The organism is Xanthomarina sp. F1114 (genome assembly GCF_026410255.1).
Lineage (GTDB): Bacteria > Bacteroidota > Bacteroidia > Flavobacteriales > Flavobacteriaceae > Xanthomarina.
Window position 1 is genome coordinate 230,686 of record NZ_JAPMLL010000001.1, and the last position, 57,671, is coordinate 288,356.

Annotated in this window: 53 protein-coding genes (2 of these 53 only partly in view); 16 read left to right on the plus strand and 37 right to left on the minus strand. The window is 32.2% G+C overall.

Annotated features, from left to right (window positions below):
* Positions 1-213, minus strand: partial view of a ribonuclease H1 domain-containing protein gene (locus tag OS188_RS00960; protein ID WP_267146935.1) — the start only. Its footprint begins 429 nt before the window's first position; only the first 213 of its 642 coding nucleotides appear in the window; it begins with the start codon at positions 211-213; the stop codon falls past the left edge of the window.
* A 69-nt stretch (positions 214-282) separates the two neighbouring features.
* A complete protein-coding gene (gene purN / locus OS188_RS00965; protein WP_267146936.1) occupies positions 283-852 on the minus strand; it encodes a phosphoribosylglycinamide formyltransferase in 570 nt (189 codons plus the stop codon).
* Between the two features lie 286 nt (positions 853-1,138).
* On the opposite strand from purN, the gene OS188_RS00970 reads away from it, so the two are divergent.
* From OS188_RS00970 to pyk, 5 genes are all read left to right on the plus strand, one after another.
* A complete protein-coding gene (locus OS188_RS00970; RefSeq protein ID WP_007137004.1) occupies positions 1,139-1,375 on the plus strand; it encodes an acyl carrier protein in 237 nt (78 codons plus the stop codon).
* A gap of 13 nt (positions 1,376-1,388) precedes the next feature.
* Positions 1,389-2,639, plus strand: a complete 1,251-nt coding sequence (fabF, locus tag OS188_RS00975) for a beta-ketoacyl-ACP synthase II (protein ID WP_267146937.1) — start codon at positions 1,389-1,391, stop codon at positions 2,637-2,639.
* 8 nt (positions 2,640-2,647) lie between these two features.
* Positions 2,648-3,388 carry a ribonuclease III gene (gene rnc / locus OS188_RS00980; protein WP_267146938.1) on the plus strand — a complete coding sequence of 247 codons (741 nt, stop codon included), beginning with the start codon at positions 2,648-2,650 and terminating at the stop codon, positions 3,386-3,388.
* Between the two features lie 92 nt (positions 3,389-3,480).
* Entirely contained in the window at positions 3,481-3,966 is a 486-nt protein-coding gene (locus OS188_RS00985) for an IPExxxVDY family protein (RefSeq protein WP_267146939.1), read from the plus strand.
* Positions 3,967-3,995: 29 nt separating this feature from the next.
* Positions 3,996-5,450: a pyruvate kinase gene (gene pyk, locus OS188_RS00990; protein WP_267146940.1), complete on the plus strand. Its 1,455-nt coding sequence runs from the start codon at positions 3,996-3,998 to the stop codon at positions 5,448-5,450.
* On the opposite strand, the gene dinB is transcribed toward pyk, so the two are convergent.
* Entirely contained in the window at positions 5,447-6,556 is a 1,110-nt protein-coding gene (gene dinB / locus OS188_RS00995) for a DNA polymerase IV (protein ID WP_267147016.1), read from the minus strand. The two genes, pyk and dinB, sit on opposite strands and share 4 nt — an antisense overlap.
* A gap of 41 nt (positions 6,557-6,597) precedes the next feature.
* Here dinB and OS188_RS01000 point away from each other — a divergent pair, with 41 nt between their 5' ends.
* Genes OS188_RS01000 through OS188_RS01010 form a run of 3 tightly spaced genes read left to right on the plus strand, consistent with a single transcriptional unit; the run spans position 6,598 to position 8,333 of the window.
* Complete coding sequence (locus OS188_RS01000; protein ID WP_267146941.1) at positions 6,598-7,260, plus strand: NAD(P)H-binding protein; 663 nt, start codon at positions 6,598-6,600, stop codon at positions 7,258-7,260.
* A gap of 27 nt (positions 7,261-7,287) precedes the next feature.
* The gene (locus OS188_RS01005) at positions 7,288-7,764 is read left to right on the plus strand and encodes a CYTH domain-containing protein (protein ID WP_267146942.1); all 477 of its coding nucleotides are present in this window, start codon (positions 7,288-7,290) and stop codon (positions 7,762-7,764) included.
* Between the two features lie 8 nt (positions 7,765-7,772).
* Entirely contained in the window at positions 7,773-8,333 is a 561-nt protein-coding gene (locus tag OS188_RS01010; RefSeq protein WP_267146943.1) for a YciI family protein, read from the plus strand.
* Between the two features lies 1 nt (position 8,334).
* On the opposite strand, the gene pbpC is transcribed toward OS188_RS01010, so the two are convergent.
* The 5 genes from pbpC to OS188_RS01035 form a co-directional block, all read right to left on the minus strand.
* Complete coding sequence (pbpC, locus tag OS188_RS01015) at positions 8,335-10,686, minus strand: penicillin-binding protein 1C (RefSeq protein ID WP_267146944.1); 2,352 nt, start codon at positions 10,684-10,686, stop codon at positions 8,335-8,337.
* An 86-nt stretch (positions 10,687-10,772) separates the two neighbouring features.
* A complete protein-coding gene (locus OS188_RS01020; protein ID WP_267146945.1) occupies positions 10,773-11,090 on the minus strand; it encodes an antibiotic biosynthesis monooxygenase family protein in 318 nt (105 codons plus the stop codon).
* The gene (locus OS188_RS01025; RefSeq protein ID WP_267146946.1) at positions 11,087-11,809 is read right to left on the minus strand and encodes a YqjF family protein; all 723 of its coding nucleotides are present in this window, start codon (positions 11,807-11,809) and stop codon (positions 11,087-11,089) included. Before OS188_RS01025 ends, OS188_RS01020 begins: the two co-directional genes overlap by 4 nt.
* A 90-nt stretch (positions 11,810-11,899) precedes the next feature.
* Positions 11,900-17,470, minus strand: a complete 5,571-nt coding sequence (locus OS188_RS01030) for an alpha-2-macroglobulin family protein (RefSeq protein WP_267146947.1) — start codon at positions 17,468-17,470, stop codon at positions 11,900-11,902.
* 116 nt (positions 17,471-17,586) lie between these two features.
* The gene (locus OS188_RS01035) at positions 17,587-18,663 is read right to left on the minus strand and encodes an isoaspartyl peptidase/L-asparaginase family protein (protein WP_267146948.1); all 1,077 of its coding nucleotides are present in this window, start codon (positions 18,661-18,663) and stop codon (positions 17,587-17,589) included.
* Between the two features lie 125 nt (positions 18,664-18,788).
* Here OS188_RS01035 and amaB point away from each other — a divergent pair, with 125 nt between their 5' ends.
* From amaB to OS188_RS01050, 3 genes are all read left to right on the plus strand, one after another.
* Positions 18,789-20,342: an L-piperidine-6-carboxylate dehydrogenase gene (amaB, locus tag OS188_RS01040; RefSeq protein WP_267146949.1), complete on the plus strand. Its 1,554-nt coding sequence runs from the start codon at positions 18,789-18,791 to the stop codon at positions 20,340-20,342.
* A 171-nt stretch (positions 20,343-20,513) separates the two neighbouring features.
* Entirely contained in the window at positions 20,514-22,652 is a 2,139-nt protein-coding gene (locus tag OS188_RS01045) for a prolyl oligopeptidase family serine peptidase (protein WP_267146950.1), read from the plus strand.
* A 71-nt stretch (positions 22,653-22,723) separates the two neighbouring features.
* Positions 22,724-23,632 (plus strand): ABC transporter ATP-binding protein, encoded by a 909-nt coding sequence (locus OS188_RS01050; RefSeq protein WP_267146951.1) that lies wholly within the window; start codon positions 22,724-22,726, stop codon positions 23,630-23,632.
* Here the strand turns inward: OS188_RS01050 and OS188_RS01055 are convergent.
* The 9 genes from OS188_RS01055 to pdxA form a co-directional block, all read right to left on the minus strand.
* Complete coding sequence (locus tag OS188_RS01055) at positions 23,622-24,083, minus strand: 3-oxoacyl-ACP synthase (protein WP_267146952.1); 462 nt, start codon at positions 24,081-24,083, stop codon at positions 23,622-23,624. The two genes, OS188_RS01050 and OS188_RS01055, sit on opposite strands and share 11 nt — an antisense overlap.
* On the minus strand, positions 24,073-24,771 hold the full coding sequence (gene mtgA, locus OS188_RS01060) for a monofunctional biosynthetic peptidoglycan transglycosylase (RefSeq protein ID WP_267146953.1): 699 nt from the start codon (positions 24,769-24,771) through the stop codon (positions 24,073-24,075). The genes OS188_RS01055 and mtgA overlap by 11 nt, the downstream gene beginning before the upstream one ends.
* Before the next feature lies 1 nt (position 24,772).
* Positions 24,773-25,888 carry an NAD(P)/FAD-dependent oxidoreductase gene (locus OS188_RS01065; protein WP_267146954.1) on the minus strand — a complete coding sequence of 372 codons (1,116 nt, stop codon included), beginning with the start codon at positions 25,886-25,888 and terminating at the stop codon, positions 24,773-24,775.
* 74 nt (positions 25,889-25,962) lie between these two features.
* Positions 25,963-27,315 (minus strand): acetyl-CoA carboxylase biotin carboxylase subunit, encoded by a 1,353-nt coding sequence (gene accC / locus OS188_RS01070; protein WP_267147017.1) that lies wholly within the window; start codon positions 27,313-27,315, stop codon positions 25,963-25,965.
* A 121-nt stretch (positions 27,316-27,436) separates the two neighbouring features.
* Complete coding sequence (gene accB / locus OS188_RS01075) at positions 27,437-27,937, minus strand: acetyl-CoA carboxylase biotin carboxyl carrier protein (protein ID WP_267146955.1); 501 nt, start codon at positions 27,935-27,937, stop codon at positions 27,437-27,439.
* Between the two features lie 33 nt (positions 27,938-27,970).
* On the minus strand, positions 27,971-28,966 hold the full coding sequence (locus OS188_RS01080; protein WP_267146956.1) for a beta-ketoacyl-ACP synthase III: 996 nt from the start codon (positions 28,964-28,966) through the stop codon (positions 27,971-27,973).
* A 181-nt stretch (positions 28,967-29,147) separates the two neighbouring features.
* Entirely contained in the window at positions 29,148-29,351 is a 204-nt protein-coding gene (gene rpmF, locus OS188_RS01085; RefSeq protein ID WP_267146957.1) for a 50S ribosomal protein L32, read from the minus strand.
* Between the two features lie 9 nt (positions 29,352-29,360).
* Positions 29,361-29,900: a YceD family protein gene (locus tag OS188_RS01090; protein ID WP_267146958.1), complete on the minus strand. Its 540-nt coding sequence runs from the start codon at positions 29,898-29,900 to the stop codon at positions 29,361-29,363.
* Between the two features lie 74 nt (positions 29,901-29,974).
* On the minus strand, positions 29,975-31,021 hold the full coding sequence (gene pdxA / locus OS188_RS01095; protein ID WP_267146959.1) for a 4-hydroxythreonine-4-phosphate dehydrogenase PdxA: 1,047 nt from the start codon (positions 31,019-31,021) through the stop codon (positions 29,975-29,977).
* 62 nt (positions 31,022-31,083) lie between these two features.
* On the opposite strand from pdxA, the gene OS188_RS01100 reads away from it, so the two are divergent.
* A complete protein-coding gene (locus tag OS188_RS01100) occupies positions 31,084-31,671 on the plus strand; it encodes a riboflavin synthase (protein ID WP_267146960.1) in 588 nt (195 codons plus the stop codon).
* Here OS188_RS01100 and OS188_RS01105 read toward each other — a convergent pair.
* From OS188_RS01105 to OS188_RS01115, 3 genes are all read right to left on the minus strand, one after another.
* Positions 31,668-31,856, minus strand: a complete 189-nt coding sequence (locus OS188_RS01105; protein ID WP_267146961.1) for an Fjoh_0651 family PID-CTERM protein — start codon at positions 31,854-31,856, stop codon at positions 31,668-31,670. The two genes, OS188_RS01100 and OS188_RS01105, sit on opposite strands and share 4 nt — an antisense overlap.
* A 320-nt stretch (positions 31,857-32,176) precedes the next feature.
* Positions 32,177-33,199, minus strand: coding sequence for a glycosyltransferase family 9 protein (locus tag OS188_RS01110; RefSeq protein WP_267146962.1), 1,023 nt, complete (start codon positions 33,197-33,199; stop codon positions 32,177-32,179).
* A 38-nt stretch (positions 33,200-33,237) separates the two neighbouring features.
* Positions 33,238-33,846 (minus strand): DUF4254 domain-containing protein, encoded by a 609-nt coding sequence (locus OS188_RS01115; RefSeq protein WP_267146963.1) that lies wholly within the window; start codon positions 33,844-33,846, stop codon positions 33,238-33,240.
* A gap of 163 nt (positions 33,847-34,009) precedes the next feature.
* On the opposite strand from OS188_RS01115, the gene upp reads away from it, so the two are divergent.
* Positions 34,010-34,669 (plus strand): uracil phosphoribosyltransferase, encoded by a 660-nt coding sequence (upp, locus tag OS188_RS01120; protein WP_267146964.1) that lies wholly within the window; start codon positions 34,010-34,012, stop codon positions 34,667-34,669.
* On the opposite strand, the gene OS188_RS01125 is transcribed toward upp, so the two are convergent.
* Entirely contained in the window at positions 34,640-35,584 is a 945-nt protein-coding gene (locus OS188_RS01125; protein WP_267146965.1) for a DUF6427 family protein, read from the minus strand. The genes upp and OS188_RS01125 overlap by 30 nt on opposite strands.
* A 165-nt stretch (positions 35,585-35,749) precedes the next feature.
* On the opposite strand from OS188_RS01125, the gene OS188_RS01130 reads away from it, so the two are divergent.
* Positions 35,750-35,977, plus strand: a complete 228-nt coding sequence (locus tag OS188_RS01130) for a DUF6341 family protein (protein WP_267146966.1) — start codon at positions 35,750-35,752, stop codon at positions 35,975-35,977.
* Here OS188_RS01130 and purD read toward each other — a convergent pair.
* Positions 35,972-37,243, minus strand: a complete 1,272-nt coding sequence (gene purD / locus OS188_RS01135; RefSeq protein ID WP_267146967.1) for a phosphoribosylamine--glycine ligase — start codon at positions 37,241-37,243, stop codon at positions 35,972-35,974. The two genes, OS188_RS01130 and purD, sit on opposite strands and share 6 nt — an antisense overlap.
* Positions 37,244-37,275: 32 nt before the next feature.
* Between purD and OS188_RS01140 the strand changes: the two genes are divergently transcribed.
* Entirely contained in the window at positions 37,276-38,652 is a 1,377-nt protein-coding gene (locus tag OS188_RS01140; RefSeq protein WP_267146968.1) for a phenylacetate--CoA ligase family protein, read from the plus strand.
* A 79-nt stretch (positions 38,653-38,731) separates the two neighbouring features.
* Complete coding sequence (locus tag OS188_RS01145) at positions 38,732-39,895, plus strand: glycosyltransferase family 4 protein (RefSeq protein WP_267146969.1); 1,164 nt, start codon at positions 38,732-38,734, stop codon at positions 39,893-39,895.
* Here OS188_RS01145 and OS188_RS01150 read toward each other — a convergent pair.
* The 15 genes from OS188_RS01150 to cysD all read right to left on the minus strand — a co-directional run.
* Positions 39,892-41,205, minus strand: coding sequence for an undecaprenyl-phosphate glucose phosphotransferase (locus tag OS188_RS01150; protein WP_267146970.1), 1,314 nt, complete (start codon positions 41,203-41,205; stop codon positions 39,892-39,894). The two genes, OS188_RS01145 and OS188_RS01150, sit on opposite strands and share 4 nt — an antisense overlap.
* A gap of 44 nt (positions 41,206-41,249) precedes the next feature.
* The gene (locus tag OS188_RS01155; RefSeq protein ID WP_267146971.1) at positions 41,250-42,236 is read right to left on the minus strand and encodes a UDP-glucuronic acid decarboxylase family protein; all 987 of its coding nucleotides are present in this window, start codon (positions 42,234-42,236) and stop codon (positions 41,250-41,252) included.
* 18 nt (positions 42,237-42,254) lie between these two features.
* Positions 42,255-43,565 (minus strand): UDP-glucose dehydrogenase family protein, encoded by a 1,311-nt coding sequence (locus OS188_RS01160; protein ID WP_267146972.1) that lies wholly within the window; start codon positions 43,563-43,565, stop codon positions 42,255-42,257.
* 229 nt (positions 43,566-43,794) lie between these two features.
* Positions 43,795-44,886: a DUF1972 domain-containing protein gene (locus OS188_RS01165; RefSeq protein WP_267146973.1), complete on the minus strand. Its 1,092-nt coding sequence runs from the start codon at positions 44,884-44,886 to the stop codon at positions 43,795-43,797.
* Complete coding sequence (locus OS188_RS01170; RefSeq protein WP_267146974.1) at positions 44,849-46,129, minus strand: O-antigen ligase family protein; 1,281 nt, start codon at positions 46,127-46,129, stop codon at positions 44,849-44,851. Before OS188_RS01170 ends, OS188_RS01165 begins: the two co-directional genes overlap by 38 nt.
* Positions 46,113-47,297 (minus strand): glycosyltransferase, encoded by a 1,185-nt coding sequence (locus OS188_RS01175; protein ID WP_267146975.1) that lies wholly within the window; start codon positions 47,295-47,297, stop codon positions 46,113-46,115. The genes OS188_RS01170 and OS188_RS01175 overlap by 17 nt, the downstream gene beginning before the upstream one ends.
* Positions 47,294-48,088 carry a hypothetical protein gene (locus OS188_RS01180; protein ID WP_267146976.1) on the minus strand — a complete coding sequence of 265 codons (795 nt, stop codon included), beginning with the start codon at positions 48,086-48,088 and terminating at the stop codon, positions 47,294-47,296. Before OS188_RS01180 ends, OS188_RS01175 begins: the two co-directional genes overlap by 4 nt.
* Positions 48,089-48,489: 401 nt before the next feature.
* Positions 48,490-49,455 carry a glycosyltransferase gene (locus OS188_RS01185; RefSeq protein ID WP_267146977.1) on the minus strand — a complete coding sequence of 322 codons (966 nt, stop codon included), beginning with the start codon at positions 49,453-49,455 and terminating at the stop codon, positions 48,490-48,492.
* The gene (locus OS188_RS01190) at positions 49,437-50,321 is read right to left on the minus strand and encodes a sulfotransferase family protein (RefSeq protein WP_267146978.1); all 885 of its coding nucleotides are present in this window, start codon (positions 50,319-50,321) and stop codon (positions 49,437-49,439) included. The genes OS188_RS01185 and OS188_RS01190 overlap by 19 nt, the downstream gene beginning before the upstream one ends.
* Before the next feature lie 71 nt (positions 50,322-50,392).
* A complete protein-coding gene (locus OS188_RS01195) occupies positions 50,393-51,712 on the minus strand; it encodes a flippase (protein WP_267146979.1) in 1,320 nt (439 codons plus the stop codon).
* 314 nt (positions 51,713-52,026) lie between these two features.
* Positions 52,027-52,590 carry a hypothetical protein gene (locus OS188_RS01200; protein ID WP_267146980.1) on the minus strand — a complete coding sequence of 188 codons (564 nt, stop codon included), beginning with the start codon at positions 52,588-52,590 and terminating at the stop codon, positions 52,027-52,029.
* A gap of 70 nt (positions 52,591-52,660) precedes the next feature.
* Positions 52,661-54,091: an SGNH/GDSL hydrolase family protein gene (locus OS188_RS01205; protein ID WP_267146981.1), complete on the minus strand. Its 1,431-nt coding sequence runs from the start codon at positions 54,089-54,091 to the stop codon at positions 52,661-52,663.
* Positions 54,092-54,096: 5 nt separating this feature from the next.
* On the minus strand, positions 54,097-55,566 hold the full coding sequence (locus OS188_RS01210; protein WP_267146982.1) for an MBOAT family O-acyltransferase: 1,470 nt from the start codon (positions 55,564-55,566) through the stop codon (positions 54,097-54,099).
* A gap of 17 nt (positions 55,567-55,583) precedes the next feature.
* Positions 55,584-56,840, minus strand: coding sequence for a sulfate adenylyltransferase subunit CysN (cysN, locus tag OS188_RS01215; RefSeq protein WP_267147018.1), 1,257 nt, complete (start codon positions 56,838-56,840; stop codon positions 55,584-55,586).
* A gap of 87 nt (positions 56,841-56,927) precedes the next feature.
* A protein-coding gene (gene cysD / locus OS188_RS01220) for a sulfate adenylyltransferase subunit CysD (RefSeq protein ID WP_267146983.1) crosses the window boundary here: on the minus strand, positions 56,928-57,671 show its 3' portion. 162 nt of this gene lie beyond the right edge of the window; 744 of the gene's 906 nt are visible here — the last part of the coding sequence; its start codon lies beyond the right edge, outside the window; the stop codon is at positions 56,928-56,930.

The window sequence follows — 57,671 nt, forward strand, 5'->3', positions numbered from 1 at the left end:
TGTAGAAAGACTTGAACTAAACTTTTTTGCTTTCCCAACATAGTCCTTATAACTACCATTATATGCCTTTTTAGCTGCTTCAAAAGTTTCGAACGATTTGTATTGAGCGCCTTCATAATTATCAATTTGCGCTTTACAATCTTTCCAGGATTCAAAAATCCCAGTGCGATGACCTTTCCAGACCGTATAGTATTTTCTTTTCTTTTTACTCATATTTACTTTTCCTGAAACCGAGAATCTTTTCAGTTCTTAATAATAATGAACACTTCAAAATTATTTAAGTTAGTCTTCTTTTAATAACCCTTCAACCACCTTTGGAAAGTGTTCCATCTCCAATTCGTGGATTTTTGCTGCCACATCTTGAGCCAAATCTGTGGACTCTACCTTACATGTAGCCTGAAAAATTATAGCACCTTCGTCATAATGTTCATTTACATAATGTATTGTAATTCCAGTTTCAATCTCTTTATTAGCAACAACAGCTTCATGAACAAAACCACCATACATACCTTTTCCTCCATACTTTGGTAATAAAGCTGGATGGATATTAATTACTTTATTAGGAAACTCTTTTAAAATAGATTCAGGAAATTTCCATAAAAAGCCTGCCAATACAATTAAATCTGGTTTGTTGGCATTTAACAAATCCAGAACATTATTCGTTTTAGTAAAGGCCATTCTATTAAACGACATTGCACTAACTTCAAAATTCTTAGCACGGTCTAAAACTTTGGCATGAGGATTGTTAGATAAAACAAGAACAACAGACGCAAAAGAACTGTTTTTAAAATAAGTAATCAGGTTTTCAGCATTAGTTCCACTTCCGGAAGCAAAAATTACAATACGTTTCATCTATTTATATTAATTAATCTACCCTTGTTATAATATGTAGATTGGTAGAAATTGTGTTCAAATTTAAAAGAATGTTTGTTAATATGATCGATACTCGCTTTATTTACAAATTAAATTGTGTTCGTTGTTCGAACAAAACAAGAATAAATATTAACAATTAGCAGGTAAAATTAAAATACTTCAAGGTTATTTACTAAATTACATGCACATTTTTAAAGTAAAGGTGTGTTATAAGAATAAAGTTTTTTATTTTTGCCAACTAATTAAAACTTAAAATTAAAAGATTATGTCAGACATTGCATCAAGAGTAAAAGCGATTATCGTAGACAAATTAGGTGTTGATGAAAACGAAGTTGTAACTGAAGCTAGCTTCACAAACGATTTAGGAGCAGATTCATTAGACACTGTAGAATTAATCATGGAATTCGAAAAAGAATTTGATATCCAAATTCCAGATGATCAAGCTGAGAACATTGCAACAGTTGGTCAAGCTATCTCTTATATAGAAGAAGCAAAAAAATAATTCATAAAAACTTATGAAATTAAGGCGAGTTGTAATTACTGGTTTAGGAGCACTAACACCTATAGGCAATACCAAAGACGAATTTTGGGAAGCGCTTAAAAGTGGTAAAAGTGGTGCTGCACCTATAACATATTTTGACACTGAAAAGTTCAAGACCAAATTCGCCTGTGAATTAAAAAACTTTAACGCAACTGATTTTCTTGATAGAAAGGAAGCTCGAAAAATGGATAGATTTACACAGTATGCTATGGTGGCTTCAGATGAAGCTATTGCAGATGCTAAGTTAGATCTTTCTGTTGTAGATAAGCTTAAGGTTGGAGTTATTTGGGGAGCAGGAATTGGTGGTTTGGAAACATTTCAACAGGAAGTTTTAAACTTTGCTGCTGGAGATGGCACTCCAAGGTTTAACCCATTTTTTATTCCAAAAATGATTGCAGATATAGCACCAGGAAACATATCCATTAAACATGGATTTATGGGACCTAACTATACTACGGTATCTGCTTGTGCTTCAGCGGCAAACGCTATGATTGATGCTCTAAACTACATACGTTTAGGACATTGTGATGTAGTTGTAACCGGAGGAAGTGAAGCAGCTGTAACCATTGCTGGAATGGGTGGATTTAATGCCATGCATGCTCTATCAACAAGAAATGAAAGTCCAGAAACCGCCTCAAGACCTTTTGACGCAACCAGAGATGGTTTTGTATTAGGTGAAGGTGCTGGAGCAATAATTCTTGAAGATTATGAGCACGCCAAGGCAAGAGGCGCAAAAATATATGCTGAAGTTCTTGGAGGAGGATTATCTTCCGATGCGCACCATATGACAGCGCCGCATCCAGAAGGAATTGGCGTGATTGCTGTAATGAAAAATTGTTTGGAAAATGCAGGTATTCAACCAGAAGAAGTTGACCATATCAACACACATGGCACCTCTACTCCTCTTGGGGATGTAGCAGAATTAAAAGCCATTTCTGAAGTGTTTGGAGAACATGCAAAACATATCAATATTAATTCAACAAAATCCATGACTGGACATTTACTAGGAGCTGCTGGAGCTATTGAGTCTATTGCTGCTGTTTTAGCAATGGAACACGGCATCGTTCCTCCTACAATCAATCATGAGTTTGCTGATGAAAACATTGATCCCGAACTTAATTTAACATTAAATAAAGCTCAGAAACGCGACGTTAAAGTAGCAATGAGTAATACTTTTGGCTTTGGAGGACACAATGCCTGCGTATTATTTAAAAAATTAGATTAAATTAACGAATGAAACACATTCGAAACATATTAAATTCCCGTTCTAAAAGTGACGGGAATTTTTTTGTGTTTATTCACGGCATCCTTGGTTTTAAGCCCAAGTCTTTAAAGTATTATAAAACGGCATTTACGCATCGTTCTATGAACATTAAAGACAATAAAGGCAATACCATTAACTACGAACGGTTAGAGTTTTTAGGAGATGCCATGCTTGGCGCTGTAATTGCATCACATCTATACACAGAAGTTCCTAGTGGAGACGAAGGTTATTTGACTAAAATGCGCTCTAAGATTGTAAGTCGAGAACACTTAAACGAATTAGGAAAAGAACTAGACCTAATTAGCTGTGTTGAAAGTAAAATACCTAAAGGACAGTTTGGAGATAATATTCACGGAAATTTATTCGAAGCTTTAGTAGGTGCTATATTCCTTGACAGAGGCTATAAATATTGTGAAAAATTTATTTACAAAACAGTCATTATTCCTTATGTAGATATTGAAACGCTTGAAGGAAAAGTAATAAGCTATAAGAGTTTATTAATAGAATGGTGCCAAAAAGAAAAGAAAACCTTCGATTATAACGTGTACGAAGACACTGGAAATGATGAAGTTAGACATTTTTCTGTAAAACTATCTATAGATGGTAAAGTAATCTCCAAAGCAAGAGCTACTTCAAAAAAGAAAGCAGAAGAAAAAGCGTCCAAACGTGCTTTTTTTGTATTTCAAAAGCAGATTTCCAAGGATTTTTAATCCTGTAATTTTCCGATTAAATTACTGTTAAGTTTAATTAAAACTTGGCCTATTAACACGGATAAATCTTATCTTTACATAGTAAAAGTATCATGGCAATAAAAAAACTAAGCTTAGATGATTTTTTTGACGACGAGGGCTTTACCCTAATCGGAATTCACACCTCTTTAGAAGATTACAGACTTGCTTATTTGTTAAATACAAAGTTAAACATCCGTTTAAAGAGAAAGAAAAAGGATTTAGATTTTAGCAATAATGCCGTATATTCTATATATGAATGGTATGATGAAAAACAATTGAATACTTGGAATTTAGTTTCTAATATTTGTAAATTGGAAACTGTAAACACAGAAATATCCAATAATCTTTTTTCAGATTCTGGGAAACTTACAGAAACATTTTATTTACTACCAGAATTAAAAAAAGTGAATTTTTTATTAAAAATCTCCGATGAACAAATGTCTGAAACCAAACGCCAAAAAATAGTAAATACCATTCAGGAGATAGCACAAATAGTTACTGCTTATTCTATTGAGACAGATCAACTTAAATCTAAAAGTAATTTAATATTTAATTAAAAAGATTACCGTTTTTACGGAAAATAAATATGTTAAGACGAAAAAAAACCAAAATTGTAGCCACATTAGGCCCAGCAACTAGCACCAAAGAAGTTTTAAAAGGAATGCTAGATGAAGGAGTTAACGTGTTTAGAATTAACTTTTCTCATGCTAACTATGATGATGTAAAGGAGCGTATTAGCACAATACGTGAATTAAATAAGGAATTCGGTTATAACGCCGCAATTCTAGCAGATTTACAAGGTCCCAAATTACGTGTTGGAACCATGAAAGGAGAGGTTTTTGTAAATGAAGGTGACGAGATAGTTTTTGCAACCGGAGAACGTTTTGTAGGAACCAAGGAACGTGTTTACATGACCTATGACAAATTTCCACAGGATGCACAACCAGGAGAGAGAATTCTATTAGACGATGGAAAACTAATTTTTGAAGTTGTTTCTTCCGATAAAAAAAGTGAAGTTATTGCCCGAGTAATTCAGGGAGGACCTTTACGTTCAAAAAAAGGGGTAAACCTTCCAAATACAAATATTTCTCAACCAGCCCTTACCGAAAAAGACATTCAAGATGCCATTTTTGCTATTGGATTAAAGGTAGATTGGATGGCACTTTCTTTTGTGCGCCATGCCGAAGATTTAATGCAACTTGAAGAGTTAATTAAAGAACATAGCGATCAAAAAATTCCTATTATCGCTAAAATAGAAAAACCAGAAGCTGTAGAAAACATCGATAAGATTGTTGCTTACTGTGACGGTTTAATGGTAGCTCGTGGAGATTTAGGTGTTGAAATTCCAGCAGAAGAAGTTCCTTTAATTCAAAAACAATTAGTACTAAGAGCTAAACAAGCTAGAATTCCGGTAATTATTGCTACGCAAATGATGGAAACCATGATTTCTAGTCTTACACCTACCAGAGCAGAAGTAAACGATGTAGCCAACTCCGTAATGGACGGTGCAGATGCCGTTATGTTGTCTGGAGAAACTTCGGTGGGTAGTTATCCAGTACAAGTAATAAAACAAATGGCTAGCATTATTAAAAGTGTAGAAGACTCTGCTTTAATAAAAGTGCCACAAGTACCGCCACATATTAGAACCAAAAGGTATATTACTAAATCTATCTGTTATCACGCAGCTAATATGGCAAACGAAATTGATGCCAAAGCTATTTCTACCTTAACAAACAGTGGATATACAGCATTTCAAATTTCAGCATGGAGACCAAGTGCACATATTTTAGTGTTTACTTCTAACCATCGTATTTTAACACAACTTAGCTTGCTTTGGGGAGTTGAAGCTTTTCATTACGATAAGTTTGTAAGTACAGACGAAACGATTGAAGATGTTAATACCATTGCCTGCCAAAAAGGATTTGTAGAAGCCGGAGATATGTTAATTAGTTTAGCCGCTATGCCTATACAAGATAAAGGAATGGTAAATACCTTACGTATTACCGAAATTACAAATTGTAATTTTGAAAAAGATAGCTAAAACTCAAATTGTAATTGTACACTCACCGTTTTAGATTCGGGTTTGCTTGGTTTTTTACTGCTAGTTTCATTGTTCAAACTAGACATTGAAATACCAAGCAATCTCACCGAATTACTTAATTTCTCTTGGTATAACAAGTCTTTTGTTACTTCTAAAATCAAATCTTTATCACTTATATAATAAGGTAAAGTCTTGCTTCTTGTTTGTAAGGTAAAATCGCTATATTTTATTTTTAAGGTAATGGTTTTCCCTGAAACTTTACTCTTATTTAATCGTTTGGAAACTTCTTGAGCTATATGTTCTAATTTTTCAAGCATGAAGATTTCACTTGATAAATTTTCGCTAAAAGTGCGTTCTGCAGCTAAGGATTTTCTAGTTCTATTGGGTTTCACTTCAGAGTTATGAATACCTCTAACAATATTAAAATAGAAAGCACCCGACTTGCCAAAATGTTCCTCCAAATATTCCAAAGATTTCGATTTTAAATCTTTCCCGGTGAACACACCTAACTGATACATTTTTTCAGCTGTTACCTTACCAACACCATAGAATTTCCTAATATCTAACAGCTCTAAGAAAGGAATTACTTCTTCTGGATTTACAGTTTTTTGTCCATTTGGTTTATTATAATCGCTAGCTACTTTAGCCACAAACTTATTGATGGAGATTCCTGCCGAAGCTGTTAAACCTACTTCGTTAAAAATACGATCTCTTATTTCTTTTGCAATTAAGCTGGCGCTTGGATTCCCCTTTTTATTTTCGGTAACATCCAAATAAGCTTCATCTAAAGATAGTGGTTCTACCAAGTCTGTATAATCGTGAAAAATCTTTCTAATCTGTTTGGAGATTTCTTGATATCTATCAAACCTGGGTTTTACAAAAATAAGATCCGGACAATTTCGTTTTGCTTGAGCTCCACTTAGAGCGCTTCTAACACCAAACTTTCTTGCTTCATAACTTGCAGCAGCTACGACACCTCTGGCTCCTCCACCTCCAACGGCAATAGCCTTACCTTTTAATTCAGGATGGTCCATTTGCTCTACAGACGCATAAAAAGCATCCATATCCACATGAATTATCTTTCGAATTGGTAAATTGTCTAGCATCATGTAAATTTATAATATCTTTATCAAAACAACATGTCAAAATGGGTAAAACAGCTATCATTTTAGGAGCAACAGGATTAACTGGAGGTTTACTATTAGAACAACTTTTAATCGACAGTAGATACGAGAAAATAATTCTGTTTTCACGAAGAACTTGCGGCTTAAAACATAATAAAATTGAAGAACATCTCGTGGATTTATTAGATTTAACTTCACATAAAAACTTATTCCTTGCAGACGAAGTGTATTGTTGTATTGGCTCCACAAATGCCAAGACACCCAACGAAGAGCAGTATCTTGAAATAGACTATGGCATTCCAGTAATAGCTGCACAACTTTGTAAAGAGAATAACATTCAAACCTTTATTGTTATTTCGGCATTAGGCGCCAATAGTAAAAGTAAAATGTTTTACAACCGTACAAAAGGCAGAATGGAAGAAGCTGTTCTTAGAGAAAAAATTACAAACACTTATATCTTGCAACCTGCGCTAATTGGTGGAGATAGAAGCGAAAAGAGATTTGGAGAATCTGTAGCAAAACTAGTCATGAAAATGGTGAATCCATTTCTATTTGGCTCCTTGTCAAAATACAAATCTATTCATCCCATAAATATCGTTAAATGCATGGTTTTTCTTGCAAATAATTTGTATCCTACTGTAAGAATTCCATCAGATGAAATAAGAAAAATAGCTAATAATAATTAAAAATATTCCTCTTTTGTAGACATTGTTATGGTAGAAATTGAACGCAAATTTTTAGTAAAAAATACAGATTTTAAAAAAGAAGCCTTTAAAGAAATTTCAATAAAACAAGGCTTTTTAAGCTCGGAAAAAGAGAGAATTGTACGGATAAGACTTACAGACAATACGGGTTTTATTACTGTAAAAGGCGCTCCCTCGAATAATGGAATATCTAGATTTGAATGGGAAAAAGAAATTTCTAAAACAGATGCCGAAGCGCTTTTTAATTTATGTGAAGATGGCCGTATTGAAAAAACCAGATACTTAATCCGTTCTGAGAATCACATCGTTGAAGTGGATGAGTTTTACGGCGAAAACGAAGGTTTAGTTGTAGCAGAGATTGAATTAAATGAAGTTTCAGAACCGTTTGCAAAGCCTCCCTGGTTAGACACAGAAGTTACTGGCGATGCTAAATATTATAACTCTGAATTAAGTAAAAACCCCTATAAAAATTGGACCATAAAATAACTTATCTTATGAAAAACCTCATCCTACTTTGTTTGTGTTTTATAGCTTTTTCAGCTTGTAAACAAGATAAAAAAGACAGCATAACAGATATTAAGGAGAGCCCTACAAGCATTGAAACTGTTGATAGTATAGTGAAAATTGACAGTATTATTGAAAAAGTTGTAGTTGTTCCTATTGAAAAATCTGATAAAGACATTAAAGAAGAATTAGATGCAAAAGGCTTTAAAACCTTCAATTATGTTAATCCTAAAACTCAAGATACTGTTTTAATGCAGCAATATTTTATGGCCTTCTTAAAAAGTGGACCTATAAGGAATCAAAATGAAGAAGAAGCTGCCATGTTACAAGAAGCACATTTAGAACATTTATCTAAAATGTACCAAGAAGGTTATGCCGATTTAATTGGACCTTTTGGAGATGATGGTGAGATACGTGGAATTACCATTTACAATGTACCCACTCTAAAAATGGCAGATAGTTTGGCCAATGCAGATCCTTTGGTAGAGGCAGGAAGACTGACGGTTGAAGTTAGACCATGGTGGGCTCCTAAAGGAAATTCTTTACGCTAGCTTATTCTAAAATAGTAATATATCGTTTCGCTTCATTTCCAAAAGCATCGACAACTGTAATAAGATGTTTTCCCTTTTTTGGAATTATAGCAAACTCATGAATATCCTGGGTACTACCTAAGAACGTCTCATTTAAATACCAGAAAACCATGGTTTCTGGTTTGGAATGCGCTATTTTTAAGATTAATTCGTTTGTAGTTCCATCAAAATCTTTAGGCAGAAAAACACTATTATTATCGTTTGGATAAATAAAGTCCATAGACATAGAATTATCGCCTAAACAATCTGCTCTAAATGGTGGTAAAGATTTGTAAAACGGATTTTTCGCTTTGTAGTAATAAGCCATTAAAGGAGGCAATACAAACCACGATTTATGTTTTATATCAGTAATTTTTTCACAGGAAGAATTTACTTGATACTGCTCTGAAGCATCTACATGTACCAACACATGATACGGACAGGGTTTGGTTTTTAAGCCTGCAACTTGGACAAATTTTTGTTCTATGTCCTTGCAGTTTTGTGTGGCTCGATGTCCACTTTTTTTACAAATATCTATCTCTCGCATCTCGTCGAAAGGTTTTGCAAACCAATTGCTATTAGGTAACAAATTAAACACATCAAACAAAATAGGAGCAGCTGTTTGCACCCCAACTAAGCCTGGTCTTCCCTCACCATCGGCGTTTCCAACCCACACCCCAACTACATAGTCTTTGGTTGTACCAATAGCCCAAGCATCACGAAAACCAAAACTAGTTCCTGTTTTCCAGGCAATCTGTTTCGAACCATCATAAAATTCCCAATTATCATCTCCTTCTGGTCTATTTACTTGTTTTAAACTCTCGTAAGTAAGGTAAATAGAAGCTGCATCGTACAGTGTTTTTTCAGATGTTTTTCTTCCGAAATCAACTTTTTCAGAAGCAATAAATACAGGTTCAGTATATTCTTTAGAATAATATTCACTAGACGTTTCAGAAAAATGATTTACAGTAGAAGACAGCGCTGCATAGCTTTTGCATAAATCCCAAAGATTGCTTTCGGCACCACCCAAAATAAGTGATAAACCATAATAATTGGCAGATTGTGAAATATCTTTTAATTCTAATTTTTTTAAATATTGATAAAACCTATCGAGTCCAAATTCTTGTAGCATTCTAACAGACGGTACATTAAGTGAGCGCGATAAAGCATGGCTGGCAGGTACAGCGCCGTCATAACCTTTATTATAATTTTCAGGATTATAACTTCCAAATTGCGTGGGCACATCGGCTACTAATGTGTTAGGCAATATATCTCCGGCATCCAACATAGCCGCATATAAGAAAGGTTTTAAAATACTCCCTGGACTTCGTGGCTTGTCTATAATATCTACATCTTTTTGGTGTAATTTATCGGTAGGAGTATTTCCTACATAAGCCATAACCTCCCGAGTTTTAACATCTAATACTAAAACCGAAGCATTATAAATACCGTTTTGTTTTAACTGTTTATAATGTGTTTTTACTATTCGATTTACCCGTTCTTGTAAATGATTATCGACTGTAGTTTGAATTCTTTTTCCCAAATATGTTTGCGCTGCTTTTTGTAATAAATGTGGCGCTGTTTGTGGCAAAGCATAAGGCTTCTGTGGTAAGTTTTCGGCAAGAGCTAATTGATAGGTTAGAGAATCAATACTGTGATTATCCAAGAGTTTTGCAAGCAGGCGATTGCGTTTTTTAAGTAATTGCTCTTGGTTTTTTCCAGGGTAGATTAAACTTGGCGCATTTGGTAAAACAGCCAGAGTAGCACTTTCGGCCCATGATAATTGTGTCGCATCTCGATTAAAATAACGCCATGCAGCTGCATCTAATCCTACTACATTTCCACCAAAAGGTGCATGACTGCTATAATAAGCTAAAATCTGATCTTTACTTTCACGCAATTCTAATCGTGTAGATAAAATAACTTCAAGGAGTTTTTCAAAATACGTTCTACTTTGACCCTTTCGAGATAAACGAATAACTTGCTGGGTAATAGTACTACCACCACGTTTTATACCATCTGATTTTAAATTATCTCTAAAAGCTTTAAAGATAGAAACTGGATTAAAGCCTGGGTGTTTATAAAAATAAGCATCTTCGAAAGCAATAATACAGGTTTTAAACTTCTCTGGAACCTGGTCGTTTTGAGGAAATCTCCATTGCCCATCTGTAGCAATTTGAGCACCTAAAAGTTGGTTGTTTTTGCTGGTAATTACCGTTGCAGTAGGGTCTGTAAATAAGTCTTTTGGCAAACAGAAATAATAAGCAATAAGCAGCATACATACTATACCCGATTTAACTTTGTTTGCTTTTATGTAGGAGATGAATCTGTTCATGTTAAATTCTAGCGAAAAGCCTGAATCTTGCAATTTAATTATGAGTTTTTCTGGATTTGAAGCAGCCAATTAAGCGTTTGTTAGGCTCATGTTTTCAGTAGATATTGGTATTCACGTTCTACCTTGCAAATACGAATGTGATACCAATTATACCAAGTGTCTTGCCCTTTTTGTTGTGCCACTAAATGATCGCTTTGCTGTTTCCAGCTCTTTATAGCGTCTAAACTATCCCAATAACTAACGGTTATTCCTAAACCAGCCCGAGCAGATTCCATACTTATAAACCCGGATTGCTGTCTGGCAAGAGCTTCCATGTTTTCGGCCATTTCAGAATATCCCTCAGTATTTTCTGTTAAAATTGAAGTGAAAATTACAGCATAGTAAGGTTTTAAAAGTTTATTCATGGTTTAAATTTTCTTTTATCCCAAGTTAAAACCTGAACTCCTTTCGAATAATGGACCTTATCTGGTTTAGTATGGATTATATGATTAAATTTGGGATAATCTATTTCCAGTTTTTTAATAATTATAGCCTGCATAGGCCATTCCACATGGTGTACATCGTATTCAATTATTTGGCTTTTATAATCTTGAAAAACGGCATAGCGTTCAGTTAACCAAACATCCGTATCATCTTTGATAACAGGTTCGTTTTGTATGCGATATTCTATATAAAATGAATCTTTATAATCTTTGCTTTTTGACTCAAAGCTATAATCTGTACGTTTCATTTTAGAATACTGATATGGGAATTTCGACATGGCTTTTAAAACCTTACAAGATGAACGTTTACTGCCCTCCATATTTAAAAAGTAAACACTTGGCTTACCATTACAAATTATATAAAGGCGAATATTTATTTCATGAAAATCTGAAATATGTGGTAATCTTGGCAAACTTCTAATTCCAATATGATTCATATTAAAAGCCACTAAACTCACCCAGGTTTTTCCATTGGCAATATCCAACTCTATACCATCTGGAAGTAAAGATTTTACAGTTTCGGGCTCTACTTTCCAGTGTAAAAAAATAGCATTATTCCATTCTTGGTAAAATTTCCAAGAACGGGATGGCACATCAAAAGTTCTGTGTCTGGTCTGTTTTAAAATACTTTTTGCTTTCATAATACTACCAGCAATAGCTGAAACCTTATTATTTGTTATTGCTTGTATGGTTTTTCTTCCTCAAAATGAGATTTCTATTTTGTAGAAATGCTATTTCTCAACTGTAATCCACTGGCCTTTAGTTCTAACTAAATAATCATTATCGTACATGGCTTCTGCTTGAATTCCCGGTAAATAATAGGTTCCTAAAAAGGACGCATTCAGCATCATATTAAATGTTTTGCTTCCTTGTTTTCCTTTTTCTAATAAATCAAAATAAAAATTCACTTCGTTATCTCGGATATCCGTATATCTGGCTTGGCTGGTTGTTGCTTCACCAAAATCTGTAAAACGTGTGTTGACAATCTCCCAACCTGATGGGAATAATTGGGTTAATGCTACATTGTTTATATTTTCACTTTTAAGATTACTAATATTGATAGTTGCTACAAAATCTTGACCTTGCTTTAAGGTTGAGATATTTATTTTATTGCCATTTAAATCTTTATAAATCACTGAAGCACTTAAACCACGCTGCTCTACAAGTTCTTGTCCCAATGGTAATTTTCCAGAATTAAGAACACGTACATATACTAAGTTAGCGTTTTTATTGCTAAAAGTCAATTGATTGCTGCCTTCATTTATTGGTAAATCACGTTGAGCGATAGCGTTTTTTGAATTGATTTTTTCCGATTTCCCATTTATAGTATATTCTAAATTCAATTCTTTTCCACCATTAGCTTCTACCATTTTTGCCATGGCCAATAAACTATATGCCGTGGTTTGCGTACTCATCCATCGATTACCTGATAAGTTTTTTGCCAGATATTCTGCTATTTCGCGTTGTTTTGGGTTTTTAGTAAGCACCATAGTTTCTAATGCCATAGCGCGATTTCTATCTACCGATCCATAGGTGTAATAATTATATTCTGGCGATTGAAAATTAATATTTGCTGTTTTAGAGATGGCTGTACTTGCTTCATTCTGCCCGGCTAAAGCATAGGCAGCAGCTAAACGCCATTTGGCCTCGTTGGATATTTCTCTAAACTCACGTAGACGATTCATAGCGGCTAAATCTGGACTTTCGGCTAAGGCCAACGTATAAAGTCGGTAAGCTTGTGCTAAATCTGAATTATATGTTCTATAACTTGGACGCCAATCTCTGGCAGCTTGTTTTTGATATGCCAACCAGTTACTTTTAAAAGTTAAAGGCAAGACATAACCTTTCTTTTCTGCCTCTAACATAAAGTGTCCTGTGTAACTTGTAGACCAATCGTTTGTAGTGTTTTCACCTAACCAATAACTCATTCCTCCATTAGGTAATTGAAATTGTGCCAAACGCTTAATACCGCTTTCAATATGTTTCTGAATCTCTTGTTTTTTATCGGCAGTTAAATCGAAAATACCTCCTAAATATAACTGTGGAAACAAACCGGAAGTCGTCTGTTCTAAACACCCATGTGGATAACGAATTAAGAACTGTAAACGTCTTGTAAAATCCATTGGAGGTAAAGTTGAGAATTCCACGGTTGCCGAATTCGTTCCAACTTCTCCAAAAGTTGAAAAAGTAAGTGATTCTTCAGCATTAGCTGTAACCGCCTTATCAAGAGATTTTGTTGAAATTGGGTTTGGATTTACCACATCTATCTCCACTTTATATGAAGATTTCTCACCGTTTCCAGTAGCAATAACTTCTATGGTATTAAAGCCTTTTGCCTGACTTATATCTAGTTGAAAATAACTCATTTGTTCATCAGGTTTAGCAAAACTTAAGGATTTTGTTTTTTCGCCAACTACTGAAATTCCTTTGCTTAATTTTAAACTGATTTCTACATTCTTTACTTTGTTTTCCATAGCAAAAACAGTCACTGGTAAAGTCACTTTTTCACCCGGACTTAATTTTCGTGGTAGCGATGCTAATACCATTAATGGTTTTTTAACCTCAACAGATTTGTCGGTGCTTCCATAAGCTTCATTTTCGGCATTCCCGGCAACTACCATAGTGCGAACTGCACCTATATAATTTGGTAGTTTTAAAGTATGAGATTGGTTTTCGCCAGCGTTCAATTTAAACGGTCCTAAATAAGTAACCACGGGTTTAAAACGATTGGCTTTTTTATTTTTTCCTGCTACTGCATTCGCATCTCCTCCAATGGCGAATACTTGATCTATACTACCGGAATAAGCGCCAATAACATCATCAAAAACATCCCAGGTTTTTACACCTAAAGCTTCACGAGCGTAGAATTCATCCCAAGCATTTGGAGTTTTAAAACGTGTTAAATCTAATAAGCCTTCTTCTACCATAGCAATGGTATAAGTCATAGTTTTATTGTTTTTTTCTGAAACCGTTACTTTAAATTCCTGTTCAGGACGCAAAACATCTGGCATTTTCAATTGTGGCTCAAGAATAGTATTTGGGTCCTCGACCATGATTGGAATAACTCCAAACAAACGAATTGGTAGATCGTTTGCCGTAATAGCATGCGGTTGTAACAGTGAGATATTAACAAACACATTAGGTGCCATTTCAGGTGTAATTAGTATGTTAACAATGGTTTCCCCTTGCTCTGTTTTTACCCATTTGGTTTCTAAAACTTCTGTGCCATTTTCAACACTAACTAAAGCACGTCCTTCATTTCCTGAATGGAATGTAATACTAGCCGTTTCGCCCACATTATAAGTTTCCTTATCGGCTGAAAAAACCAACATTTTTGCAGCTTCTTTATCTGTTGAAGGCGCATTTTGCCACCAATTTTTATAAAAATAAGCCGTTTGCCCTGTAGCATGACCACTTTCTGGATCGATTACTCGAATTAAATAACGTCCACGCTCCTCGTCAGGAATATTTAAACTAAAACTGCCTTTTCCCTGAGCATTTGTATTTACTTTGGTATCAAAATATGGTCTGTGATAATTACTAGATACATAGCTTGATAAATTATCATAAGACGAATTCCACCACCAACGCCATTCAATTTTATAGATTTTTACTTCTAAGTTTTTACGCTGTACGGGGTTTCCATCTTTATCGACTACAACCACATCGAATGTTTGGTTTTCGTTAGTAAATAAAGAACCGTAATCATTTCCTTCCGGAGCGCGAAGCCCAACAAAAGACTCGTAAGGAGCATAAGGCATGGTAAAGGCATCCATAGAGAAATCGCCTCCATTTTCAAACGCACGTACTAAAAATTGCACATTCAACATACCTGGTGCATTTTTACCAACTTTAAGCTTATTGTCTATTTTTGCAATCCCTTCGCTATTAACAGAACCTTCAAACACATTAATTTCTTCCGTATTAAATTCACGTGTGGGATCGGAAAAAATGTAATTTTTGTAATTTTTAAAACTGGCATCCGAACTGTTAATTTTCGCTTTAATTTCTGCTTTTAAATTTTTTCCTGAAGCTCCATGAAGCCATTTTACATCTAAAGTTCCTTTTAGAGGTTCGCTATTGGTAAGAATTTCATTCTCAAAATCGATTTTAATTTTAAGTCGATTTGGTTTAACTGTTTCAATTTTTAGAGTTTTATGGAATGTAGCTCCTCCAACAGATACTTTAGCATTATAATTTCCTGTTTTATCTTCTGGATTGGTTGGTACAGTATATTTGTAAAAATTATTGAGTTGTTCCGTGGTGATGTTTTTATAAGTCAGTTTTCCATTAGGGTCTGTAATTTCTAGTTTTACGGGATGATCTAAGGGAAGTTTATTCGCTTTGTCGTTCAGCATAAAAGTTAAAAACAAAGTATCTCCAGGGCGCCAAACACCACGTTCGCCATATAAATAACCTTTTAGTCCACGTTGCATTTTATTTCCAGAAACGTCAAATTTACTTAAGGAGAGCGTGTTTCCATCGGTTAACTTCACATAAGTGGTATTGCTGCCCTTTTTAACAATAGCAAATACTGCATGTTTATCGATATCGAAAGTAACTAAACCATCATTATCTGTAAAGAGTGTCGCTATTTCTTGTTGCTGATAGTTATAAAGTGTAATGGAAGCATTGGATTCTGGATGTGTGGTTAGAATATCGGTGACTGCAAAATAATACGAATTATTCTCACCTCGTTTAGCAATAACACCCAGATTGGAAGCCAATAAATTTTGTGATACCACACGGTTTGCATTGTAATAAGCGTTGTGGCAAGGATTGTCACGTTCGCTCCAATTATAGGCATAGTTTTTATAGCTATAAGTAATATTATCCCAATAGGCTTCTTCTCTTAAATCATCGTCTTCAGAATAGGTGCCATCAGTCGAATCGTCTCCGTAAAAGTCCTCTTCATAATAGTAATCATCATATACATCTTCGCTACTAGAAGTTGTATTTGCCGTACAATCATACAAGGAGTAATCTTTATTAAAACTTAGTTCTACGCGATAAATTGCGCCTGGATCGGCCTTAAAATACTTGGAAAGATCGATGCTATAGGCTCTCCATTTTCCCGTGTTTTCAGCTTCTGTTTGAAGTTCTATGGTTTGTTTAACAATACGACGCCCCACTTGTTTAACCGCATGATCGTTATTACTGTTTAATGAATTGTCTTGTAAAAACTGAAGAATATTATCTTGAAAAATTTTAATAACTCTTACATCTACTGCTTTTAAATTTACAGCTTCGAAATTAAATTTAAGTTCTTTTGAATTTGGCAGAATAGAGCCATTACTAATTAATCTAACCTGAGGTTTTAGGATTTCGAAAGTGATTTTTTCTGAAAATGGCTTTTTCAATTTAAATCCATCACTATTGGATATTCCTTGAAAAACATCTACCTGAATATCGCCAACTAACTTAGATTCCGGATAAACTTTTAAAATATTCCCATCCACAATAAATTTTGGATTTTTTACTTTTTCTATAGTCACCAAACCATCAAAATTCTGTTGTTTTTTAAGAGGGTCGGAAAAATTTAATGTGACATATTGCTCTGGAGATTGAATGACTTCCACTTTTGTAATGGTAAAATTATTTATACCAGGAATTAGTACGGTGTTTTCTCCCACGTTATCGGCGTTTATAGCTTTTCCCTGCCATTTTACAAGGATTTCCGAATCTTCAACTTCTCTGTGAATGCTATCAATTTTAAAGTCGAATCTTTTTGCTTTCTCATTATGTTCATTAAAAACAATAATTAATTTTTTGCCATTCTGCGAAGCTTCAACAAGTTGTTTGGCCTGGTTTAAAGAAATAACATCCGATGTGCGCAAAACTGCCTCCACATATTGCCATTCTTTACTATAAGATTGCAAATTATTAGTAACAATGGTAAAATTAGGTGTAATAGTTTTAAACTGAAACGTATAAATTTCTAATTCTTTAGGAAGGTTTTTGTAAATTTTATCCAGCTTAAGAGTCACAGTATATTCTGTAGCAGGATCCAGAGTTTCATCTGGTTTAAAAAGTAATGTATGTTTATTAATAACCATTAATTTTCCTGAAACATGAGGAGAAATAGTAACTGTATTATCGGTTAACTCTTGTCCAGCTTCCCATGTTTCAACTTCTTGAGCCAATTTAATTTGAATAGGCTCTGCAATAGAAACTAAACCGGAAGTGGTATAACTAATGTAATCACGGAATTTAAAAATATTGTCGGTTTCTATTTCCTTCTTTTTACAAGAAGCAATAAAAGACATGATTACAAGAAGTGTAATAATTTTTTTTAAGGACATAAAATAATATTTATTTACAAGCTATATTTGGAGGATAAAAGCATGATACAATTTCACAATAAGGTAGAGCAAATTAATGGGACTTTTGCAGGTTTCCAATTTAAAATTTCTTACAATTAATCTTCGTAGTCTTTATATATGCCTATGCTAAGTTCTCCCTTATCGTTCATAGCAGCTCGATACATGCCAGCTGTATTAAATTCCATGACCATATTCCCATTTTTATCAACGGCAATAATCCCGCCATCACCCCCAAGATCTGGAATTTTTTCTTGAATAACTACACGAGCAGCTTCTTGAAGCGAAAGTCCTTTATATTCCATTAATGCAGAAATATCGTGAGCTACCATACCGCGAATAAAAAATTCTCCCCAGCCTGTACTAGAAACAGCGCAGGTATTATTATTGGCATAAGTTCCTGCTCCAATTATTGGAGCATCACCTATTCTTCCCCAACGTTTGTTGGTCATACCTCCGGTAGAGGTTCCTGCAGCTAAATTTCCGCTTTTGTCTAAAGCAACACAACCAACCGTTCCAAATTTAGAGTCTTTAATAGAGGCATCATAAAAAGCTGTTTTATTATCTCCCTCTTCTATTTCATCACAATTTTTTACGCGTATTAGAGAGTTCATTCTACTTTCCGTATAGAAATAAGTAGAATCTACAATTTCTAAACCTTGTTCTTGGGCAAATACATCTGCTCCATCTCCCGCTAGCATAACATGTGGAGAATGTTCCATAACAGTTCTTGCCAAACTTATCGGGTTTTTTACTGTTTTTGTTCCAGCAGAAGCTCCTGCATTTAAGGTTTTTCCATCCATAATAGAAGCATCTAATTCGTTTGTACCAGCATTTGTAAAAACGGCTCCTTTTCCTGCATTAAACAAAGGAGAGTTTTCCATTATATGAATAGTTTGTTCTACGGCATCTAAACTACTTCCTCCATTTTTTAAAATCTCATATCCAACCCGAATGGCTTCTTCCAATTTTAACTTATAAGCTGCTTCGTCATCTTTAGTCATATTTTCTTTTAAAATAGTACCAGCACCGCCATGAATAACAATGGCAAATTCGTTAGTTTGAACTTGGACTGGTCCAGCCTTTCTGGATTCTGAAAAAGCCTTTAGCTCTTCTTCATTTTTACAACTAAAAACAATTAAACATAAACACAACAAATACAAAAAGTTTTTCATAATAATTCAAGTTAAAATAGAAGTCTTAAAGTTACATTATTTAGAAAAGCCATGTCAAGCTAAAACAACATTTTATTCCTATCTTTGTGATATTAATTAATAATCAGTAAAAAAATTAAGCAAATATGGAAGCAATTGCTACCGATTACGGAATTGAAAAAGCTCTAAAACAACTTGGAGTAAAAGATATAAATGAAGGGACTTCTACAGGCTCTAATAACTTTGCCAATGGCGAGGTTATTGAAAGCTATTCTCCTGTAGACGCGCAATTAATTGGTAAAGTAAAATCGACCACAAAAGAAGATTACGAAAAAGTTATAACAACAGCATCTGCTGCTTTTTTAACTTGGAGAAATATGCCAGCACCTCAACGTGGTGAAATAGTTCGTCAATTTGGAAATAAGCTACGTGAATTAAAAGAACCTTTAGGAAAGTTGGTTTCTTACGAAATGGGAAAATCTCTCCAGGAAGGTTATGGAGAAGTTCAAGAAATGATTGATATCTGCGATTTTGCAGTTGGTTTATCAAGACAATTAAACGGACAAACAATCCCATCTGAACGACCAGGTCACGTTATGCGTGAGCAATGGCATTCTTTAGGTGTAGTTGGAATTATTTCGGCTTTTAACTTTCCAGTAGCTGTTTGGGCATGGAATACGGCTTTAGCTTGGGTTTGTGGAGATGTATGTATCTGGAAAGCTTCAGAAAAAACACCTTTATGCGCAGTAGCTTGTCAGAATATAATTGCTGGAATTTTAAAAGAAAATAACTTACCAGAAGGTATTTCAAATATTATTACAGGAGATTATACAGTGGGTGAAATGATGACTACCGACACGAGAGTTCCATTAATTTCTGCTACAGGTTCCACAAGAATGGGAAGAATTGTTGGTGTAACAGTTGCAGAACGTTTTGGAAAATCTTTATTAGAATTAGGTGGTAACAATGCCATTATTATTACTCCTACAGCCGATTTAAAAGTGGTTGTGCCAGGTGCTGTATTTGGTGCTGTTGGAACTGCCGGACAACGTTGTACTTCAACTCGACGATTAATTATTCACGAATCTGTTTACGATAAAGTAAGAGATGCTATTGTTGGTGCATACGGACAGTTAACTATTGGAAACCCATTAGACGAGAAAAACCATATTGGACCATTAATTGACAAAGACTCTGTAAACACCTATTTAGCTGCTATTGAAAAAGCAAAAGCCGAAGGTGGAAATGTATTAGTTGAAGGAGGCGTTTTAGAAGGTGAAGGATACGAAAGCGGATGCTACGTAAAACCTGCTATTATTGAAGCTGAAAATCATTACGAAATTGTACAGCACGAAACTTTTGCTCCTGTTTTATACTTAATGAAATATTCTGGAGAAGTAGAAAATGCTATTGAACAACAAAATGGTGTTGCTCAAGGATTATCTTCTGCTATTATGACAAATGAGATGAAAGAAGCTGAAAAGTTCTTATCGTTTGCTGGTTCAGATTGTGGAATTGCCAATGTAAATATTGGAACTTCAGGTGCTGAAATTGGCGGTGCTTTTGGTGGTGAAAAAGAAACAGGTGGAGGCCGTGAGTCTGGATCTGATGCTTGGAAAGTATATATGAGACGTCAAACAAATACAGTAAACTATTCGGATGAGCTACCATTAGCTCAAGGAATTAAGTTCGATTTATAATATTATAATAATTAGTGTTAATTTTAAAAGACCGTTTTCTCTTTCGAAAACGGTCTTTTTGCATTCTATTAATTAACAAAGCCTTTGCATTTATAGTTAAGGCTTTTAGCTATTTTTGAAGTTTATCTTTTTAATCAAGTTTTGTATTAAATCCATCTATATAGAGTTCTCATGAAAAAAATTATTATCTCTTGTTTATGCGCAACTGTTATTTTTAGTTGCGATACAAATACTAAAAAACCAGAAACGTCATTGAAATATCCTAAAACTAAAACCGTAGATACTGTAGACTCTTATTTTGGAACAGAAGTTAAAGATCCCTACAGATGGCTAGAAGACGACAGAAGTCCAGAAACTGCTGCATGGGTTAAAGAAGAAAATAAGATAACTCAAGACTATTTGAAAACAATCCCTTATAGAGACAGTTTAAAAGAACGCTTAAAGACACTTTGGAATTTTGAAAAAATTAGTGCTCCTTCAACCGAAGGCGACTATAATTACTATTTTAAAAACGATGGGCTTCAAAATCAATCTGTTGTTTATAGAAAGAAAAAAGACGATACAAAAGAAGAAGTTTTTCTGGATCCAAATACCTTTAGTAAAGATGGAACCACGTCTTTAGGAGGCTTATTTTTCTCAAAAAACAGCAAAATGCTTGCTTATGCTGTTTCTGAAGGAGGTAGCGATTGGAGAAAAGTAATTCTTATCGATACCGAAACTAAAGATATCCTAGAAGACACTTTGGTAGATATTAAATTTAGTGGTGTTTCTTGGTATAAAAACGAAGGCTTCTACTATTCTAGTTACGACAAACCAGAAGGGAGTGAACTCTCTGCAAAAACAGATCAGCATAAAGTTTTTTATCATAAATTAGGAACTCCACAAAAAGAGGATCTTCTTATTTATGGCGGAACAGACGAAGAAAAACACAGGTATATTACTGGAAGTGTTAGTGAAGATAATCGATTTTTATTTATAAATCCTAAGGTATCTACTTCTGGAAATAAATTATATGTAAAAGATTTAAGCAAGGCAAATGCTCCTTTTGTTGAGATTTTAGGACATACAGATAGCGACACAGGAGTAATCACTAATAAAGGAGAGATAATTTACTTATTAACCAATCTAAACGCACCAAATAAACGCGTGGTAAAAGTTTCGGCTTCGAATCCTTCCCCAGAAAATTGGGTAGATGTTATTCCAGAAACCGAACATGTTTTATCGGCTTCAAAAGCAGGTAAATACTTATTTGCTGTTTATATGGTAGATGCTGTATCAAAAGTATTCCAATACAATTACGAAGGCACTCTGGTACGTGAAGTAGAACTTCCTGGACTTGGTTCTGCTGGAGGCTTTTCAGCTAAAAAAGATGAAACAGAATTATATTACTCTTTCACCAATTATATTACCCCTGGAAATATTTATAATTATCAAATAGAAACAGGAGAGTCAAAACTGTATAGTAAACCAGAAATTGATTTTAACCCGAATAATTTTGAAAGCAATCAGGTATTCTTCACTTCCAAAGATGGTACAAAAGTACCTATGATTATTACCCATAAAAAAGGTCTAGAACTAAACGGAAACAACCCAACCATTCTTTACGGTTATGGTGGGTTTAATATTAGTTTAACCCCTTCATTTAGCATTGCAAATGTAGTTTGGATGGAACAAGGTGGCATCTATGCTGTCCCTAATTTACGTGGAGGTGGAGAATATGGAAAAGAGTGGCACGATGCTGGTACAAAAATGCAAAAGCAAAATGTATTCGACGATTTTATCTCAGCTGCCCAATACTTAATTGATAATAAATATACCTCTTCAAAATATTTAGCTATTAAAGGTGGATCTAACGGTGGACTTTTAGTTGGAGCAACCATGACACAACGTCCAGATCTATTTCAAGTGGCTTTACCAGCCGTTGGCGTTTTAGACATGTTACGTTACCATACGTTTACTGCAGGAGCTGGTTGGGCCTACGACTATGGAACTGCCGAAGACAATAAAGACATGTTTACTTATTTAAAAAACTATTCGCCGTTACATAATATTAAAGAAGGTGTGGAATATCCTGCAACTTTAATTACTACTGGCGATCATGATGACAGAGTGGTTCCAGCCCATAGTTTTAAATTTGCTGCCGAATTACAGAGTAAACAAACAGGAACCAATCCAACCTTAATTCGTATTGAAACAGATGCAGGTCATGGCGCCGGCACTCCAGTGAGTAAAATTATTGAATTAAACTCTGATATTTTCGGATTTACACTTTATAATATGGGTTTTAAAACCTTACCAAATAAATTATAAACACTTAAAAAGCCTGGTAATTTAAAGTCGTTTGAAATTTCAAACGACTTTTTTTATGTTATTTTTGCAACATGTTAATAGTAGAAAACCTTTCTTTTAAATACCTAAAAAAACCCGTTCTTCAAGACATAAATTTTGAATTAAAGGCAGGAGAACATTTATCTATTATTGGAGAAAGTGGCTCTGGAAAAAGTACTTTATTAAAATTACTTTATGGGGAGTTGGATGTGGATCAAGGTGCTATCTTCTGGAAAGACACTCAAATTCTTGGTCCAAAACACAATTTAGTTGTGGGTTACGATTTTATGAAATACGTAGCTCAAGAATTCGACTTAATGCCTTTTATTACTGTAGCAGAAAATATTGGAAAACATCTGTCTAATTTCTATCCCGAAGAAAAACAGGCTCGTATTAAAGAATTATTAAAGGTGGTTGAACTCACAAGTTTTGCTAACACCAAAGTAAAACTTTTAAGTGGCGGACAAAAACAACGAGTAGCTTTAGCCAGAGCTTTAGCTAACCAACCAGAAATCCTTTTATTTGACGAGCCATTTAGTCATATTGATAATTTTAGCAAACGAAGCTTAAGGCGAAGTATCTTTAATTACTTAAAAGAAAAAAACATAGCCTGTGTAGTTGCTTCTCATGACAAGGAGGATGTTTTGCCATTTTCTGATAGAATGATTGTATTAAATAAGCACAAAATAGTAGCAAACAACAGTCCTGAGTTTTTATATAAAAACCCTGAAACACCTTTAATTGCATCATTTTTTGGAGAGTTTAATGTGATTGATGGCGAGATTGTTTATGCCCATCAAATTAAAATTGTAGAAAAATCTGATTTAAAGGCAACTGTAAAAAGTAGCTATTTTAAAGGTTCTTATTATTTGATTGAGGTTGATTTAAACGGAAGTCATCTTTTTATAAAACATAAAGAATTACTAGACAATAACAAAGAAGTTTGTTTGTCTATAAAATAGACATAAGTGTAAATTTCTGTTCTCGAAAACTAACTAAATCACCTTGTTGTTTCCCCATTAATAATTTTCCCATAGGAGTTATTGGCGAAATACCATAAAATATTTGATCCTCTACACGTAGCTCTCCAGCACTAATAGCTATAAAATACTTTGTTGAAGAAGTAATAACTACAGAACCCAAGCAAACTGTTTTATTAGTTTTAGACACATCCATTTTTGACAAGGTTTCTTGTAGTTTCTGAATTTCAGCTAATTGATTTCCAGCTTTTTCACGTTCTAATTGCAACATAGCTCTTCCTGTTTCGTGCTTATCTCCTGCACTACTTTTGGTTTCGGAAGTTAGAGACTCTTCAATTTCTTGAATAGTTTTTTGGATATTAAGAAGTCGGATATTGCAAAACTGTTCACATTGATGATACAGTTTTTGCTTTAGTTCTAATTTATTTTTCATCCGGTTTTTTGTATTCTAGAGTTCCAAAATAGCCCATTTGTCTTACTATCCATAGCTTTCTACTTTCTATATAATTTGATGCCGGGTTGGCCTTAAACCTCAACGGATTTGGTAAAATGGCAGCAATAGAAGCTGCTTCATATTGAGATAATTTTGACGCTGGTTTGTTGTACCAATAGCTAGCTGCAGCTTCGGCTCCATAAATGCCGTTTCCCATTTCAATACTATTTAAATAGACTTCTATAATACGTTCTTTACTCCAAATATTTTCTATTAAAAAAGTTAAATACACTTCCAGACCTTTTCTAAACCAACTTCGTTCTGGCCACAAAAACACGTTTTTTGCTGTTTGTTGACTGATGGTACTGGCTCCTTTTATTCGTTTTCCTTTTTTATTATTTTCGTACGCTTTTTCTATGGCATCCATATCAAAACCGTTATGATTTAAAAAATTTTGATCTTCGCTACATATAACTGCTAATTGCAGGTTTTTAGAAATCTTATCTATAGAAACCCAATCGTGTTCCCAGGTTAATGGTCTCTCGTTTTGATAATTTTCAACCTCTCTAATAAGCATTAAAGGTGTTACTGGCACTGGAACCCATTTATATAAAAACACCAAGCCTATGGACAGGATAATTATCCAAACTAAAAGTTTAAAAATAAACCTGAAGAGTCTTTTTAGCATCTTATTCTATTAAATCAACTATTTCTCTACCAATTAGACTTCCAATGGCAACTCCCATACCTCCCAATCTCACCCCACAATACACATGGTTAGATAGTTGCTTAACAATAGGTTTTTTACTTGCTCCAACCCCCATAATACCAGACCAATTATAGTCTATTTCGAATACCGTATCAGGTAAAATAACTGTTTTTAAAAGTTCTTTTAATTTATTTTGAATGAGTTCAGTTTGGTCAAATTCGGTAGTTTCTTCTCCTTTAAAATCTAGATTTCTTCCACCTCCAAACAGGATTCTATCTTCTATATTTCTAAAATAATAATAGCCCCTATCTAAATGGAATGTGCCTTTAATATGAAGGTTTTTTATGGGTTTTGTAATTAAAACTTGTGCTCTTGCCGGTTTTACTTCTTCAGAAATATGTTGTGAAGCAAAACCATTGGTTGTAAAAATGAGATTTTTTGTTTCAAATTCTAAGCGATTAGTTTTTACCTGTACGCCATTAGATTGATCCACATAACTTTCGACCAAAATATTATTCAAGATTTTAACACCTTTAGATTGGGCTTTTTGAAGCAAGGCTTCCATCATTTTTCCTGTGTCTATTTGTCCTTCAAATTTATTAAACACATAGGTTTCTTGAATGTTTTTAAAGTTGAATTTATTCTCTTTTAATTGAAAAGTATCCTCTTTAAAAATAGGTTTCAGCAATTTATTTATGCTACCTCGTTTTGATAAACAGATATCGAAAAGCTCTGTATCTTCTTTTGTAAATAACTCATAACCTCCTAATTGCTGGTAATAGATAGCTTGATCTGATAGGGTTTGCCTTAAAAGCAGTAAGCCATTTAAGCGTTTTTTAATGAGATTAATAACCACTTCTTCAGAATGCGTTTTTAAGTCATCTAAAATTTCACTTAAACTTCCAAAACAGGCAAAACCAGCATTTTTAGTACTTGCGCCTTGAGGTAACATGCCTTTTTCTAAGACCAGAACATTTGCTTTTGGAAAACGTTGTTTTAATTGTAAAGCACAATTTAGACCTACAATACCGCTACCAACAATGGTATAATCGATGTTTGTGAGCCAAGATTTTATTTCCCAATAAGATAAATTCATAAAACGAAAATACTCTAATTATTTTAACTTTTGACATATAAAAAAACTCCGAAATTGCTTTCGGAGTTTAGGTTTTAATCTTCTTTTGGTTTTTCCATTACAAAATCTTCCATAAATTTTGTGGTATAGTTTCCAGCCAAATAGTCTGGATGGTCCATTAACTGTCTGTGGAAAGGAATAGTTGTTTTAATTCCTTCTATCACGAATTCATCTAAAGCACGTTTCATTTTATTGATAGCTTCTTCACGAGTTTGAGCCGTTGTAATAAGTTTCGCAATCATAGAATCGTAATGTGGAGGAATAACATATCCAGCGTACACATGTGTATCTAAACGCACTCCATGTCCACCTGGAGCATGTAAAGTTGTAATTCTTCCTGGCGATGGACGGAAATCGTTAAAAGGATCTTCGGCATTTATTCTACATTCAATAGAATGTAAATTAGGCGTATAGTTTTTACCTGAAATTGGTACACCAGCAGCCACAAGAATTTGCTCACGAATTAAATCGAAATCGATTACTTGTTCTGTAATTGGGTGTTCTACCTGAATACGGGTATTCATTTCCATGAAGTAAAAGTTTCTGTGTTTATCTACAAGAAACTCTACGGTTCCGGCCCCTTCATATTTAATATATTCGGCAGCTTTTACTGCAGCATCTCCCATTTTTTTACGCAGAGCGTTAGTCATAAATGGCGAAGGTACTTCTTCTGTAAGTTTTTGATGTCTTCTTTGGATTGAGCAATCTCTTTCTGAAAGATGACAAGCTTTACCTTTAGAATCTCCAACAATTTGAATTTCAATATGTCTTGGTTCTTCAATAAGTTTTTCCATGTACATATCGTCGTTTCCGAAAGCTGCTTTAGACTCCTGTCTTGCAGATTCCCAAGCTTCTTTTAAGTTTTCTGGCTTCCAAACAGCTCTCATACCTTTTCCACCACCACCCGCAGTTGCTTTAAGCATGACTGGATAACCGGTTTCTTTAGCTATTTTTTCGCATTCCTCAAAACTTTCAATAATACCTTCACTTCCTGGAACACAAGGAACTCCTGCTGCTTTCATTGTAGCTTTTGCAGAAGCTTTATCTCCCATTTTATTAATCATTTCTGCTGAAGCTCCAATAAATTTAATTTTATGTTCTTCACAGATTTTAGAAAATTTAGCGTTTTCAGATAAGAAACCGTATCCTGGGTGTATTGCGTCTGCATTTGTAATTTCGGCAGCTGCAATAATATTGGACATTTTTAAATATGATAAATTACTTGGTGGAGGTCCAATGCAAACAGCTTCGTCAGCAAACTTAACGTGTAAGCTTTCAGCATCGGCAGTAGAATAAACAGCTACTGTTTTTATTCCCATTTCTTTACAGGTTCTAATAACACGTAAGGCTATTTCCCCTCTATTGGCAATTAGTATTTTTTTAAACATCATTTTTGGTTTTAAAATTTGACCCTGAGATTATTAGGAGAGATTTTAAACACCTATAAAGGGTTTTTATTCCTCCAATTTTTAAGAAACGAAAGCTTCTCAAACATTTGGGACAAAATTGTTATGATGGATCAACTAAAAATAATGGCTGATCAAACTCTACAGGTGATGCATCGTCTACAAGCACTTTTACTATTTTTCCAGAAACTTCAGATTCTATTTCGTTAAAAAGTTTCATAGCTTCAATAACACATAGAACATCTCCTTCTTTAATAGTTTGTCCTACCTCTACAAAAACTGGTTTGTCTGGAGAAGGCTTTCTGTATAAAGTTCCTATAATAGGAGATTTTATAGTAATGTATTTTGAATCTTCTGCTGCTGGTGCTGCAGTTGCTGGCGCTGCAGTTGCGGCTGCTGGTGCTTCCGGTTGAGCAGCTGGCGCTACTGGTTGTTGCACTACAGGTTGTGCCCCAACAGGAATCTGTTGTACGTAAGTTGTTGTTTCTTTATCATCACTTCCTGTTTTGATGGTAATTTTTACATCGTCTGTTTCTAGTTTAACTTCACTTGCTCCTGATTTGGCAACAAATTTAATTAAGTTTTGAATGTCCTTTAAATCCATAATTTTAGATATTAAAAATTTATTAGTAGTTAGTTAGGAGTTATAGGCCCATTTTAAATAAATGGAGCCCCAAGTAAACCCACCTCCAAAGGCAGCAAAAACTAAATTATCGCCTTTTTTGAGTTGAGATTCGTAATCATTTAATAATAAAGGAAGTGTTGCAGATGTGGTATTCCCATAATTTTGGATATTCATCATCACTTTGTCTTCCTCTAATTCTATTCTATTGGCAGTAGCATCAATAATACGCTTGTTTGCTTGATGCGCAACTAACCAAGAAACGTCTTTAACTGTTAAATTGTTTCTATCCATTATTTTAACAGCCACATCTGCCATGTTAAAAACGGCATTTTTAAAAACAGTTTTTCCATCCTGAAAAACCTGGTGTTTATGTTCTTTAATTGCTTCTGGAGTTGAAGGGTAAGACGAGCCACCGTAAGTGGCTTGCAAAAACTCTCTACCAACACCATCGCTTCTTAAGTATTCATCTTGTAAACCTAAGTTTTCTTTGTTAGGTTCAAAAAGTACAGCTCCGGCACCATCACCAAAAATAATACAAGTTGCTCTATCTTCGTAATTAATCATTGAAGAGTTTTTATCTGCTCCAATTAAGAGTACTTTTTTATATTTTCCCGACTCTATGTATCTAGCAGCTACAGACATGCCGTATAAAAAGCTAGAGCATGCAGCCTCTAAATCGAAAGAAAATGCATTTACAGCACCTATTTGCGTAGCAGTGTAGGCAGATGTTGAAGCAGCCTTCATATCTGGTGTTGCCGTAGCAACAATAACCAACTCAATTTCTTTAGGATCGATTTTAGTTTTATCAATTAGATTTTGGGCAGCTTTAATAGCTAAATACGAAGTGCCTTTTCCATCTTCCTTCAGAATTCTACGTTCTTTGATACCTGTTCGGCTGGTAATCCATTCATCATTTGTATCAACCATGTCTTCTAACATCTTATTGGTTAACACATAATCTGGAACATAACCACCTACAGCTGTAATTGCTGCTGAGATTTTACTCATAGTTTATAAAGTTAATTTGGCTCAAAATTATTACAAAATGAATCAAATTTTCGTGAAAAGTATAAAAAACTATTCATTTTGAGTTAATTTAATGCAAATTAAGTCGTTTTTGACTTCTATAAAAATTTAAAACAAAAAAAACGCCCACAAGTGAGCGTTTTATTATATGCATGCATAGTATTTATGCTAAATTTTCTTCAGCTTCAGAGTTATCTATAAGAACTTGTCCTCTATAATATAACTTACCTTCAAACCAGTGAGCTCTGTGGTACAAGTGTGCTTCTCCTGTTGTAGGACACGTAGCAATTTGAGGTGCTGTTGCTTTGTAATGTGTTCTTCTTTTATCTCTTCTTGTTTTCGAGATTTTTCTTTTAGGATGTGCCATTTTCTATATTTATTTATCCGTTAATAGTTTCTTTAATGTATTCCAACGAGGATCTATTTCCTCTTCAGTTTCTTTTTTATCTTTAAGCCCAGGGCTTAATTCTTCTAATTTTTTGAGTATTTCTGAATCTAGTGTTCCATCTTCAACGCCAGGATGAATCCTTTTGTTTGGTACAGAAAGTACTATAAACTCGTAAATATATTGTTGAATATTGATTTCATATTCACCATGAGGTAAAACTAATATATCAACTTCTTCGTCGTTATATTCGTCTCCAAATTTTACAACCACATTAAAATGATTGTTAATTTCCTGATCGAAAGCTTCATTTGTTAAATCGCAATTAATATTAACCGTTCCCGAAATCTTGAAATCTAATTCGAATAATGTTGTTTTCTTATCTAGTTCAACCTCAACATTTACTGCTGAATCGTTAAACTCCTCGTACTCAAAATGCTCAAAGAACGCTTTATTAATTTGATATTCAAAATGATGCTTTCCTAGTTTTAATCCTACAAATGGAATTGTAAACTCTTTCAATCGCTTCATTTTCACATCTAATTTGAGGGCGCAAATATAGCAAATAATTATTTACTCAAAGCAACTTATAAACATTTTTTTGTTTATATCTTTTTTTGCCTCGTTTTTAGTACGTTTTCTGTAAGCTGCTCATACTCTTTTCTATTCTTATAGATTTGAATAGCTGTAAAAACTGCCTCTTTAAATGAGCTCTCGTCGGCCTCACCTTTCCCTGCAATTTCGTAGGCTGTACCATGATCTGGAGAGGTTCTAATTTTACTTAAACCAGCCGTATAATTAACTCCCTTTCCAAAAGAAAGGGTTTTAAATGGGATTAAACCCTGATCGTGATAGGCTGCTATAATAGCATCGAAGTTTTTATAGTTTTTAGACCCAAAAAAGCTATCAGCTGCATAGGGACCAAATACCAATCGACCTTTTTTTCTTATTTCATCTAGAGTTGGTCTTAAAGTTTCGTCGTCTTCTTTTCCAATAACACCATTATCTCCTGTATGCGGATTAATACCTAAAACAGCAACCTTAGGTTTACTTATTTTAAAATCCTTTTCAAGAGATTGGTATATAATTTCTAATTTATCTTTAATTAGTTTTTTGGTAATATGTTTGGAAATATCTTTTACAGGTACATGATCTGTAAGTAAACCTACTCTTAAGTCGTTAGAAACCATAAACATTAAACTAGTCCCTTCTAACTCTTGAGCCAAATAATCTGTATGTCCTGGAAAATTAAACTCTTCAGATTGGATATTATGTTTGTTTATTGGTGCTGTAACTAAAATATTAATATCATTTTCTTTTAAAGCTTTAGTAGCGGCTTGTAAAGATTTTATAGCGTAGTTACCAATTTTAGGGTCTTCTTGACCAAATTCTATATTAATTTTATCATTCCAAACATTGTAAACATTAATTTTACCTGGAATAATTTGATCAAAATTATTAATTCCATTAAAATTTAATTTAAAATCGAAATGCTTGTTTAAAAAGCTAATCGTTTTAACCGATGCAAAAATTACTGGGGTAAAAAACTCCAACATTCTTGGGTCTTCTAAAGTTTTTAAAACAATTTCACCGCCAATTCCATTCAAGTCTCCTATAGATATACCTACAATTATATTTTCTTCGTCCTTCATTAAATAAGATAACTTTTGTTTGTAATTTTACACTTGCAAATTTAACCAAAAAAACGACAAATATGTTTACAGGTATCATTGAAAGTTTAGGAATAGTTAAAGATTTAAAAAATGAATTAAATAATCTACATATTACTGTGGCTTGCGATTTTACAGATGAATTAAAAATAGACCAAAGCGTATCTCATAATGGGGTTTGTTTAACTGTAGTAAACATTACAAACAATGAATATACGGTAACCGCAATTGAAGAAACTTTAAAGAAAACAAATTTAAGCGAGCTTAAAGTAAACGATATTATTAACTTAGAGCGTGGAATGAAGCTTGGCGACAGACTAGATGGGCATATAGTTCAAGGACATGTGGATCAAACAGCTATTTGCACAAACATTGAAAACGAAGAAGGAAGTTGGAAATTTACTTTTAAATACGATTCCAAATTAAACAATATAACAATTGAGAAGGGTTCAATTACTGTTAATGGTGTGAGTTTAACTGTAGTAGACTCTAAAAAAGATACTTTTAGTGTGGCCATTATTCCTTACACCTACGAACACACAAACTTTAAAAACTTTAAAATAGGAACTGAAGTGAATTTAGAATTTGATGTAATAGGGAAATACGTTAGCAGACTAATGAACGCTAATTAACGTTTTAATAACTTTTTTACTCCTATAATAATACCAACAAATAACCCAGCTAGAACTCCTCCATCTATTGGAAGTCCTGGCGGTGGTGGTGGCGCTGGTGGTGGTGGCACAGTTTGAGCAACACAAACAAAACTTATTAACACAAATAAGATTGAGGCAACCGTTTTTTTGTTTTGAATCTTCATTAGTCTGTAAATGTATAAAAAAAAGTGATTCATCAAAATAAAAAAGCTTACACAACTATAAAACACAATAAATATCGATAAATTGTGCTATATAAAAGGTTTTGCTGAGCTAAATTGTTAATAAATGAATGTCTTTTTTAAAATATGTTGTTTTAAATTCTATAAAAATAGAATAAAACTAAAGTTCTAAATTTCAAAGTTCGATTTAAATATAGTAGAATTTTCTGTAATTCCAACTTAATCCTATTTATAATTTATTTAAATAAACTAGTTCTTACTGCAATAAATAATTTAAACTCTCCTGTTTCTACAACTAATAATCAGTTATTTAGAACAGCTTCTATTTTTTTAGTGATAAAGTTTGGTGAAATACTTTTTGATGCTTCCTGATAGCCATTCGGGAATTTATTTCCATAAATAGAAGTGGGAATTAATGGAAATTTACTTCTATCTGATACTAAAGCAAAATCTTCTGGTTGATTAAAAGGTGCAAATCCAGCAAAAGGATGCGTTACCCCCCAGATTGTAACTACCTTTCCCCCTAACATCGCTGCCATATGTGCATTTCCCGAATCCATAGAAAGCATAATGTCTAGATTTGAAATAACATCTAATTCTTCATTTAAAGTTAGTTTTCCGGCTAGGTTAACAACATTATCATATTTATTTTGAAAACCATCTAGTATTTCAACCTCCTTTTTCCCTCCTCCAAATAGTAAGATTTTATGAGTTTCCGACAATGATTTAATTACTTCTTCCATTAAATTTAAGGGATACATTTTACTATTATGAGCAGCAAAAGGGGCAATTCCAATCCATTTTTTTGAGTCAAGTCCTAGAAGAGAAACCGTTTTTGAGTTTAGCTCGACAGGTTTTGGAAAGTTAGGGTCTGATAAATCTAGTGGAAAACCAAGTTTTCTAAAAACATCGGCATAACGTTCGTGGGTGGTTTTAAGCTGTTGGAAGTTTTTGCCTGAAACCAGTGCTTTTTTCTCTGCTCTACCCTTATCTACCTGAACAAAACGCTTTCCGAATAAAAAAACTTTTAACACTTTTGTTCTTAGCACATTATGCAGGTCGGAAACAGCATCAATATGTAATCCTTTTAATTCTTTAGATAATTTATAAAGTCCAAAAACCCCTTTATGTCTTCCCTTTAAATCGGCCGGAAATACGGTAACATTTTCTAAGTCTCTGAAAAATGGCGTAAAAAATTCTCTAGTTAAAACTGTTAGTTTTACTTTGGGATACTGTTTGGTAAATGCTTTTAAAACAGGAACCACCATTGCCACGTCTCCCATGGCTGAGAGACGAATAACTAGAATGTGTTTTGGTTTTGGCATCTCAACTACTGGATGAGATTCCTGACTATTCAGGAATTTTATTTTTGCGAACGAAGTACAGGATTCAACTCATCGTCGTTGTACATTTTCATTTGCTTATACACTTTCATATACTTATCACCATTTTCAATATCCGCCAATAATGTATCAATAGCAGTAGATAAATCTACACGTTGCTCTAATAAAACATCTAATTTCTTTTTACAGGCAGCCAAATGCGAATCTGAAGCATCTGTTCGTGTTGCTTCTTCGTTCATATGATACACCTTTAATGCTAAAATAGACAATCTATCAACTCCCCAAGCAGGACTCTCGGTATTGATAGTAGCATTAGCTTTAGGTGTTACGTTCTTATATTTTTCAAGAAAATAACTATCAATATATTCCACCATATCAGTTCTATCCTGGTTAGAAGCATCAATTTGACGCTTTAGTTTTAAAGCAGCTACAGGGTCTATTTGTGGGTCTCGAATAATATCTTCGTAATGCCACTGAACCGTATCAATCCAACTTTTTCTGTAGAGTAAATGCTCTAGTAATTCAGTTTCTTTGTTATAAGGGTTTTCAAAAGGTTGATCTACCGTATTTATAACGTGATATTTTTCAATTACATCTTGGAATATTCTATTAGCTTTGTCTGTAAACATGATATTTGTTTTTAAAACACAAACCTACATATTTTTTAGCTAAAATGATTTTAATGTATAAGGAAAGTGTAGGTTTACATTCATAATTTTTATAAAATAAAAATTACAAACGTAAATATAAGTCTAATTAATTAACTTTACCCGCTCATTAAAGAGGTTCATTATGCATATTCATAACTTTTCTAATCAACAAACTATACTAAACACGTTTATCTCAGAAATGAGAGATGTTAATATTCAAAAAGACAGCATGCGCTTTCGAAGAAACATTGAGCGAATTGGTGAAGTTTTAGGTTATGAATTAAGTAAAACCTTAAGTTATAAACCAGCAACAATTACAACTCCTTTAGGTGTTTGCCAGATTGAAAAAATAGAAAACGATGTCGTACTTTGCTCGATTTTAAGAGCAGGAGTTCCGCTACACGATGGTCTACTAAATTATTTTGATAAGGCAGAAAACGCCTTTATTTCTGCTTATCGACATCATAAAGAAAAACCAGAGAATTTTGAAATAATTGTAGAGTATTTAGCTTGTCCTGATTTAGAAAACAAGACTTTAATTCTAGCAGATCCCATGTTAGCAACAGGACAATCTATGGTTGCCACATTTGAAGCATTAAAACCTTTTGGAAAGCCTAAAAACATTCACTTAGTATGTGTTATTGCTGCTCAAGAAGGTATTGATTTTGTAGAAAATTATTTCGAAGAAGATACGCATTTATGGGTTGCAACTGTAGATGAAAAACTCAACGAAAAAGGCTATATAGTTCCTGGTTTAGGTGATGCTGGCGATTTAGCTTTTGGTGAAAAGCTGCAAAACTAAATTTATAATTGGAACAAGAATAAGCACCCAAATTAAAGCTTCTTTGAACCACTTTTCTGAAATAATTTCCAAATAATTTGCCATTATAATTGATAAAGGAGCAAATAAGAAAATAAACTCTGCCCCTGTTTTATCTGGAACAATAACAACAATTGTTATAGCAATAAATCCAGCTAAAAGCACTAATAAATAGGAAGGTTTATAACTTCTAGATTTAGTTTTTATACGATTGATATAGAAAAAAACAGCCCAAACAAAATAAGACAAAATAACGGTAGAAGATATTATGATTTGTGTTGAGTTTAACGGACTAAAATCGAAACTAATATCCGTATTTAAGTTAGAAAAATATGTTGTTAAGTCGGTATTAGTAAGTACTAAAAAACTGACTGTTAAGACGACCACAGCTAAAACCCCAACAAAGGGAATTATCCAATTTTTAACATCTGAAACAGCAAACAACAAAAGAGCAGCAAAAAGTAAAATAAAATAGAGTGAAGCCCAAAAACATAATAAAGTAGCCAAGCTAATCCAAAAGGCAGCATCAAAAACTTTTTTATTGATAAATATTTTAGACCTAATACTGATAATTCGTCTTAGAGCAAAAAGAATAAATAAATTGGCCACTAATAATTTGGAGTCTAAAAATGTCTGTGGCATGACCACCATAAACAAACTAAAAAATAATATTTTATAACTGTTATTTTTGGTTAAATCGTTCTTCCCGGATAAGAAATCGAAAACAAAAATTGAAAAAAAACAGACTCCAAAAAGAAGTATTTGCTTGACTATAAGCAGAGCACTTATAGGTTCTTTTATGGTATAAACTTTAGTTATAGTAAAAGCAACAAATAACAATAAAGTAACAACTACAAAATGTATAGGTTTTGCTTTACTAAAAAAACTAGAAATCATATATAGATTTGTTTAAAATTCCCTTCGAATATTTATAATAAAAGTAAATTACTAACTTTCTTTACTGTTTATTCAAGTTTAAATTGAAAAAATATGTAATTTTGTAGGGTAAATATATATGATAATACCCTATAAGCTCCTACCGAGCATAAAATTTATACTAAAATGACAGACTTTTTTAACGCCATTGGAGATTTATTTGTAAATGTATTACTTGTTCCATTTGACGCCTTAAAGGCTTTAGAATTAGACAGTTGGTTTGCTGCAAACTTTATGTCTTGGATATTTATTCTTATTGGTTTTGTAGCTTTTTTATATTGGATGAAACAATTAAAAGGTTATAACGATAAAAATGATGACGATAAAAGTATTACATCTCATTCTTACTTATAAATCGAATCCAATATCTTTTCGATAATTCATCTTATCAAAATGTAGTTTTTCTATATTTTGATAAGATTTTTTTATAGCCTCTTGGTAACTGTCTCCAAAAGAAGTTATTGCCATAACACGACCACCAGAGGTTACAATCTTTCCATCTTTATTAATGGCTCCTGCATGAAAAGGAATAGAACCTTCCACTTGATCTAATCCTGTTATTTCTTTACCTTTTTCGTAAGCTTGTGGATAACCACCAGAGACTAGCATAACTGTAGTAGCAGCACGTGAGTCTATTTCAATTTCTATTTTATCCAAAGTTTGATTGGCTATTGCTTGGAAGATTTCAACCAGATCAGTTTTTAATCTAGGCAAAACAACTTCGGTTTCCGGATCTCCCATTCTTACATTATACTCAATCACTTTTGGATCGTCTCCAACTTTAATCAGACCAATAAATACAAATCCTTTGTATGGTAAATTGTCTTTTTTTAAACCTTCGATAGTTGGCTTTACAATGCGCTCTTCAATTTTATTTAAAAATTCATCTGTAGCAAAGGGTACTGGGGAAACAGCTCCCATTCCACCGGTGTTTAATCCAGTATCACCTTCTCCAATACGTTTATAATCTTTAGCTGTAGGTAATATTTTATAATTTTTCCCGTCTGTCAATACAAAACAACTTAATTCTATACCATCTAAAAACTCTTCAATAACTACTTTGGTGCTAGCTTCTCCAAATTTGGCATCCACTAACATATTTTTTAGTTCGGTTTTAGCCTCGTTTAAATCGTTTAAAATAAGAACTCCTTTTCCAGCTGCTAACCCATCTGCTTTTAAAACATAGGGAGGATTTAAGGTTTCTAAAAAAGCATAACCATCTTCTACATTAGAAGCATTAAAGCTTTTATATGCTGCTGTTGGAATATTATGACGAACTAAAAATTCTTTAGCAAATTCTTTACTTCCTTCCAATTCAGCTGCTGCTTTTTGAGGTCCAATAACGGAAACATGCTTTATCTCTTCATCGTTTAAAAAGAAATCATGAACACCTTGCACCAAAGGATCTTCTGGCCCAACTACAACCATTGTTATTTGATGTTCTAATACCGCCTTTTTAATAGCTTGAAAATCGGTGACTTTAATATCTAAATTGTTTGCAATTTGAGAAGTTCCTGAGTTTCCCGGAGCAACATAAAGTGAATTACACAAAGGGCTTTGAGCTATTTTCCAAGCAAAAGTATGCTCTCTACCACCGGAGCCAAGAATTAAAATGTTCATGTTGTAAGTTGTTTGAAGCAAAAATAAAACTAATGCTTCGAATACACGAATTATTTTTGTTTACTTTACGTAAAATATATATTCCTATTTTGAATTTATTCGATATTTCTTTAAAACTAAGTGGTTTCCCCATAAAGGAAGCTCAACTCGCCTTACAAAAGATTCAAAATAAGAATGAAACGGAGTTTAAAGCTTATATTAATGAAAGGAAGCAAGCTATTGTCGATTATCATTTAAAACATACACCTTATTATAAACAGCTGGTAAACAATGTAGATCTAACAAATTGGAATTCAATTCCCATTATGACTAAAAAAGATTTACAACAGCCTTTAGGAGATCGTTTATCTAAAGACTATTCACCTAAAAATGTTTATATAAATAAAACCTCCGGCTCTTCTGGAAATCCGTTTATTTTTGCCAAAGACAAATTTTGTCATGCTCTAACTTGGGCGCTTATTAAAGATAGATTTGGTTGGTATAAATTAGATTTTAACAGCTCTAAACAGGCCCGGTTTTATGGGATTCCCTTAGATAAGAAAAGTTATTATAAAGAACGTTTTAAGGATGCTTTAAGTAAACGCTATAGGTTTTCAGTGTTCGATTTAAGCGATACTGCATTTAATGAATGTCTTGTAAAGTTTAAGGCCTCGAAATTCGATTACATAAATGGATACACGAGTTCTATTGTGCAATTTGCCAAATATCTTCAGAAAGAAAATATTCAATTAAAACAGGTTTGTCCTACATTAAAAGCCTGTATTGTAACTTCTGAAATGCTCTTTGAAGACGACAAGAAACTCATGGAACTTCAATTTGGAATCCCTGTAATTAATGAGTATGGCGCTTCAGAACTTGATATTATTGCTTTTCAAAATACCAAAAATGAATGGCAGGTTACTAGTGAAACTCTCTGGGTTGAAATTTTAGACGAAAACAATCAGATTTTACCATATGGCGAAGAAGGGCGAATTGTTATTACCTCCTTTTACAACAAAGCACATCCATTTATTAGATATGATATTGGAGATATTGGCATTCTCTCTAAAGAAAGCACTTTTAAAAAGCCTATTTTAGAAAAACTAACTGGAAGAACGAATGATATAGCAATATTGCCAAGTGGAAAAAAGGCTTCGGGTTTAACCTTTTACTACATTACAAAAAGCATTATTGAAACAGATGGAAACGTGAAAGAATTTATTATAGAACAATCTAGGAAAGAGGTCTTTAACATCAAATATGTAAGTAGCGAAGTGCTTTCTAGCGAAAAAAAGAATCAAATTTTAAAGGAAATGGAACGTTATTTAGAAGGTGGTCTTCAGGTTAATTTTGAACAATTAGATAAGCTAGAGCGTTCAAAAAGTGGTAAATTGAAACAATTTTCGTCCCTAATAAAAGAAACCAAATGAATATTTCTATGAGAGCTAAATCTAATCAGATTTATAACGTGAAAATTTTTAATAACCTACTAGAAATATATAAGTTATAGTGAAAGACATTCTAATTATAACTAGTTATTTTCCGCCAGAAATTGGGGCAGCATCTAACAGAATGTTCCATTTGGCAATGGGGTTGCAGAAACAAGATTATAAGGTTTCTGTAATAACACCTTTGCCTAATTACCCCACAGGAAAAATTTTTCCAGAATACAAAGGACAATTCAAACATAAAAGTATTGAAAATAACATTACTATTTTTAGGTTATGGCTCTATGCCAGTAACTCTAAAAACAAGTTTGCACGCTTATTTGCAATGTTTTCTTATAGCTTTAGTCTGATTTGGTTTTTTATGTGGAATAAAATTCCTGAAACCGTTATTGTTCAATCTCCTCCATTATTGGTTGCTTTTACCAATATGTTTTTCTTGCGTTCTAAAAAAAGAAAACTAATTCTAAATGTCAGCGATTTATGGCCAATTGCAGGATTAGAGCTTGGAGCGTTTAAAAAGAATTTTAGCTATAAGTTGTTAGAAAAAATAGAGCGTTTTAATTATAGAAATGCCGATGTGGTTTTGGGTCAGAGTGAAGAGATTATCACTCATATCTCAAACCTTTATCCAAATACCGTGGCTTGCTTATATAGAAACTTTCCAGATTTCGAGCCACCTCAAATGATTGATAGATCTCCAACAGAAGAAAACATAAAATTAGTTTATGCGGGTTTGCTTGGAATGGCTCAAGGTATTTATAAATTGTGCAAGAATTTGGATTACTCCAGGTTAGAATTTCATATTTATGGTGCCGGAGCAGAGCAAGATAAAATTAAAAATTATATTTTAGAAAATCCAGAGTTACCAATTACTTTTCACGGAGAGCTTACCCGAAACCAACTACATAAAGAACTTTTAAAATACGATATAACCATTATTCCATTACTTCACAGAATTTATGGATCTGTACCTTCAAAAATATTTGAATATGCTCGATTAGGCTTGCCAATGCTTTATTTTGGTGGTGGTGAAGGCGAAGAATTGGTAAAAGCGTACAATTTAGGTTGGACAGCCAAACCAGGAGATTATAAGGCCTTAAATGAAGTAATAATGACTATTGAACTTGAGGCTTTGACTTTAGAAAATAATGAACGAATTAAAAATATAGCTTTGGAGCATTTTGATTTTAAAAAACAGCTAGAACTGTTAGATGTTTTTATTTAGTAGGCTTTATCTTCACCTTTAACGGCATTTATAAAGGTTTTAAAAATTATTTTAAGATCTAATAACAAAGACCAGCTTTCTATATAGAAGATGTCGTATTTAACACGTCCAATAATATCCTTATCTGTTTCTACTTCTCCTCTATAACCGCTAATTTGAGCCAATCCTGTAATTCCTGGTTTTACAAAGTGTCTAACCATAAATTTATCTATTCTTTTTGCATACATATAAGTATGGCTAACCATATGAGGTCTTGGACCAACAACAGACATATCGCCAAAAAGCACATTAAAAAACTGTGGCAACTCGTCGATACTTGTTTTTCTAATAAACCTTCCTACTTTAGTAATTCTCTGATCTCCTCTAGTTGCCTGATATAAATGCGCATCTTTATTGGGCATCATAGAACGGAACTTATAACAATCGAATTCTTTGTAATTAAATCCGTTTCTTGATTGCTTAAAGAATACTGGACCTTTTGACTCCAATTTTATTAAAATGGCAATGATTGGTGTTAACCAAGATAAAAGGAATATAATAACTAAGGAAGAGAATAATATATCGAAAGAACGTTTTACAAACTGGTTTACAGAATCTTCGAGAGGAATGTTTCTTAAAGAGAGAATAGGTATATAATCGTAATATTCGTATTTCAGCTTTTTAGAATGTATGTCTTTATTATCTGGTAAGAATTTAAGAATTTTTAGATTATTGTCTGCAAAGTCAATAATTTTATGAATTTGCGTATTAGATAAATCTGAAATAGAGCAGTAAATTTCATCTATAGTTTCCTTAATTATAAAATCGAAACAAGCATCTATACTAAACTTTTCCTTGTCTTTAACATTAAAGGTTTTTTTATGGATATACCCATATTCGGGTTTTCCATGAAAGAAATTTTCAAGAACTGATGTCTGTTTATTTTTTCCTATAATAACCGTTTTCCTATAGTTTCCTCCAAAAATTGTTCGGTACTTTTGAAGCAGGTAATATAAAGCAAACTTAGAAAGACCTATTAAAAAAAGTGTGATGGAGGTATATTTAAAAATTGTTATTGGTCGGATATCTAATTCGTGATTAAAGCCTGAAAACGCCAACATTAATAAGGTAAATAACGCAAATTGTTTTAAAAGTAAAGCGGCAATACTTATCTCACGGGAATATCTATATACCTCATAAAATTTAGAATATATTGATAAGACAATCCATGCAGTTGAAATTAATAAAACAAATTTTATGGGATTTACCTCTTTAAAAAAATACAGCAAAGCCAGGCCATTTATAATACTTAAATCTATTAAGTATGACATGTACTTTAAATACCCTGAATATCTCCCTTGTTTAAATGTAGTCACTATTTTCTAATATGCTTCGAAAAGTCTTTATGTTCGCTTTTGTAGAGCTCTTCTTCTGTTAAATCTTTAAAATAATTAAAAGTTTTAAGCATGCCTTCTTGTCTTCCTACTTTAGGCTCCCAATTTAAGAGTTTTTTAGCCAAAGAAATATCTGGTTGTCTCTGTAAGGGATCGTCTTTAGGAAGTTCTTTATATACTAATTTCTGATTGGTTCCAGTAAGTTTAATAATTTCTTCAGCAAAATCTTTAATAGTTATTTCGTGAGGATTTCCAATATTTACAGGATTAGAATAGTCGCTAAATAATAAACTATAAATACCGTCTACCTGATCTGTTACATAGCAAAAAGATCTAGTTTGTAAACCATCTCCAAAAATGGTTAAATCTTCTCCTCTTAAAGCCTGACCCATAAAAGCTGGAATAACACGGCCATCGTTAAGTCTCATTCGTGGACCATAGGTATTAAAAATACGAACAATTCGTGTTTCTAGGCCATGAAACCTATGATAGGCCATTGTTATAGACTCCTGAAATCTTTTAGCCTCGTCATAAACTCCTCTAGGACCAATGGTATTAACATTACCATAATACTCTTCCGTTTGCGGATGTACTAATGGATCTCCATATACTTCGGAAGTAGAAGCTATTAAAATTCTGGCATTTTTTGCTTTAGCAAGACCAAGTAAATTATGAGTGCCCAGGGAACCTACTTTTAGAGTTTGGATAGGTATTTTTAAATAATCTATGGGACTAGCAGGTGATGCAAAATGAAGGATATAATCTAAGTCTTCATCAATTTTAATAAACTCTGTAACATCATGTTCAATAAATTTAAAGTTAGGGTTATCTAACAAATGACTGATGTTTTTTATATCGCCTGTAATAAAATTATCCATTCCAATAACATGGAAACCTTCATTTATAAACTTATCACATAAATGCGAGCCTAAAAAACCAGCTGCTCCTGTTATTAATACCTTTTCCATATTTTATATATTGCTTTTTTACTTAACAGCTTGTCTTCCTATTGAACTGTAATAAAACCCTTCTTCTTTAATATCTTTAACATCATATAAGTTTCTACCATCGAAAATAACTGGCTCTTTCATAAGCGATTTTAACTTACTAAAATCGGGTGTTCGAAAGATACTCCATTCCGTACAGATTATCAAAGCATCTGCATTTTCAACAGCCGTATACATATCTTTTTCAAAACTAATTTGGTCTCCAAATTTTCGCTGTACATTCTCCATAGCTTCAGGGTCGAAAGTAGTAATATTTGCACCACTTTTTAAGAGGTCTTCAATAATATATAAAGCAGGAGCTTCTCGAATATCATCGGTTTCTGGTTTAAATGCCAAGCCCCAAATAGCTATTTTTTTATCTTTTAAATCTCCTTTAAAGAAAGCATCAATCCGAGGTAAAAGTATCCGTTTTTGAAGGTCGTTAACTTTAATAACGGCATTTAAAATATCGAAATTATAATTATTGTCTTTTCCCGATTTATGCAATGCTTTTACATCTTTAGGGAAACAAGAACCTCCATAGCCAATTCCTGGAAATAAAAAGCGTTTACCAATTCTAGAATCGGTTCCCATTCCAATACGAACCATATCTACATCTGCTCCAACTTTTTCGCAGAAGTTAGCAATTTCGTTCATAAAGGTAATTTTAGTTGCTAAAAATGAATTAGCAGCATATTTGGTAAGTTCTGCCGATTTTTCGTCCATAATAATAATCGGATTTCCAGATCTAACAAAAGGTTTGTAAAGACGTTCCATTAGTTCTGTGGCCTTATCTGAACTCGAACCAATTACAATACGTTCTGGCTTTAAAAAATCTTCTACAGCAAAACCTTCACGTAAGAATTCTGGATTGGAAACCACATCAAATTCAACATTAGTTTCTTTGGCAACAGTTTCGGCAACTCGATTGGCTGTTCCAACTGGAACGGTACTTTTATCGACTATTACTTTATACTCTGTAAGTAATTTACCAATATCTGATGCTGCACCCAAAACATAGGATAGATCTGCAGAGCCGTCTTCATCTTCTGGAGTTGGAAGCGCTAAAAATATAATTTCGCCATGTTTTATCCCTTCTTCTAGCGAAGTGGAAAATTTTAAACGTCCGGCTTTAATATTTCTTTCAAAAATAACATCTAATTGTGGTTCGTAAATAGGTACCACGCCATCTTGCATTTTTTTTACTTTGTCTTTATCGATATCGATACAAAGTACTTCGTTTCCTGTTTCTGCTAAACATGTTCCGGTAACTAGGCCCACATAACCTGTTCCTATAACTGATATTTTCATTTAGTTTGATTTAATAGTTACAAAAATAGGAAATTAATGGAGTTTGGTACTGAAAATAAAATCTTAATTGACTTATGGCTAAAAATCAGTAAAATACAACAATATCAATAGCTTCTAAAAATATTAATTGCCGAGTCTTTTTATCAAAAAAAATTAAAATTATATTTAAGTTCTACTACTTAAATAGTTTTAAGTTTTCAACTGAAAATAGGATTGAGATAAATTAATATCAGCCAATACAGGTCTTAAAAAAATCTAAGTATTTTTTATTTATAAGATCCCAGTTAAAGTACTTATCTATTTGATTGTAACAGTTATCTATTTTTACAGGATATGCTTCTTTTAACAATGTTTCTATATGAGTCTTAACATCTTCTGCAGTTTTAAAATAAAAGGCATTATCTTCTAAAATTGTTCTATTAAACTCGTTATCGTTTGCAATTATTAACGCTCTAGAAGACATTGCTTCTAACAAAGATGGGTTTGTACCGCCTACCGAGTGGCCGTGAAAATAGAGATTAGAAAAGTATCTTAAATTGTTTAAATGTTCTAAATTATAAATTCCTCCAACAAATTTAATATAAGTATAGCCTTTAAACTTATTTTTTAAATATAAACCAAAGTCGTTAACATCATGTTTTCCAACTACTAAAAAAGGGGTTTTAATATTAGATAATACCACCCCATCTAAAATGGTTTCAATATTATTTTCTGGTTCTAACCTCGCTATTAGCATATTGTACTTATACGGCTCCAAATTGTATTCTAATAAAACTTCGGAATTTGGTTTATTAAACAGTTCTGCTCCATAAGCAATATATTCTGAGTCTACATGATAGGTTTCTTTTAAATAGTTTTTTATTCCTATTGAATCTGAGATTAAATAGTTACTAGATTTTACTCCAAGTTTTTCAGCATATTTAAGAAACTTCTGAACAGGTTTTGAATACTTAGAACGCTTCCATTCTAAACCATCCATATTTGTTATAATTATAGCATTTTTAGGAAAAAGCTTATACCAAATTGTACTACTTGTATAACCTAATTGTAAAATGATGTCAAAGTTTCTATTTCTTGAATCTAGAATACAATTAAAATCGTAAATAAACTGTCCAAGTGTGCCAATAGTATCTTCTGGATCCTTGCAATGAATTATATTAACTCCATTAAAAGTTTTTTCTTTATATGGATGATTATTGGAATTATAGACATATACATCATGTCCATTTTCATTAAGGTATACTGAAAAATATTCTGCAAACTGTTCAAACCCCCCATGATAATTAGGAATTCCTCTGGTGCCTAAGATTGCTATTTTCAATATAAATACTTTTAATTAAAAAGAGTGTGTTAAAAAAGTAGAAAAGAATAATACCCTTATTCCTTACTAGAATTACTTCAAAGATAAAAACAAAAGCTAATAATGCTAAAAAAAAGATATGCAATACATCTCTATGTCTAATAGCAATGTAAAAACTATAAATTAAATAACAAATAAACAATAAAAGTGTTAATATTCCATAGGTTATAAGAATATGCAAATATTGATTATGAATGTTTCTTCCTTCATTCCAATTTGGTGCCAAATTATACGAATAATAATAGTAATCTAGATAGTCTTGTACGTCTCCTTCTCCATAACCTGTTAAAACCTTACCATCTTCAATTAAATGATAAACTCCCATTTTTGCCATGATATAACGAAGTTCTAAATCGCTAATGGCATCTTTTTCTTCGTAATTAAATAGTTTTTTATCTGGAAAGGAGTTGGTAGGTTTAAACTCAAGTATGTTTTCATGAAATCTTAATCCATCCACAAAACGATGATTAATAAACGGAATATTATAAACCATTCCTACCGTAAACACTAAAACTAGAAGTAAAGTGAGTTTTGTCTTTAAGCTTTTAAATTTAAATAGAAAAAATAAAACATAGGCTACTGCATTTACAAAAAGTACAGCCTTAGATGCGCAAAAAACAATTCCAATAATTAATATTATAATCCCAATATTTTTAATTTTACTAGGAATAATTTTTCCATATAAAAACGCAAAAAACAGAGCTAGAGATAATATTATTGCATAATAAACAGGGTGCTGATCATATATTTCCGTAAATCCATGAAAAACAATATCGTGAACTCCTTGACCTTTAAAAAACTTTATTGCAGCATTTACTATAAGAATAGTAACACTAAGTAATGAGGAGTAGAATAAACTTAAAAAAACTTTTTCTATGGTTCTTTTGTTAACATTCGAATTAACAACAATAAGTGCTATAAGAACAAGAAGTAAATGCAAGTCTATAGATTTGACACCTTCACTAATATTTTTACTTGAGAGCCCACTTAAAATCGTTATTAAGAAAAACAAAACTGGAAATATAACAGCAAAGGACTTAAGTTTGAATAGGTTTTCCTTTTTAAAAAAAATAACATTATAAACTACAGCTAAAATAACAGATAGGTTGCCTATATTTAGTTTATATAACATTGTAGCCGCAATAGTACAAAGAAGGATGTCTTGAACTTGTTGCGAGTTATGAGATTTAATCTTTTCGAGCACCTTTAATAAGCTTTAATAATTCTTTAATTTTCGATTCCCAAGAATGCTCTTGTAATACAATTTTTTTCTTGTTGTTCTCTTTGTTTTTTATTTCCTCTGCAAACTCGTCTGCTGTATTAGTAATATATAAATAGTCTGACAAGTCTTCTAAGCCATTGGAGTTTGTTCCAATAACTTTTTTATTTGTAGCCAAATACTCATAAACCTTTATTGAGTTTGCTCCAGATTTCTTTTTGTCTTCCACAACATATGGAACGGTACAAATATCAAAGTTTTTAACGTAATCCGGGTATTCGTCATAATGTTTATCTCCAAGGTAGTAGAAATTATCTTGTTTTACAATACGCTTATAGACCTCCTTGTCTAAGATTTGTCCAACAAAAACAAATGATATTTCTGGAGACATTTTAACAACATTATTTATAAGGTCTACATCTAAAAGCTGGCTAATCTTACCTCCAAAACCTACTATTGGATGAGGTATTGATTTCATATCTTCTGGTTGTTTTATAGTCCTATCGTTAACAAAACGATTAACATCTACCCCGTTTTTTATTAAAAACATGTTTTTAGGTTGATAGGCATTCTCAAAGTCAACTATATTGTCGTTTGAATTAGTAATCCAAAAATCTGTTGTATTTGCATAGGTTTTGTAGCCTAGCTCTATGTCGTCTAGTAAATGTTTATAGACATTAAATTTTAAAAAGTTATCCCAAGCATCAAAGATGGATACCTTTGGTTTTAATTGCTCTGTAAGCTTGTAAGCAAATATATTTTGATTGAGAAGACAATAATCTTTCTCAATGTTTAAAAAAGCTAAACATTTACTTATAAAGCTAATATACTTAGTACTTCCATATTGGTTTATAAACCACTTGTATCCATTTAAGGCTTGAGCTATAAAATTTTTGGAAACATAATCTATAAGGTATAAATTTTCTTCAAGCTTGTATAGCTTAAATCCAGACTGAGACAAAATTACTTGACCACGTATTAAATTTGGCTTTCTTTTTAAGAAGATTTCAAGAAATGTTGTTGGTCTATTTATAATAACCTTTTTAATTTCTTGGTGCTTCTTGAGCTCTTCTATAAAGTGAGCGTCTCGAGTTCTAAAACCTTCAAGAATTATTTTTCTCCAATCGTGAAAGGGAGTTATTAATATATTCATGTGTATGTTTCTCTTTTTTGTAATAAACTAATTAATGTTATCATTATAGCTAAATCAGAAAAAATTGTAGTCATTAAAGAATAGACAATAACTATAGCAAAAATAAATATACTAATATAACCACTCAATTCAAGACTTGTAACTATGGCATATAAAAGGAAGATAAAAATAAAAATACCTATAATACCTAGGTCTGCATAAACCCATATAATCTGCGAGAAATGTTCTGTTTTTGTAAACCTCCCTGTTAATATATTAAAATAGGAATAAGGTCCATCTCCAATAATTTTTAATGGAATTTTTGAAGCATAGGTAATTAGAACTTGTGGCCTTTTGGCAATACCTCTTTCATAATTCTGATATGATTTTTTTACGTTATATTCTGCTTCAATAAAATGAATTTCATCTTTAACCGCGGGAATCTTTGTTATTTGGGAAAATACTATTGGTGTAACAATTAGTACGGAAATCACTCCAATAACTTTAATTTTTCGAGGAAAAGCTCTATAAATCATATAGAGAATAAATATTACTAAAACCAGCTTTGAAATATTGGATTCAGATATAAAAATGGTTAGTCCTAAATATATATATATTGCAATAGGAAAACGGGTGATTTCGTTTTTAGAATTATTTTCAATAAGATTAAAAATATTAAACAGTAAGAAAAAACCTAAAGCATGGTCAGCTTTTAGAAAGAAAGTTCCAAACATAAAATCAAAGTCAGCCACCAATTGACTACTTCTATTAAATTGGATTAAAATATCATATCCAAAATATTGCGATAACATTACAGGTAACTGTATGCAGGCTATTCCTAAGTATATTTTGCTTATTGTAATACGAGAAATATAATTCTCCTTTTTATTAACCTTAAAAAATAAATAACAGCCAAGTGGTAAAAGAATAAATATTAAATAGATTAAGGTTTTAATTATCCCAGATTTGTTTGCAATACCACTTATAATTATTAACAAAAAGAATAAAAGATGTAATAAAACCACCTTATCAAAAAAAACTTTCTGTTTTACTACAACATAAAGCGAATAAAAGCTCAAAAATAAAGCTGTTATTAAGTAAGAAAAAACGGTATTTGGGACACCTAAAAAGAATTGAATGAACCCTCCAAATAAGAAACAGGCACATACAATAAAAATAAACACATAAAAGTAAAGCTTACTTATTCTAATCATTATCTTTTAAATTTCTTTGAATCTCTAGTTGCCTTAATAATTACCTTGAATTTCCAAAAATTTTTGGAATAAAGAAGCATAATGAAAAACAATGCAATTAAATAAGCGAATTTATTACAAAAATATATGAGTCTATTGGTTATAAAGTTTTTTTCAAAATACACATTATTTCTAACGGAATAATAAATTGCATTTTTTGAATCTGTAGAAAAATATCTTGTATGTAATATAGTTTTTGGTTTTTTTAAATGAAAGGAGGTTTCTAAGTCTTCTAATTCACTTGCCAGAATCAAAATTATTTTTCCATTATTCTGTGTAATTCTATAAGAGAATTCGTGATCATCTGCATACAAAAAGAAACTTTCGTCTGGCAACCCTATTTGATTTATTAATTTACTACTAAAAAACATTCCGCCATATGGCGCAACAGCAACCTCTCCAGATTCTACTGTTACCTGTTTTTCTAATTTAGTTTTCTTTAATTTATCTAAAATATTGAACCCTAAAAAGGAATTTTTAGTTCCTAACATTAAATACGGGTTTTTTCTTTCAATAGAGTCCTTATATACTTTTCTTTGTGGTCTGTAAGACAATAAAGAAAGTGGTTTAATAGTACTATAATTAGACCATGATTTTAGTAGTAATTTTAATGCCTTGCTTTTTGGTAAGTTATCATCGTCCAAAAGCCAAATAAAATCTATATCTTCTTGTAAAACTCTTAATATTCCCTCTTTAAAACCTTTAGCAGATCCTGAATTATAGCCTAAATCATGTACTATAAGTTTTGTTTTATTTTCTTCCTCTAACTTATTTAAACAAGTTTTACTTTCTTGTTCAATACCATTACAAACTACTACAATATTTACAACATTGGGGTGTTTTACTGCAGATTCAATTAATTTTGAAAAATACGCACTTCTATTACCGTATGTAACTGTAACAATTCCTACTCGTTCTTGTACCATGACGATAAATCTAGGTTTATTAAACTTTCTAAGGTTTTTATATCATCTAAAAACACAGATTTAGTAAGTTTTTCTTTAAGCTCTAAATTTGTATTATAACTTATTTTCTTTTTATTTAAACTATCAATTTTATCAATTATATTTTTACGCAATTGCGGAGAAGGAATAATTTTCTTACCCATTTTTCTAACAATATTAGGCCTGTTTACAAAGTCTCTTACCAATTTACTTTTAGGAGTTGAAGCTACATTGCTCTGTATGCTTAAATCGTAATTAAACGGCTCTAAACCTAAAAACTCGTTTACCTTAGTTATAGTTTCTTGTTTTCTACCAATAAAATCTTCTTCAAAACGTATAAATAAAAAATTTGATGAGTTGAAATATTTAAAATAATTATTTATTTGGTTACTATATAAACTTCTAGTTTTATAACTAAAATATAATTTCCCGAAATTATCCTTTATACGAGTTTCTTCTTTTTCAATAGCTTCTTCAAAGTCTAATTCTTCAAAACCTCTTCGTTTGCTCATTAAATATTGAGAATAAGCTCTGTTATAGGGGTTTCTTAAAATGACAATAAATTTTATATCAGCTCCAAAATGTTTAAATATTCGTTCGGGGGCTTTATCTGAACATAGATATTCAGGGTCGATTTCGCCTATAATTTCTTTTTTATTTAACCCTTCATTAAACATTTTAAAATAATCATCTAAATTCCCTGTATACAACTCATCATGTGAGAAAAAATGAGTTTCCTTATTTACAGGAAGTCCTATATTTGGGTTTTGTAACAAAATGTCATGTAATGATGTTGTTCCAGACTTTTGAGCCCCTATACAGAAAAACGTTTTTTTATTATTAATCATTTTGACTCAATATAAAATTATAATTAGATTTATTTTGTGCAGCATTATAACTAAAAAAAGCTTCATATTAACTACCTTTTCCTATTAATAATAGAGTGAAATGGATTAAAGTATGTGACTATTCCTAATTTTCTTTTTACAAAAATAGCAGAGCTAAGGTTAAGTACTATAATGCTAGTTGCTGTAGCTATTGCTGCTCCTAGAATACCATATAATGGAATCAAGATGAAATTTAATGTAATATTTAAAATAGCGGTATAAATAGTAAAATTTCTTAACTTTTTATGGTTTCCTGTCATATTCATAACTTGGCCTGAACTACCCGATATGGCATTAAATAATTGCGATATCATTACAATTATTAAAGCAACTCCCCCGACAATAAAATCTTCTCCAAAAATAGATAGTACAAATTTATTGGCGAAAATAATAACTAATACCAAAGGTACAGTAACTATAAAAATTAATTTTGTAGATTTTGTTATTAGCTCTCTCATTTTACTAAATTCAGAATTACTGTATAACTCAGATATTTTTGGAGCTAAAACCAAATTAATTGATGTAATAGCTATAATGGCTATTCTTGCTATTCTTATAACCACATTATAAATTCCTACATCTGCTTTATCATTATAATACCCCAACATTAAGGTGTCTGTCCACCCCATAATAAAAATGAATGAACTGGTAGCTAGCATTGGAAAAGAATAATGCATGAGTTGTCTAGCCGAATATGTTTTTAATCTTAATTGAGCATTTTTATCTTTTTTTAACCAAAAAAGGCTAAAAATAAAAGCAATAACTACACCAAAAGCATACGCGACAATTACAGCACTATCTTCAACAATTTTATAATAATAAAAGGCTATAAGTAGTACAACAGAGGCGACTAAAAAAGGGATAATATGAGATAAGAAACCAAACCTAATAATTTCGTTTTTACCTCTTAAAGTTTCATAATTTAAACGTAATAAAATTAAAGGCGTTAATATTATTGCGCAAATAACAAAGTACTTATTTAGGCTGTCATCTTTATAAAAACTAGAAAGAAATTCCGATAGGGAATACAGTATAAAACTACCAACAAGTGCCGAAATAAAGATTAACCTTAGAGAAGTTTTTCTAAAGTGAAATTTACTGTTTATAGTTTGGTCTGAAACAATTTTAATAGTGGCATCGGGAATACCTAAAGCAAATACCAAAGCAAAAATATTTAATACTGTAAATGCAATGGAAAAACGACCATAAGCTTCGGCTCCAAAATACCTTGAAACTATAACAATAAAGACATAACTTAATACTAAGCCTAGTATTTTTAATATGAAGGAGAGTATTGTTTTTTTTGCAAATTCTCCTTTAGAAATATCTATGATTTTTTGAAACAAGTTCATTTTCATTTTTTACAGAGTAATAAACTCATCAAAATAGTTTATTATCCTTTTTCTAATTGTAATTTTTTTATCTAAAACCTTACTAAATTTATTCTAGTAATGCTTTTGTATACAGACTAATAAGTATGGATTTACCACACCCATAAATTACTTATAATACTGTAATATTGGATAAGAGGTTTTAATTTCTTTATAATAGAGTTATTTACAACGTTTTTATTTAACCTTAAATAAGCATAAAGGGTATGAGTCTTCTATTTTTATTAGTATTTTTCTTCTTTTTTTCTAACAAGAAATTGTTTTAACTCTACCTATTAAAATTCTAGTTCTATTTTTTTAATTAAAACTGGTTTAGCCAATAAAAATGGATCGTATTTATTATCTACAATTTTTCTTGTATACCCACCATTAATTTTTTGTAAATACTTATTTGGTTGAAAAAAGCTATCCATAGTAGCATCATCAATATCTATAGTAAATTGATTTAATTGAAGCCTAACAGATTTAATTTCAACATTGCTCTCATGTTTATTACTGTTATCTCCTAAATCAATTCTAAATTTGTAAGGTAAACTATATTCAGGTAGCTTAAATTCTATTGTTTGAAAATTGTTATTTGCTTGTACATAAACTGCTATTCTGTCTTCCGAATTAAACGATCTATCAATAGAGTCATCAACATAGTATAATTCAAATTTATCATCTTCTAATACTTTTACAGACATGGTTACTGTTAGTATATTATCTTCTTTTAATACAACTTCCTTATTGCTATTTTCTGTTTGCTTAGTTTTTTGTTCTTCGTTAATATTTTGGTTTTTATCATTCTTACACGACACGGCTAACATAACTAAAATTGCCAAAATTAATTTTTTCATTGCTTCTAAATTACTTATATACCACAAACGTAGTAAATTGATTATAGTTATAATTACAAGTTGAAAAATATTAATTTATTTCAACGAACTTATTGGTCTTTTTTACTAAAATTTCTTCCTCATTTTTAAGAATCATACATAAATTATAAGTACCTTTTTCTAATAAATTGCTGTTAATTTTAATTTGAAAACCTGAAATATCATAAAACCCATCCTCTTTTTTAAAATATTTGGTAACATCCTTTCTATCTTTTGACTTATACTCTGAAAAGCTACTTATGTAAATAAAGTTTTTGTTTTTGACTAAACCTATAAACATTTCGTAAGGTTTTGACTTAACATCCTTAATAGCCATCCAACCACTAGCTACAACAGGAGATTTTCCTTGTGGAATAACATATTTTAACTCCTTTGTTCCATTTATTCTTTCTAGATTACCAATTATACGACTATTATTGATTGTAGAATCCTTCTTTATATTATTATACAAGTAGTATTCTGGAGAGTTTTGTGTTTTCGACTCAAAAGCACTTGTTTTTTCAATAACATCTACTAGATAATTACTAACAACAATAGCTCCTTTGTAATTTAAGTGCTGATTAAACCCTACCGGATCATTAGAAAAATAAGTCCGATCTAAATTTGGATATACATTATTTAAATCAATATATGTGACATTTGAGTTATTATCAGAAAATTTTTTTAGAGGAATATCAAGAGACTTATAGTCAATTTTGTCTCTATAATCTTTATAAAAAGGTATTGTTAATAGTATAATTTTCTTTGTTCCTTTTTCAATAGCTAAATCTACAATCTGTTGTAAGGCGTTCCTTTCTTCTGGGTGAATAACGTATTTATTAAGGTCAAATTTATCTTTAGTTTTATATTTTTTTGCTGAATTTAAACTTAAAACGGTTGTTCCTTTTTGACGTACTTGTTTCTTATTAGAATAAAGTCTTTCTTTAATTTTATCCACATCAGTCCATCTTTCATGTTTTTTTATAACGGGAAACATATTTTCAATTAAACTTCCCTTAAAAAAAGCTTGGGATTCCTCTATTTTTACCTGTCCTATTTTTTTTCCTTCAAAGGATAAGTAACGCTTCATATAATCGTTAATAGTAGGATCTTGATCAATAAACGCCTCCATTGTCAATCTCTCGTAAAACAAGAAGTTTTCAATAATTAAAACTTCAGGTGTTTGATATTTATAAGCTTCTAAAGCACAATAGTAAGTTTGATAAATATTTTGTCCTCTGGTTGCTAAAGAAACTATATTTGAATGAAGCTTTGCACTCATCGCTTCTTGATCTAAGCCAGCATTAGCGTGCGAATTACCTAAAATTAAAACGTCAACGCTGTTTTGATCTTGTTTATAGAAATCATCCCATACAGAAGTTTCAGATTCAGTAAATAAGGGTTCTAACAATGTTATTGCTAAAAACATTAGTACTAAAAAACCCAATCCTTTTAATATAATTTTTCCTAGATCTTTAAACATTTATACTAAAATTGAAAATAAATAAACTCTGAAGCTATGGTATCGCCATATACTCCAAAAAGTGTAATAAAAAGCCCAATACAAACATAGACTGCCCATCTAAACGGAAGAGCTTGTTGGTTTAAAATTTTAAAAAGACTTTGCTTTCTATGAAATCTTTCAATAAAAACCAATCCTAAAATGGTTAACATCAATAATGTGAATTCGTTTTCTTTTAATCCAATTAAATACAGTTGATCTCCAAATAACTCATAAAAGTTATTATTAAAAAACCCAGATACTATAAGTTGGGCGTCGGCAAAAGTATTAGCTCTAAAAAACACCCAAGCAAAACACACAATTGTAAACGTAATAAAAATAAAAACTAGTTTATTAGATAGGTTGGCCTTATTCATATTCAATTTTTGAAAAAGAATATCCTTAGGTTTTGAGGTTGCCTTTTCTAAAACAATTATTAGTCCATGTATTGCTCCCCAAATTACAAATGTCATTGCCGCACCATGCCATAATCCACTTACTAAAAAGACTATAAATAAATTAGCGTAAGTTCTATATTTTCCATTTCTACTTCCTCCTAAAGGAATATAAACATAATCTCTAAACCAAGTGGATAATGATATATGCCAGCGCCTCCAGAACTCTGTTATAGATTTAGACAAATAAGGGCTATCAAAGTTTTTCATCAAATCGAAGCCCATAGTTCTTGCGGCACCAATAGCAATATCTGAGTATCCTGAAAAATCACAATAAATTTGAAACGCAAACAAAACTGTGGCTATAATTGTCTCTACACCTTCATAGTTTCCAGGGTTGTTATAAACCTCATTCACATAAAGTGCAGCTCTATCTGCTATTACCATTTTTTTAAACAAACCAAAAGCCATTAGTAACAAACCGGACTTTACTTGGTTATAATTAAACTTATATGTTTTATAAAATTGAGGTAATAAATGAGAAGCTCGTTCAATAGGTCCTGCTACTAACTGTGGAAAAAATGCAACAAAAGCAAAAAAAGCAATAGGGTCTTTTGTTGGCTTTAATTGTTTTCTATAGATATCTATTGTATAACTTAAAGTTTGAAAAGTATAAAAACTGATACCTACTGGAAGAATAATATTTAAAGTTGATACTTCAAGAGTTTTACCAAATAATTTAAAAGAGTCTACAAAGGTGTCTATAAAAAAGTTGGTGTACTTAAAGTAAAAAAGAAAACCAAGGTTGACCAATAAACTAAGATATAAGAACATTTTTCGTTTCTTAGAATCTTCTGTTTTATCTAATTGTTGACCTACATAAAAATCAACTAAGGAACTGATTACAATTAAAATTAAGAAGCGCCAATCCCACCAACCATAAAACACATAGCTGGAGACTAGAATAAGAATATTTCTTAAATATAGTTTTTGAGATACTAACCAATAGAGAACAAATACAATAGGAAAAAATACTGCAAAATCTAAAGAATTAAATAGCATTAAATTAAAAAAATAGATTAAACAATCATTCCTGCCGCTACTGTTTCATTGGTGGAATCATCAACTAAAATAATGCTTCCAGTTGTTCTGTTCTCTCTATAAGAATCGACCATAAGAGGTTTAGTGGTTCTTATTTTTACTTTAGAAATATCGTTCATTTCAAGTTCAGAGTCGCCTGTAATACGATCTAAAGTAGTAATATCGTATTTATAAATAACTTCTTTAATCATGGCTGTCTGAACATTAGACGTATGTCTAATAGAGTATTTAGCACGCGGTTTTGCCGGACTATTATTTAGCCAACATAACATGACCTCTATGTCTTGAGATGCTTCTGGTTTGTTGTTTGAACGCACAATCATATCTCCCCGACTAATGTCTATATCGTCTTCTAAAGTTACCGAAACTGACATGGGCGCATAAGCTTCATCTAACTCCTTATCATGCAGATTAATACCCTTTATTTTAGATGTAAATCCAGATGGCATAATAGTCACTTCATCGCCTTTTCTTAAAATACCACTTGCTAAACGACCGGCATAGCCTCTATAATCTATATAACCTTCGCGCTGTGGTCTTAAAACGGTTTGAACTGGAAAACGCGTATCTATTTTATTAATATCGCTCCCAATATGTATGGTTTCTAATGTATGTAACATTGGAGCTCCCTGATACCAAGGCATATTCTCTGATCTGTTTACTACATTATCTCCTAATAAAGCTGACATGGGTATAAAACGTACGTCTGTAACTAATAATTTAGAAGCTATTTCTTCAAATTCTTTAACAATTTTGTTGTAAACGTCTTCCGAAAAATCTACTAAATCCATTTTATTAATACAGACAATAATATGTGGAATATGTAGTAAGGATGCAATAAAAGCATGGCGTTTAGTTTGCTCAATAACCCCATGTCTGGCATCTATTAAAATAGTTGCTACATTGGCTGTTGATGCACCTGTAACCATATTTCTAGTATATTGAATATGGCCCGGAGTATCGGCAATTATAAATTTACGTTTTGGAGTTGTAAAATATCTATACGCCACATCAATGGTAATACCTTGCTCGCGTTCGTCACGCAACCCATCGGTAAATAAAGCTAAATCGACCCCATCATAACCTTTCTTCTTACTTGTGTTTTCAATGGATTGTAATTGATCTTCAAAAATAGATTTTGAATCGTATAATAAACGCCCAATTAAGGTGCTTTTTCCATCATCTACACTTCCTGCAGTTGTAAAACGTAATAACTGATTATTGTCTATCATAATGTCACTAATTTATGCGAATTAGCCGTGAAAATTTAGCAGTTAATTCTTATAATTATTTTGAATTTTTTAAAAGAAACCGGAATACTATTAAAAATAGCCTTGACGTTTTCTGTCTTCCATAGCAGATTCTGAACGCTTATCGTCACTTCTGTTTCCCCGTTCCGTATTACGCATGCCGGCAACTTCAATAACAATTTTTTCTAAGGTATCTGCTTCAGATTCATCGCCTCCTGTAATGGTAATATCACCTAAAGTTCTAAAACGAATTTTTTTAATTACAACTTCCTCATGATCTTCCAAAATTAAGAACTCGGAGTTTGGTATCCATGTATCTTCTCGTCTAACTACTTCACGCTCATGAGCAAAGTATAAAGAAGGAATAGCTATGTTTTCGCGTTTAATATAGTTCCATACGTCCATTTCCGTCCAATTACTAATTGGAAAAGCTCTAAAATGTTCTCCTTGAAAATGTTTTCCGTTAAATAAATTCCATAGTTCTGGGCGTTGATTTTTAGGATCCCATTGTCCAAAATCATCTCTATGTGAGAAGAAACGTTCTTTGGCACGTGCTTTTTCTTCGTCACGGCGTCCTCCTCCAATAGCACAGTCAATTTTATTGGCTTCTATAGCGTCTAGTAATGTGGTTGTTTGTAAGGCATTTCGTGTGGCACTTTTACCTCTTTCTTCTGCTACACGACCTTCGTCAATAGATTCTTGAACAGAGCCTACAATTAATTGTACGCCTAACTCTTTTATAATATCATCTCTAAACTGAATGGTTTCAGGAAAGTTATGTCCTGTATCCACATGCATTAGTGGAAATGGAATTTT

Coding starts and splice junctions, on each gene's coding strand:
- purN (WP_267146936.1), bottom strand. CDS start 852: ATGAAACGTATTGTAATTTTTGCTTCCGGAAGTGGAACTAATGCTGAA.
- OS188_RS00970 (WP_007137004.1), top strand. CDS start 1,139: ATGTCAGACATTGCATCAAGAGTAAAAGCGATTATCGTAGACAAATTA.
- fabF (WP_267146937.1), top strand. CDS start 1,389: ATGAAATTAAGGCGAGTTGTAATTACTGGTTTAGGAGCACTAACACCT.
- rnc (WP_267146938.1), top strand. CDS start 2,648: ATGAAACACATTCGAAACATATTAAATTCCCGTTCTAAAAGTGACGGG.
- OS188_RS00985 (WP_267146939.1), top strand. CDS start 3,481: ATGGCAATAAAAAAACTAAGCTTAGATGATTTTTTTGACGACGAGGGC.
- pyk (WP_267146940.1), top strand. CDS start 3,996: ATGTTAAGACGAAAAAAAACCAAAATTGTAGCCACATTAGGCCCAGCA.
- dinB (WP_267147016.1), bottom strand. CDS start 6,556: ATGCTAGACAATTTACCAATTCGAAAGATAATTCATGTGGATATGGAT.
- OS188_RS01000 (WP_267146941.1), top strand. CDS start 6,598: ATGGGTAAAACAGCTATCATTTTAGGAGCAACAGGATTAACTGGAGGT.
- OS188_RS01005 (WP_267146942.1), top strand. CDS start 7,288: ATGGTAGAAATTGAACGCAAATTTTTAGTAAAAAATACAGATTTTAAA.
- OS188_RS01010 (WP_267146943.1), top strand. CDS start 7,773: ATGAAAAACCTCATCCTACTTTGTTTGTGTTTTATAGCTTTTTCAGCT.
- pbpC (WP_267146944.1), bottom strand. CDS start 10,686: ATGAACAGATTCATCTCCTACATAAAAGCAAACAAAGTTAAATCGGGT.
- OS188_RS01020 (WP_267146945.1), bottom strand. CDS start 11,090: ATGAATAAACTTTTAAAACCTTACTATGCTGTAATTTTCACTTCAATT.
- OS188_RS01025 (WP_267146946.1), bottom strand. CDS start 11,809: ATGAAAGCAAAAAGTATTTTAAAACAGACCAGACACAGAACTTTTGAT.
- OS188_RS01030 (WP_267146947.1), bottom strand. CDS start 17,470: ATGTCCTTAAAAAAAATTATTACACTTCTTGTAATCATGTCTTTTATT.
- OS188_RS01035 (WP_267146948.1), bottom strand. CDS start 18,663: ATGAAAAACTTTTTGTATTTGTTGTGTTTATGTTTAATTGTTTTTAGT.
- amaB (WP_267146949.1), top strand. CDS start 18,789: ATGGAAGCAATTGCTACCGATTACGGAATTGAAAAAGCTCTAAAACAA.
- OS188_RS01045 (WP_267146950.1), top strand. CDS start 20,514: ATGAAAAAAATTATTATCTCTTGTTTATGCGCAACTGTTATTTTTAGT.
- OS188_RS01050 (WP_267146951.1), top strand. CDS start 22,724: ATGTTAATAGTAGAAAACCTTTCTTTTAAATACCTAAAAAAACCCGTT.
- OS188_RS01055 (WP_267146952.1), bottom strand. CDS start 24,083: ATGAAAAATAAATTAGAACTAAAGCAAAAACTGTATCATCAATGTGAA.
- mtgA (WP_267146953.1), bottom strand. CDS start 24,771: ATGCTAAAAAGACTCTTCAGGTTTATTTTTAAACTTTTAGTTTGGATA.
- OS188_RS01065 (WP_267146954.1), bottom strand. CDS start 25,888: ATGAATTTATCTTATTGGGAAATAAAATCTTGGCTCACAAACATCGAT.
- accC (WP_267147017.1), bottom strand. CDS start 27,315: ATGTTTAAAAAAATACTAATTGCCAATAGAGGGGAAATAGCCTTACGT.
- accB (WP_267146955.1), bottom strand. CDS start 27,937: ATGGATTTAAAGGACATTCAAAACTTAATTAAATTTGTTGCCAAATCA.
- OS188_RS01080 (WP_267146956.1), bottom strand. CDS start 28,966: ATGAGTAAAATCTCAGCAGCAATTACAGCTGTAGGTGGTTATGTTCCA.
- rpmF (WP_267146957.1), bottom strand. CDS start 29,351: ATGGCACATCCTAAAAGAAAAATCTCGAAAACAAGAAGAGATAAAAGA.
- OS188_RS01090 (WP_267146958.1), bottom strand. CDS start 29,900: ATGAAGCGATTGAAAGAGTTTACAATTCCATTTGTAGGATTAAAACTA.
- pdxA (WP_267146959.1), bottom strand. CDS start 31,021: ATGAAGGACGAAGAAAATATAATTGTAGGTATATCTATAGGAGACTTG.
- OS188_RS01100 (WP_267146960.1), top strand. CDS start 31,084: ATGTTTACAGGTATCATTGAAAGTTTAGGAATAGTTAAAGATTTAAAA.
- OS188_RS01105 (WP_267146961.1), bottom strand. CDS start 31,856: ATGAAGATTCAAAACAAAAAAACGGTTGCCTCAATCTTATTTGTGTTA.
- OS188_RS01110 (WP_267146962.1), bottom strand. CDS start 33,199: ATGCCAAAACCAAAACACATTCTAGTTATTCGTCTCTCAGCCATGGGA.
- OS188_RS01115 (WP_267146963.1), bottom strand. CDS start 33,846: ATGTTTACAGACAAAGCTAATAGAATATTCCAAGATGTAATTGAAAAA.
- upp (WP_267146964.1), top strand. CDS start 34,010: ATGCATATTCATAACTTTTCTAATCAACAAACTATACTAAACACGTTT.
- OS188_RS01125 (WP_267146965.1), bottom strand. CDS start 35,584: ATGATTTCTAGTTTTTTTAGTAAAGCAAAACCTATACATTTTGTAGTT.
- OS188_RS01130 (WP_267146966.1), top strand. CDS start 35,750: ATGACAGACTTTTTTAACGCCATTGGAGATTTATTTGTAAATGTATTA.
- purD (WP_267146967.1), bottom strand. CDS start 37,243: ATGAACATTTTAATTCTTGGCTCCGGTGGTAGAGAGCATACTTTTGCT.
- OS188_RS01140 (WP_267146968.1), top strand. CDS start 37,276: ATGCTTCGAATACACGAATTATTTTTGTTTACTTTACGTAAAATATAT.
- OS188_RS01150 (WP_267146970.1), bottom strand. CDS start 41,205: ATGTCATACTTAATAGATTTAAGTATTATAAATGGCCTGGCTTTGCTG.
- OS188_RS01155 (WP_267146971.1), bottom strand. CDS start 42,236: ATGGAAAAGGTATTAATAACAGGAGCAGCTGGTTTTTTAGGCTCGCAT.
- OS188_RS01160 (WP_267146972.1), bottom strand. CDS start 43,565: ATGAAAATATCAGTTATAGGAACAGGTTATGTGGGCCTAGTTACCGGA.
- OS188_RS01175 (WP_267146975.1), bottom strand. CDS start 47,297: ATGAATATATTAATAACTCCCTTTCACGATTGGAGAAAAATAATTCTT.
- OS188_RS01180 (WP_267146976.1), bottom strand. CDS start 48,088: ATGTTATCGCAATATTTTGGATATGATATTTTAATCCAATTTAATAGA.
- OS188_RS01185 (WP_267146977.1), bottom strand. CDS start 49,455: ATGGTACAAGAACGAGTAGGAATTGTTACAGTTACATACGGTAATAGA.
- OS188_RS01190 (WP_267146978.1), bottom strand. CDS start 50,321: ATGATTAATAATAAAAAAACGTTTTTCTGTATAGGGGCTCAAAAGTCT.
- OS188_RS01195 (WP_267146979.1), bottom strand. CDS start 51,712: ATGAACTTGTTTCAAAAAATCATAGATATTTCTAAAGGAGAATTTGCA.
- OS188_RS01200 (WP_267146980.1), bottom strand. CDS start 52,590: ATGAAAAAATTAATTTTGGCAATTTTAGTTATGTTAGCCGTGTCGTGT.
- OS188_RS01205 (WP_267146981.1), bottom strand. CDS start 54,091: ATGTTTAAAGATCTAGGAAAAATTATATTAAAAGGATTGGGTTTTTTA.
- OS188_RS01210 (WP_267146982.1), bottom strand. CDS start 55,566: ATGCTATTTAATTCTTTAGATTTTGCAGTATTTTTTCCTATTGTATTT.